This is a genomic window from Comamonadaceae bacterium OTU4NAUVB1, from assembly GCA_024372625.1.
Lineage (GTDB): Bacteria > Pseudomonadota > Gammaproteobacteria > Burkholderiales > Burkholderiaceae_C > Variovorax.
Map to the genome: position 1 here is coordinate 401,795 of CP099603.1, position 56,755 is coordinate 458,549.

The 56,755-nt window shown below is 71.3% G+C and carries 50 protein-coding genes (2 of these 50 cut by a window edge); 15 read left to right on the forward strand and 35 right to left on the reverse strand.

All coding sequences use genetic code 11. The features are described from left to right. The 7 genes from gudD to NF681_01780 all read right to left on the reverse strand — a co-directional run. Positions 1 to 736: the 5' portion of a glucarate dehydratase gene (gudD, locus tag NF681_01750; protein ID UST52328.1), read on the reverse strand. 599 nt of this gene lie to the left of the window's left edge; 736 of the gene's 1,335 nt are visible here — the first part of the coding sequence; the start codon lies at positions 734 to 736; the stop codon falls past the left edge of the window. A 20-nt stretch (positions 737 to 756) separates the two neighbouring features. Next, the gene (gene glxR / locus NF681_01755) at positions 757 to 1,641 is read right to left on the reverse strand and encodes a 2-hydroxy-3-oxopropionate reductase (GenBank protein UST52329.1); all 885 of its coding nucleotides are present in this window, start codon (positions 1,639 to 1,641) and stop codon (positions 757 to 759) included. 49 nt (positions 1,642 to 1,690) lie between these two features. Next, positions 1,691 to 3,127 carry an aldehyde dehydrogenase family protein gene (locus NF681_01760; GenBank protein ID UST52330.1) on the reverse strand — a complete coding sequence of 479 codons (1,437 nt, stop codon included), beginning with the start codon at positions 3,125 to 3,127 and terminating at the stop codon, positions 1,691 to 1,693. A gap of 29 nt (positions 3,128 to 3,156) precedes the next feature. Beyond that, positions 3,157 to 4,077, reverse strand: coding sequence for a 5-dehydro-4-deoxyglucarate dehydratase (gene kdgD, locus NF681_01765; GenBank protein ID UST52331.1), 921 nt, complete (start codon positions 4,075 to 4,077; stop codon positions 3,157 to 3,159). Between the two features lie 74 nt (positions 4,078 to 4,151). After that, positions 4,152 to 5,744: a galactarate dehydratase gene (garD, locus tag NF681_01770; GenBank protein UST52332.1), complete on the reverse strand. Its 1,593-nt coding sequence runs from the start codon at positions 5,742 to 5,744 to the stop codon at positions 4,152 to 4,154. 41 nt (positions 5,745 to 5,785) lie between these two features. Then, positions 5,786 to 6,940, reverse strand: a complete 1,155-nt coding sequence (locus tag NF681_01775; protein ID UST52333.1) for a mandelate racemase/muconate lactonizing enzyme family protein — start codon at positions 6,938 to 6,940, stop codon at positions 5,786 to 5,788. A 35-nt stretch (positions 6,941 to 6,975) separates the two neighbouring features. Continuing rightward, on the reverse strand, positions 6,976 to 7,935 hold the full coding sequence (locus NF681_01780) for a tripartite tricarboxylate transporter substrate binding protein (GenBank protein ID UST52334.1): 960 nt from the start codon (positions 7,933 to 7,935) through the stop codon (positions 6,976 to 6,978). A 399-nt stretch (positions 7,936 to 8,334) separates the two neighbouring features. On the opposite strand from NF681_01780, the gene NF681_01785 reads away from it, so the two are divergent. Further along, positions 8,335 to 9,336, forward strand: coding sequence for a LacI family DNA-binding transcriptional regulator (locus tag NF681_01785; GenBank protein UST52335.1), 1,002 nt, complete (start codon positions 8,335 to 8,337; stop codon positions 9,334 to 9,336). Between the two features lie 205 nt (positions 9,337 to 9,541). Then, positions 9,542 to 9,799 carry a hypothetical protein gene (locus NF681_01790; protein UST52336.1) on the forward strand — a complete coding sequence of 86 codons (258 nt, stop codon included), beginning with the start codon at positions 9,542 to 9,544 and terminating at the stop codon, positions 9,797 to 9,799. Between the two features lie 107 nt (positions 9,800 to 9,906). On the opposite strand, the gene NF681_01795 is transcribed toward NF681_01790, so the two are convergent. Continuing rightward, the gene (locus tag NF681_01795; protein UST52337.1) at positions 9,907 to 10,080 is read right to left on the reverse strand and encodes a hypothetical protein; all 174 of its coding nucleotides are present in this window, start codon (positions 10,078 to 10,080) and stop codon (positions 9,907 to 9,909) included. Positions 10,081 to 10,275: 195 nt separating this feature from the next. Between NF681_01795 and NF681_01800 the strand changes: the two genes are divergently transcribed. Continuing rightward, positions 10,276 to 12,030: an EAL domain-containing protein gene (locus NF681_01800; protein UST52338.1), complete on the forward strand. Its 1,755-nt coding sequence runs from the start codon at positions 10,276 to 10,278 to the stop codon at positions 12,028 to 12,030. A gap of 86 nt (positions 12,031 to 12,116) precedes the next feature. Next, a complete protein-coding gene (locus NF681_01805) occupies positions 12,117 to 12,527 on the forward strand; it encodes a DUF1161 domain-containing protein (protein ID UST52339.1) in 411 nt (136 codons plus the stop codon). A 45-nt stretch (positions 12,528 to 12,572) separates the two neighbouring features. On the opposite strand, the gene NF681_01810 is transcribed toward NF681_01805, so the two are convergent. Beyond that, entirely contained in the window at positions 12,573 to 12,749 is a 177-nt protein-coding gene (locus NF681_01810) for a hypothetical protein (protein UST52340.1), read from the reverse strand. 237 nt (positions 12,750 to 12,986) lie between these two features. On the opposite strand from NF681_01810, the gene NF681_01815 reads away from it, so the two are divergent. The 5 genes from NF681_01815 to NF681_01835 all read left to right on the forward strand — a co-directional run bounded on the left by NF681_01815 (position 12,987) and on the right by NF681_01835 (position 18,336). Further along, positions 12,987 to 13,520, forward strand: a complete 534-nt coding sequence (locus tag NF681_01815) for a GAF domain-containing protein (GenBank protein ID UST52341.1) — start codon at positions 12,987 to 12,989, stop codon at positions 13,518 to 13,520. A 79-nt stretch (positions 13,521 to 13,599) separates the two neighbouring features. Continuing rightward, on the forward strand, positions 13,600 to 14,250 hold the full coding sequence (locus tag NF681_01820) for a hypothetical protein (protein UST52342.1): 651 nt from the start codon (positions 13,600 to 13,602) through the stop codon (positions 14,248 to 14,250). Beyond that, positions 14,247 to 15,806, forward strand: a complete 1,560-nt coding sequence (locus NF681_01825; GenBank protein UST52343.1) for a sensor domain-containing diguanylate cyclase — start codon at positions 14,247 to 14,249, stop codon at positions 15,804 to 15,806. The genes NF681_01820 and NF681_01825 overlap by 4 nt, the downstream gene beginning before the upstream one ends. A 111-nt stretch (positions 15,807 to 15,917) precedes the next feature. After that, the gene (locus NF681_01830) at positions 15,918 to 16,478 is read left to right on the forward strand and encodes a heme NO-binding domain-containing protein (GenBank protein UST52344.1); all 561 of its coding nucleotides are present in this window, start codon (positions 15,918 to 15,920) and stop codon (positions 16,476 to 16,478) included. Then, positions 16,462 to 18,336 (forward strand): EAL domain-containing protein, encoded by a 1,875-nt coding sequence (locus tag NF681_01835; GenBank protein ID UST52345.1) that lies wholly within the window; start codon positions 16,462 to 16,464, stop codon positions 18,334 to 18,336. Before NF681_01830 ends, NF681_01835 begins: the two co-directional genes overlap by 17 nt. Positions 18,337 to 18,376: 40 nt before the next feature. Here the strand turns inward: NF681_01835 and NF681_01840 are convergent, their stop codons facing one another. From NF681_01840 to NF681_01885, 10 genes are all read right to left on the reverse strand, one after another. Continuing rightward, a complete protein-coding gene (locus NF681_01840; protein UST52346.1) occupies positions 18,377 to 19,519 on the reverse strand; it encodes a major royal jelly family protein in 1,143 nt (380 codons plus the stop codon). Between the two features lie 35 nt (positions 19,520 to 19,554). Further along, the gene (locus NF681_01845) at positions 19,555 to 20,121 is read right to left on the reverse strand and encodes a DUF4142 domain-containing protein (GenBank protein UST52347.1); all 567 of its coding nucleotides are present in this window, start codon (positions 20,119 to 20,121) and stop codon (positions 19,555 to 19,557) included. A gap of 174 nt (positions 20,122 to 20,295) precedes the next feature. Continuing rightward, on the reverse strand, positions 20,296 to 21,414 hold the full coding sequence (locus NF681_01850; protein UST52348.1) for an HPP family protein: 1,119 nt from the start codon (positions 21,412 to 21,414) through the stop codon (positions 20,296 to 20,298). Positions 21,415 to 21,479: 65 nt separating this feature from the next. After that, complete coding sequence (locus tag NF681_01855) at positions 21,480 to 22,487, reverse strand: tripartite tricarboxylate transporter substrate binding protein (GenBank protein ID UST52349.1); 1,008 nt, start codon at positions 22,485 to 22,487, stop codon at positions 21,480 to 21,482. A 184-nt stretch (positions 22,488 to 22,671) separates the two neighbouring features. After that, the gene (locus tag NF681_01860; protein ID UST52350.1) at positions 22,672 to 25,710 is read right to left on the reverse strand and encodes an EAL domain-containing protein; all 3,039 of its coding nucleotides are present in this window, start codon (positions 25,708 to 25,710) and stop codon (positions 22,672 to 22,674) included. Positions 25,711 to 25,793: 83 nt separating this feature from the next. After that, entirely contained in the window at positions 25,794 to 26,720 is a 927-nt protein-coding gene (gene dctP, locus NF681_01865; GenBank protein UST52351.1) for a TRAP transporter substrate-binding protein DctP, read from the reverse strand. 280 nt (positions 26,721 to 27,000) lie between these two features. Then, on the reverse strand, positions 27,001 to 27,255 hold the full coding sequence (locus NF681_01870) for a hypothetical protein (protein ID UST52352.1): 255 nt from the start codon (positions 27,253 to 27,255) through the stop codon (positions 27,001 to 27,003). Between the two features lie 145 nt (positions 27,256 to 27,400). Next, positions 27,401 to 27,835: a DUF2721 domain-containing protein gene (locus NF681_01875; GenBank protein UST52353.1), complete on the reverse strand. Its 435-nt coding sequence runs from the start codon at positions 27,833 to 27,835 to the stop codon at positions 27,401 to 27,403. 19 nt (positions 27,836 to 27,854) lie between these two features. Continuing rightward, complete coding sequence (locus NF681_01880) at positions 27,855 to 29,363, reverse strand: lyase family protein (protein ID UST52354.1); 1,509 nt, start codon at positions 29,361 to 29,363, stop codon at positions 27,855 to 27,857. A gap of 94 nt (positions 29,364 to 29,457) precedes the next feature. Continuing rightward, positions 29,458 to 31,065 carry a DUF4394 domain-containing protein gene (locus tag NF681_01885; GenBank protein ID UST52355.1) on the reverse strand — a complete coding sequence of 536 codons (1,608 nt, stop codon included), beginning with the start codon at positions 31,063 to 31,065 and terminating at the stop codon, positions 29,458 to 29,460. A 289-nt stretch (positions 31,066 to 31,354) separates the two neighbouring features. Here NF681_01885 and NF681_01890 point away from each other — a divergent pair, with 289 nt between their 5' ends. Then, positions 31,355 to 32,290 carry a CysB family HTH-type transcriptional regulator gene (locus NF681_01890; protein UST52356.1) on the forward strand — a complete coding sequence of 312 codons (936 nt, stop codon included), beginning with the start codon at positions 31,355 to 31,357 and terminating at the stop codon, positions 32,288 to 32,290. A gap of 37 nt (positions 32,291 to 32,327) precedes the next feature. On the opposite strand, the gene NF681_01895 is transcribed toward NF681_01890, so the two are convergent. The 5 genes from NF681_01895 to NF681_01915 form a co-directional block, all read right to left on the reverse strand. Next, positions 32,328 to 32,924 carry a hypothetical protein gene (locus NF681_01895; protein UST52357.1) on the reverse strand — a complete coding sequence of 199 codons (597 nt, stop codon included), beginning with the start codon at positions 32,922 to 32,924 and terminating at the stop codon, positions 32,328 to 32,330. A 286-nt stretch (positions 32,925 to 33,210) separates the two neighbouring features. Continuing rightward, positions 33,211 to 34,170, reverse strand: a complete 960-nt coding sequence (locus NF681_01900) for an ABC transporter substrate-binding protein (GenBank protein UST52358.1) — start codon at positions 34,168 to 34,170, stop codon at positions 33,211 to 33,213. 153 nt (positions 34,171 to 34,323) lie between these two features. Continuing rightward, a complete protein-coding gene (locus NF681_01905) occupies positions 34,324 to 35,145 on the reverse strand; it encodes a class II aldolase/adducin family protein (protein UST52359.1) in 822 nt (273 codons plus the stop codon). Positions 35,146 to 35,310: 165 nt separating this feature from the next. Continuing rightward, positions 35,311 to 36,429, reverse strand: coding sequence for an LLM class flavin-dependent oxidoreductase (locus NF681_01910; protein UST52360.1), 1,119 nt, complete (start codon positions 36,427 to 36,429; stop codon positions 35,311 to 35,313). Positions 36,430 to 36,493: 64 nt separating this feature from the next. Continuing rightward, complete coding sequence (locus NF681_01915; protein UST52361.1) at positions 36,494 to 37,513, reverse strand: ABC transporter substrate-binding protein; 1,020 nt, start codon at positions 37,511 to 37,513, stop codon at positions 36,494 to 36,496. Positions 37,514 to 37,688: 175 nt separating this feature from the next. Between NF681_01915 and NF681_01920 the strand changes: the two genes are divergently transcribed. Genes NF681_01920 through NF681_01930 form a run of 3 tightly spaced genes read left to right on the forward strand, consistent with a single transcriptional unit; the run spans position 37,689 to position 41,292 of the window. Beyond that, positions 37,689 to 38,966 (forward strand): acyl-CoA/acyl-ACP dehydrogenase, encoded by a 1,278-nt coding sequence (locus NF681_01920; GenBank protein UST52362.1) that lies wholly within the window; start codon positions 37,689 to 37,691, stop codon positions 38,964 to 38,966. Continuing rightward, positions 38,963 to 39,637, forward strand: a complete 675-nt coding sequence (locus NF681_01925; GenBank protein UST52363.1) for a cysteine dioxygenase — start codon at positions 38,963 to 38,965, stop codon at positions 39,635 to 39,637. Before NF681_01920 ends, NF681_01925 begins: the two co-directional genes overlap by 4 nt. Then, entirely contained in the window at positions 39,634 to 41,292 is a 1,659-nt protein-coding gene (locus NF681_01930; protein UST52364.1) for a rhodanese-related sulfurtransferase, read from the forward strand. The genes NF681_01925 and NF681_01930 overlap by 4 nt, the downstream gene beginning before the upstream one ends. Positions 41,293 to 41,382: 90 nt before the next feature. Here NF681_01930 and NF681_01935 read toward each other — a convergent pair whose 3' ends face one another. The 7 genes from NF681_01935 to ssuE form a co-directional block, all read right to left on the reverse strand. Continuing rightward, complete coding sequence (locus NF681_01935; protein UST52365.1) at positions 41,383 to 41,598, reverse strand: molybdopterin-binding protein; 216 nt, start codon at positions 41,596 to 41,598, stop codon at positions 41,383 to 41,385. A 131-nt stretch (positions 41,599 to 41,729) separates the two neighbouring features. Then, positions 41,730 to 42,581 (reverse strand): ATP-binding cassette domain-containing protein, encoded by an 852-nt coding sequence (locus NF681_01940; protein UST52366.1) that lies wholly within the window; start codon positions 42,579 to 42,581, stop codon positions 41,730 to 41,732. Further along, positions 42,578 to 43,585 carry an aliphatic sulfonate ABC transporter substrate-binding protein gene (locus NF681_01945; protein UST52367.1) on the reverse strand — a complete coding sequence of 336 codons (1,008 nt, stop codon included), beginning with the start codon at positions 43,583 to 43,585 and terminating at the stop codon, positions 42,578 to 42,580. Before NF681_01945 ends, NF681_01940 begins: the two co-directional genes overlap by 4 nt. A gap of 16 nt (positions 43,586 to 43,601) precedes the next feature. After that, positions 43,602 to 44,492 carry an aliphatic sulfonate ABC transporter permease SsuC gene (gene ssuC, locus NF681_01950; GenBank protein ID UST52368.1) on the reverse strand — a complete coding sequence of 297 codons (891 nt, stop codon included), beginning with the start codon at positions 44,490 to 44,492 and terminating at the stop codon, positions 43,602 to 43,604. A gap of 4 nt (positions 44,493 to 44,496) precedes the next feature. After that, positions 44,497 to 45,675 (reverse strand): FMNH2-dependent alkanesulfonate monooxygenase, encoded by a 1,179-nt coding sequence (gene ssuD / locus NF681_01955; protein UST52369.1) that lies wholly within the window; start codon positions 45,673 to 45,675, stop codon positions 44,497 to 44,499. 57 nt (positions 45,676 to 45,732) lie between these two features. Continuing rightward, the gene (locus tag NF681_01960) at positions 45,733 to 46,713 is read right to left on the reverse strand and encodes a sulfonate ABC transporter substrate-binding protein (GenBank protein ID UST52370.1); all 981 of its coding nucleotides are present in this window, start codon (positions 46,711 to 46,713) and stop codon (positions 45,733 to 45,735) included. Between the two features lie 123 nt (positions 46,714 to 46,836). Then, complete coding sequence (gene ssuE, locus NF681_01965) at positions 46,837 to 47,421, reverse strand: NADPH-dependent FMN reductase (protein ID UST52371.1); 585 nt, start codon at positions 47,419 to 47,421, stop codon at positions 46,837 to 46,839. A 254-nt stretch (positions 47,422 to 47,675) separates the two neighbouring features. Between ssuE and NF681_01970 the strand changes: the two genes are divergently transcribed. Next, a complete protein-coding gene (locus NF681_01970) occupies positions 47,676 to 48,071 on the forward strand; it encodes an HU family DNA-binding protein (protein UST52372.1) in 396 nt (131 codons plus the stop codon). Positions 48,072 to 48,273: 202 nt separating this feature from the next. Here the strand turns inward: NF681_01970 and NF681_01975 are convergent, their stop codons facing one another. Both NF681_01975 and NF681_01980 read right to left on the reverse strand, forming a co-directional pair. Continuing rightward, a complete protein-coding gene (locus NF681_01975; GenBank protein ID UST52373.1) occupies positions 48,274 to 49,647 on the reverse strand; it encodes an esterase-like activity of phytase family protein in 1,374 nt (457 codons plus the stop codon). A 79-nt stretch (positions 49,648 to 49,726) separates the two neighbouring features. Continuing rightward, on the reverse strand, positions 49,727 to 50,644 hold the full coding sequence (locus NF681_01980) for a DUF3883 domain-containing protein (protein ID UST52374.1): 918 nt from the start codon (positions 50,642 to 50,644) through the stop codon (positions 49,727 to 49,729). A gap of 185 nt (positions 50,645 to 50,829) precedes the next feature. On the opposite strand from NF681_01980, the gene NF681_01985 reads away from it, so the two are divergent. Beyond that, the gene (locus NF681_01985; GenBank protein ID UST52375.1) at positions 50,830 to 53,553 is read left to right on the forward strand and encodes an ATP-binding protein; all 2,724 of its coding nucleotides are present in this window, start codon (positions 50,830 to 50,832) and stop codon (positions 53,551 to 53,553) included. Between the two features lie 21 nt (positions 53,554 to 53,574). Here NF681_01985 and NF681_01990 read toward each other — a convergent pair whose 3' ends face one another. Continuing rightward, positions 53,575 to 54,915, reverse strand: coding sequence for a replication initiation protein (locus NF681_01990; GenBank protein ID UST52376.1), 1,341 nt, complete (start codon positions 54,913 to 54,915; stop codon positions 53,575 to 53,577). A 1,310-nt stretch (positions 54,916 to 56,225) separates the two neighbouring features. Then, a protein-coding gene (locus tag NF681_01995; protein UST52377.1) for a ParB/RepB/Spo0J family partition protein crosses the window boundary here: on the reverse strand, positions 56,226 to 56,755 show its 3' portion. 460 nt of this gene lie beyond the right edge of the window; 530 of the gene's 990 nt are visible here — the last part of the coding sequence; its start codon lies off the right edge, out of view; its stop codon occupies positions 56,226 to 56,228.

A 56,755-nucleotide genomic window follows, 5' to 3' on the forward strand; every position in this document is an offset into this window, starting at 1 on the left:
GGATCGCGTCCTTGAGCAGCCAGCCGCCGTTGGGGTCGAGCGTGACGCGTGCCTCGGGAAAGCGCTCGTGCAGGGCGACGATGGCGTCGACCTCCTCGTCGCCGCGCAGCACGCCGCCCTTGAGCTTGAAGTCGTTGAAGCCGTACTTCTCGCGCGCCGCCTCGGCCAGCCGGACGATCGCCTCGGGCGTCATGGCCTTCTCGTGGCGCAGGCGGAACCAGTCGTTCTCCGCTTCCGCGTCGGTGACGTAGGGCAGGTCGGTCAACGCCTTGTCGCCGACGTAGAAGAGGTAGCCGAGCATCTCCACCGACGCGCGCTGCTGGCCTTCACCCAGCAGCGCGGCCACCGGCACGCCGAGGTGCTGGCCCAGCAGGTCGAGCAGCGCCGACTCGATGGCCGTGACGGCATGGATGGTGGTGCGCAGGTCGAAGGTCTGCAGGCCGCGACCGCCGCTGTCGCGGTCGGCGAACTTCGACTGCACTTCCTGCACCAGGCGCTGCTGGGAGCCCAGGGGCTGGCCGACCACGAGCGGCGCCGCGTCCTCCAGCGTCTGGCGGATCTTCTCGCCGCCGGGCACCTCGCCCACGCCGGTGCGCCCGGCGCTGTCGGTGAGGATGAGGATGTTGCGGGTGAAGAACGGGCCGTGCGCGCCGCTCAGGTTGAGCAGCATGCTGTCGCGCCCGGCGACGGGAATCACGCGCAGCGCGGTGATGACGGGGGTGTCGTTGATCGGCATGGAGACGCGCTTCCTTGGGTTCAGCCGGCGGCGATGTCGTGGTTGGCCATCAGCTCCAGCGCCTTGACGAGCGCCGAATGGTCGAGCTGGTCCCAGCCGTTGGCCGCGCAGGCGCCCATGAGCTGGGCCGCGCCGGCGGTCTGCGGCAGCGCGACGCCGATCGCCTTGGCGCCGGCCAGGGCCAGGTTCAGGTCCTTCTGGTGCAGCCCGATGCGGAAGCCGGGATTGAAGGTGCGCTTGATCATGCGTTCGCCGTGCACTTCCAGGATGCGGCTGGAAGCGAAGCCGCCCATCAGCGCCTGGCGCACCTTGGCGGGATCGGCGCCGGCCTTGCTGGCGAACAGCAGCGCCTCGCCGACGGCGGCGATGTTCAGCGCCACGATGATCTGGTTGGCGACCTTGGTGGTCTGGCCGTCGCCGACGCCGCCGACGTGCGTGATGTTCTTGCCCATCAGCTCGAACAGCGGCTTCGCCTTGGCGAAGGCTTCCTCGGTGCCGCCGACCATGATGGTCAGGCTGGCGGCCTTGGCGCCCACTTCGCCGCCGGAGACCGGCGCGTCGAGGTAGTCGCAGCCCAGGTCGGCGATCTTCTTCGCGAAGGCCTTGGTCTCGATGGGCGAGATGCTGCTCATGTCGATGACCGTCTTGCCCGCCGAGAGGCCTTCGGCCACGCCGTCGGCGCCGAAGAGCACGGCTTCCACGTCGGGGGTGTCGGGCACCATCAGGATGACGAGGTCGGCCGCGCGGGCGACCTCGCGGGCGTTGTCCAGCGCCTTGGCGCTGCTGGCGGCGATGTCGGGGTTGACCTTGCCGCGCCGGACGTAGAACAGCTCGTGGCCGGCATTGACGAGGTGCAGCGCCATGGGCGCGCCCATGATGCCCAGGCCGATGAAACCGATCTTCATTGATGTCTCTCCTTGCAGATGGATGGATGGGGTCGAGGCGCAGTCCGCCTCAGGCGAGCGTATACGCGGTCTTCACGGTCGTGAAGAACTCCTGGGCGTACCTGCCCTGCTCGCGCGGGCCGTAGCTCGAGCCCTTGCGCCCGCCGAAGGGCACGTGGTAGTCCACCCCGGCGGTGGGCAGGTTCACCATCACCATGCCCGCCTGGCTGTGGCGCTTGAAGTGCGTCGCGTGCTTCAGGCTGGTCGTGGCGATGCCCGCGGACAGGCCGAACTCCGTGTCGTTGGCCGTGGCCAGCGCCTCCTCGTAGTCCTTCACCCTGATCACGCTGGCCACCGGGCCGAAGATCTCCTCGCGGTTGATGCGCATGTCCTTGGCGCTCTCGCTGAACAGCGCCGGCGCCATGTAGAAGCCGTCGGTGGCGAGCTTCAGGCGCTCGCCGCCGGCCGCCAGGGTCGCGCCCTCGCCCTTGCCGATGGCGACGTAGTCCAGGTCCTGCTCGAGCTGGCTCTGGCTGGAGACCGGGCCGACGTCGGTGCCCGCGGCCAGCGCGTCGCCCACCTTGATCTTCGCCATGCGCTCGGTCATCGCGGCGATGAACTTCGCATAGATCCCCTCGGTCACGATCAGCCGGCTCGACGCCGTGCAGCGCTGGCCGGTGGCGTAGAACGCGCTCTGCGCGCTCAGCTCCACCGCCTGGGCGAGGTCGGCGTCGTCCAGGACCACCTGCGGGTTCTTGCCCCCCATCTCCAGCTGCACCTTCTTGCCCGAGGTGACGCACTGGATGCCGATCTGGCGCCCGACGCCCACCGAGCCGGTGAAGCTGATGGCGTGGATGCCGGGGTGGGCCACCAGCGCGTTGCCGATCACGCTGCCGCGGCCCATCACCAGGTTGAACACGCCCGCGGGGATGCCCGAGCGGCTGATGATCTCGGCCAGCGCCCAGGCGCTGCCCGGCACCAGGTCGGCGGGCTTGAGCACCACGCAGTTGCCGAACGCGAGCGCCGGCGCGATCTTCCAGGCCGGAATCGCGATGGGGAAGTTCCACGGCGTGATCAGGCCCACGACGCCCACGGGCTCGCGCGTGATCTCCACGCCGATGTTCGGGCGCACCGAGGGCAGCAGCTCGCCCGACAGGCGCAGGCACTCCCCGGCGAAGAACTTGAAGATCTGCCCGGCGCGCATCACCTCGCCGATGCCCTCGGGCCGGGTCTTGCCCTCTTCCCGGGCCAGCAGGGTGCCCAGTTCCTCCTTGCGCGCCAAGATCTCCGTGCCGATCCTGTCGAGCGCGTCGGAGCGCGCCTGGATGCTGCCGGTGGCCCAGGCGGGGAACGCGGCGGTGGCCGCGGCCACGGCGGCCTCCACGTGCGTCGCGTCGCCCTGGGTGTACTCCGCGATGGTGTCCGCGAGGTTCGACGGGTTCAGGTTCGCGCTGTAGCTCGCGCCGGGGGTCCACTCGCCGCCGATCAGGTTGTCGTGTCTTTGCATGGGATTCCTAGGGAAATGGGGGACCGGGCTCACAGACCCTGGGGACCGAGCTTCTCGATCAGCGCGGCGAGCATCTCGACCTCGTCGGACTTGAGGTCGGTCAGCGGCGGGCGCACCGGGCCGGCGCTGTGGCCGACGATGGTGGCGCCGGCCTTCACGATGCTCACGGCATAGCCCTGCATGCGGTTCCTGATCTCCAGGTAGGGCATGAAGAAGTCCTTGAGCAGGCGGTGCTGGGTCTTCAGGTCGTCGGCGGCGACGGCGTGATAGAAGTCCATCGCCGTCTTCGGGATGAAGTTGAAGACCGCCGAGGAGTACACCGGCGTGCCCATCGCCTTGTAGGCGGCGGCGTAGACCTCGGCCGTGGGCAGCCCACCCAGGTAGGCGAAGCGGTCGCCCATGCGCTGGTAGACCGCCACCATCGCCTCGATGTCGCCCACGCCGTCCTTGAAGCCCACCAGGTTGGGGTTGCGCTCGGCCAGCATCGCCAGCGTGTCGGGCTTGAAGCGCGTGGCGCCACCCCGGTTGTAGACCACGACGCCGAAGTCGACGCTCTTGCACACCGCATCGACGTGCGCGGCCAGGCCTTCCTGGCCGGCTTCGGTGAGGTAGTGCGGCATCAGCAGGATGCCGTGCGCGCCGGCCTTCTCGGCCGCCTGGGCGCACTGGATGGCGAAGCGCGTCGGGCCGCCGGCGCCCGCGATGATCGGCACCACGCCACGGCAGGTGTCCACCGCCGTCTGGATGATGCCGGGGTACTCGTCGCCCGTCAGCGAGAAGAACTCGCCCGTGCCGCCGGCGGCGAACAGGGCCGTCGCGCCGTAGGGCGCGAGCCATTCGAGGCGCTTCTCGTAGCCACGCTTGTCGAAGTCGCCGCTGGCGTCGAAGTCGGTCAGCGGAAACGACAGCAGGCCGGAGCCCATGATGGTCTTGAGTTCTTGCGGATTCATTGTCAAAGCTCCTGGATGACGGGTCGGGAAAGGGAATAGAGGGATCGGGTCCGGGCGGGCCGGACCGGCGCGCGTCAGGTCACCGGCGCGGGGTTGAACAGCACCAGCGCGTTGTGCAGCTTCCAGTGCTCGGCCCAGGTCTTCCGGCGGCCGCTGGCCACGTCGAGCATCAGCTGGAACATTTCCCAGCCGACGTCGGCGATGGTCTTCTCGCCGGTGGCGATGGTGCCGGCGTTGATGTCCATGAGGTCGTGCCAGCGGCGCGCCAGGTCGGCCCGGGTGGCGACCTTGATGACCGGCACCTCGGCCAGGCCGTAGGGCGTGCCCCGGCCGGTGGTGAAGACGTGCAGGTTCATGCCGGCGGCCAGCTGCAGCGTGCCGCAGATGAAGTCGCTCGCGGGCGTGGCGGCGTAGATGAGGCCCTTCTGCGTCAGCTTCTCGCCCGGCGAGATGACGCCGGAGATCGGCGAGGAGCCGCTCTTGACGATCGAGCCCATCGCCTTCTCGACGATGTTGGACAACCCGCCCTTCTTGTTGCCGGGCGTGGTGTTGGCGCTGCGGTCGACGCGGCCCTTGTCGAGGTAGGCGTCGTACCAGGCCATCTCGCGGATCATGGCCTCGGCCACTTCCGGCGTGGTGGCGCGCGAGGTCAGCTGGTCGATCCCGTCGCGCACCTCGGTGACCTCGGAGAACATGACGGTGGCACCCGCGCGCACCAGCAAGTCGGTGCAGAAGCCCACCGCCGGGTTGGCCGTGACGCCGGAGAAGGCGTCGCTGCCGCCGCACTGCACGCCCACCACCAGTTCGCTGGCCGGCACGGTCTCGCGCTGTCGGGCGTTGAGGCGTTCGAGGTGTTCCTCGGCCTGCCGCATGATCGACTCGACCATCGACATGAAGCCCACGTGGGCGTCGTCCTGCAGGCACACCACGTCGAGCTTGGGGCTGGCGGAGTCGCCGATGTCGGCCACGTTGCGCTCGTCGATCAGCGGGATGCTGCCCGGCGGCAGCAGGCGTTCGGGCTGGAGCTTCTCGCAGCCCAGGCTCACCACCATCACCTCGCCGCCGAAGTTGGGGTTCAGGCTGATGTTGCGCAGGGTGCGGATCGGGATGACCGCGTCGGGCGCGTCGATCGCCACGCCGCAGCCGTAGGTGTGTTCCAGCGCGACGACGTCGTCGACGTTGGGAAAGCGCGGCAGCAGCTCGGCCTTCACGCGCTGCACGGCGAAGTCGGTGACGCCGGCCACGCACTGCACGGTCTGCGTGATGGCCAGGATGTTGCGCGTGCCCACCGAGCCGTCCGGGTTGCGGAAGCCCTCGAAGGTGTAGCCCTCCAGCGGCGGCTGCGGCTCAGGCCGCACGGTGGCCATGGGCAGGCCGACCAGCTCGCGCGCGGCGGGCATCCTCAGCAGGCGCTCGTGCACCCAGGTGCCCGCGGGCAGCGCCTTGAGGGCGTAGCCGATGACGACGTTGTAGCGGCGCACCTCGCCGCCTTCGGGGATGTCGACCAGGGCGACCTTGTGCGCCTGGGGCACCTTGTCCACCAGCGTCAGCCCCGAGGGGAAGACGGTGCCGGCGGGCAGGCCCCCGTCGTTGGCGACGATGGCGACGTTGTCGCGCTCGTCCATGCGGATGCACAGCGGCGCTTGGTTGGGCAGCGTTTCGGACATGGTTCGTGGGCGTTTTCGTTGTGGGGTGAGGACCGGGGAGCTCAGGCGCGGCGGCCGACCTCGACCGACTCGCGCGTCCAGCGCGCGGCCTGCTCGCTCAGGCTCAGGCCCAGGCCGGGGCGCGTCGGCACCTGCATGCGGCCGTCCCGGATCTCCAGGCGTTCGTTGAACAGCGGCTCCAGCCAGTCGAAGTGCTCGACCCACGGCTCGGTCGCGTAGACCGCGCCCAGATGGACGTGCAGCTCCATCGCGAAGTGCGGTCCCAGGCTGAGGCCGGCGTGCTCGGCCTGCGCGGCGATCTTCAGGAACGGCGTGATGCCACCCACGCGCGGGGCGTCGGGCATCAGGTAGTCGCAGGAACGGTGGCGGATCAGCTCGCCGTGCTCGGCCGCGCTGGTCAGCATCTCGCCGGTGGCGATGGGGGTGTCGAAGGCGGCGGCCAGCGCGGCGTGGCCCTCGAAGTCGTAGGCGTCCAGGGGTTCCTCGATCCACACCAGGTCGAACGCCTCGAACACGCGGCACATGCGCTGCGCGGTCGGGCGGTCCCACTGCTGGTTGGCGTCCACCATCAGCGGCACGCCCTCGCCCAGGTGCGCGCGCACGGCCTCCACGCGCCGGATGTCGAGCGCCCGGTCGGGCTGGCCGACCTTGAGCTTGATGCCGCCGATGCCGCGTTCGATCGACGCGGCGGCGTTCACCACCAGCTGCTCGATCGGCGTGTGCAGGAAACCGCCGGAGGTGTTGTAGCAGCGCACCGAGTCGCGCTGCGAACCCAGCAGCTTCGACAGCGACAGCCCGGCCCGGCGCGCCTTCAAGTCGTAGAGCGCGACGTCGAAGGCGCCGATCGCCTGCACCGCCATGCCGCTGCGCCCGACCGACGCGCCCGCCCAGCACAGCTTGGTCCAGAGCTTGGAGATGTCGCTCGGGTCCTCGCCGATCAGGGCCGGCGCGACCTCCTTGGCATGGGCGAACTGGCCCGGCCCGCCAGCGCGCTTGGCATAGCTGAAGCCCAGGCCGCGATGCCCGTCCTTCGTCTCGATCTCGGCGAACAGCATCGCGATCTCGGTCATTGGCTTCTGGCGCCCGGTCAGCACCTTGGCGTCGCTGATCGGGTTGGCCAGCGGCAGGTAGCAGGACGAGATGCGCACCCAGGCGATGGCGTCGCCGGTCGGTGCGGAGGAGGCGGAGGTGGTCATGGGCGGACGGCGGTCGGGGAGGTGTGGAGCGGGGTTCAGTCGATGGTGATCTTTCCGGCCTCGATCACCTTCTTCCAGCGCGCGTACTCCTTGGCCTGGAACTCGGCGAACTGCGCCGGCGTGTTGGTCACCATCTCGAAGCCGATGGAGGTGAACTGCTCCTTGACCTTGGGGTCGTTGAGCGCCTCGACGAAGGCCTCGTTGGCCTTGTCGCGCACGGCCACGGGCAGGCCCTTGGGCGCGACGATGGCCTGCCACGAGGTCACCTCCACGCCCTTGACGCCGGCCTCCGCCAGGGTCGGCACGTCCGGGAAGATCGGCGAGCGCTTGGGGCTGGTGATGGCCAGGGGACGCATCTTGCCGCCCTTGATGTACTGGGCCACCGAGTTCACGTTCTGGAACGAGGCGTCGACCTGGCCGCCCATCAGGTCGATGTGGGCCGGCGCGCCGCCCTTGTAGGGCACGTGGATGCCGGTGGTACCGGTCTGCTGCCAGAACAGTTCGGTCGTCAGGTGGTCGCTCGAGCCGTTGCCGGCCGAGGCGAAGGTCATCTTGCCGGGATTGGCCTTCTCGTAGGCGATGACGTCGGCCACCGTCTTGTGCGGCGAATTGGCCGGCACCACCAGGATGTTGGGCGAGGCCACGGCCACCGTGATCAGGTCGAAGTCCTTCATCGGGTCGTACTGCAGGCCCTTGATCAGGTGCGGCACGATCACCAGCGGGCCGAGCGAGGTCACCAGGAAGGTGTAGCCGTCGGCGGGGGCGCGCTTGACGAAAGTGGCGCCGATGGTGCCGGTGGCGCCGGCCTTGTTGTCCACCAGGAACGACTGCTTGAACTTGTCGGTCAGCCGCGGCGCCATCGCGCGGGCCACCTGGTCGGTCGAGCCGCCGGGCGGGAACGGCACGACGAAGGTCACGGCCTTCTCGGGCCAGTTCTGGGCGCTGGCGGCCAACGTGGTCAGGCCGAAGGCGAGCAGGGTCAGAATCTTTTTCACGGGGTTTGTCTCCAGGGAATGAACGGGATTGCGGACGGTCCACGGGTCTCCCACACAAATGCTAACGTTGTCATTTGTGGCCGAACCAACCGGTTCTTGCCGTGGAATCACCGCCTCCGATGACGACCGAGCAGGCTCGACCAACGAAGCGAAGACAATGATAGCGTTATCATTTTGTCGAGGTCAAGCGGTTCCAGGGCAGGGTTTCCCCTTGGGTCAAAGGTCGCCTCCATCGAGCGTGGACAGCGGCCTGACGCGCCCGCGACCCGTCGCGGGCCGCCCCGCCCATGCGACTGCTAACGTTGTCATCTACGATGCCGGTGGTGCCCACGCCGCCGGTCACCGCGCGACGCCGGTCCGGCACGCCACGCACCGCTCCCCTGCCCAGGTCACCCCGCCATGAACGCTCCGCCCACCTTCAAATCCGCCACGCTGCACGACGTCGCCCGGGCGGCGGGCGTGTCGCTCATCACGGCGTCGCGGGCGCTGGGCAATCCCGGCGTGGTATCGGAGAAGACCATCGCCCGGGTGCACGCGGCGGTCGAGGCGACCGGCTACATCCCCAACCTGCTCGCCGGCGGTCTTAAGTCCAAGCGCAGCCTGATGGTGGCCGGCGTGGTGCCGGCGCTGTCGGTGTGGCAGTTCCTACCGACCGTGCAGTCGCTGACCGACGAGCTCGCCGCCGCCGGCTACCAGCTCATCCTGGGCCAGACCGCCTACGACCCGGAGCGCGAGGAGACCGTCCTCAACACCATGATCGGCCGCCAGCCCGACGGCATCGTCATGACCGGGCTGGTGCAGTCGCAGAAGGTGCGCGAGCGGCTGCGGCGCTCGGGCATCCCGGTGGTGGAGATCTGGGACCTGAGTGACCGGCCGATCGACATGTGCGTGGGTTTCTCGCACCTGAAGGTCGGCTGCGCGGTGGGCGGCTTCTTCCTCTCCAAGGGCTGGCGCCACGTCGGCATCGCCACCGGCAACGACGAGCGCGCACTGACCCGGCGCGATGGCTTCGTCACCACGCTCGGGCGCGAGGTGCCCACCGCGTTCGTGGAGGCCCCCAGCAGCCTGGAGCGCGGCCGCCGCGCCCTGGCCGAACTGCTGGCGCAGTCGCCGCGCCTGCAGGCCGTCTGCTGCAGTTCCGACCAGCTGGCCCACGGCGTCTTCATCGAGGCGATCGCGCGCGGGCTGCGGGTGCCCGAGGACCTGGCGATCTGCGGCTTCGGCAACGCCGACTTCAGCGCGCACATGGTGCCCTCGATCACCACCGTCCATGTCGACGGCCCCGAGATCGGCCGGATCGCCGCGCGCCTCATCGTCCAGCGCTGCCGCGGCGAGGCGGTCGCCGAACCGGTGATCGACGTCGGCTTCCGGATGATCGAGCGGCAGACGACGGGGGGGTGAAGCCGGGGCACCGTCGTCAGTGCACGTCGCACCTGCTGCGAGCAACGCCAGGCGCCGTGCTCGTCAAGCTGTCCAGACATCGATCACGCCGCCGTTCTGCTGGGGCGGGTGACGCCGGCAATGTTGCGCTGCACGTCGCAGAGGCTGGTGACACCTTGCCGGTCGGTCAGTCACGTCGCTCGTCACGGGATCCACGGTCGCCGGCATGTCCATCATCGACGCCCTCCGGAACGTGCCAACTCCTGCGATGCTCTGGATGAAACCGTTGTTCCGCTCGGAGCGTACGGTGCCGATGTTTCGGCCGGGGGCATCGGTGGAGTCCTCCGCCACGGTCTCGAAATGGGCCGGCGACATGGCCTACGCCGACAGGAACGGCGTGCACGACGCCGGAGGGTGTTTCACTTTCTTGCGCAATGGCATGGTAAGGGACCTCCGGAACCGCAGAATCGCCGGGTTCCAATGACCATTCCAAAGACGCGCTTGGGAATCATTATCGACAAGCCACCCTCGACTCCGGCCGCGCGACGCCGCTCGGCCGGCGCCCTGCGCCGACCCAGACGAATTCCGCCGTCAGTCGACCAGCGCCAGCATGCCGATGCTGGTGAACGCGAACAGCGTCGCGAGCAGCTTGAGGCTGGGCAGCGGGCGTTCGGATTCGCCGCTCCAGCGGTCGCGCTGGCTGAAGCCCTTGGTCGACGAGTCCTGTGCGACATCCTCGTCAGGTGTCTGTCGGAACGGTTTCATGGGTGATCCTGCCTTCGATTCAAATGCAATCGGCGCAGTGTCCCGCGTCTTTGACACGCCCGCGTAAGCGAAAGTTCGTGGAGTCCGCCACACAATTTCCCGCCAGGGCGTCCACGGGACGTTCAAGCCGGCCGCGAAACCGCCGATAAAGGCAAGGTCGGGGCACTCCGCCTCTCGCACTTCAAAGGCAGCGACGTGGCTCAATCCCTCTGGCTCTATCGCAATCTCTCCTCCCGCTGGCGTCTGGGCTACCGCGCCATGATCCTGGTGGTGGTCGTCGCGGGACTGCACATTCCGCTGCTCGCGCTCGTGGGGTTGTTCACCTACCGCAACACGCTCGCGCTCAACGCGACGATCGCGACGCTGCTGGTGGTGCTGGTGGCGACCCTGGCGGGCGCGGCCGGCGTGGTCTGGATGCTCAACCAGCTCCTGCGCCCGGTGCTGATGACCTCCGAAAGCCTGCGCGAGTACACGCTCAACCGGACGCTGCCGGCGCTGCCGCTCGAACTCGAGGACGAGGTCGGCACCTTGATGGCCGACACCTCCCATGCCCTGACCCACCTCAACGGCGCGCTCGACGAACTGGCCCACTACGACCGCTTGACCGGCCTGCCCAACCGCGCCACCTTCCTGCGCCGGCTCGCCGAGGGTGATGCCTCCGCGTCCTACGCACTGTGCGTGCTGCGGGTGGCCAACCTGCCCAAGCTCACGCTGGCCTTCGGCAACGCCCCGGCCAACACGGCGACCGTGGCCTTCTTCGCGAAGCTGGAGGCCGGGCTGGCCGATGCGGGCTGCGAGCGCCCGCTGCTCTCGCGCGTGGACGGCGAGCTCTTCGGTTTCCGCATCGAGGCCGGCGCCGGGGCCAAGGACGCCGCGCTCGGCGACCGGGCGGCGCGCATGGTGCGCGGCCTGCGCCAGGAGATCACCGTGGGCGAACTGCGCTTCAACCCCGAATTCGAACTCGGCCTGGCGCTGCACCCGGTCGACAGCACCGAACCCGACGAGCTGCTCGATCGCGCCATCGCCGCGCTGGCGCCGGTCGTCGCCGAGGGACTCGTCATCCCGAACCCGGCCTCGCGCGAGGCCAGCGAGCGTTCCCGCACGCGGATGCGCATCGAGCAGGACCTGCGCCGGGCGCTGGACCGCGACGAATTCATCCTGCACTACCAACCCCTGGTGGACGTGGGCAAGCAGCGCGTCTTCGGCGCCGAGGCGCTGATCCGCTGGAACCACCCCGAACTCGGCCTGCTGGCACCGGGCCAGTTCATCGGCGTGGCCGAAGAGAGCGGCCTGATGGACCCGATCGGGCAATGGGTGCTGGAGGCGGCCGCGCGCCAGCTCAACGCCTGGACCGGCACCCAGCTGGAGGCCCTGCGGCTGTCGATCAACCTCTCGGCGCGCCAGTTCCGCAACGAGCGCATCGTGCGCCACATCTCCAACGCGCTGCGCTCCAACGGGGTGTCGCCCTCGCGCCTGGAGATCGAACTGACCGAGACGGCGGCGATGCGCGACAGCCGCATGACGCACGCCATCCTGTCTTCGCTGCGCAACCTGGGCGTGACCTCGGCGATCGACGACTTCGGCACCGGCTACTCCAGCATGAGCTACCTGCGCACCCTGCCCTTCGACAAGCTCAAGATCGACCGCGAGTTCGTCATGAACGTCGAGCAGCGGCCCAAGAGCCTGGCGATCTGCCGCGCGCTGGTCGAGCTCTCCGACGGCCTGGGCATCACCGTCCTGGCCGAAGGCACCGAGACGGCGGCCGAGGTGGCGCAGATGATGCAGCTCGGTTGCAACCAGTTCCAAGGCTACTACTTCTCCAAGCCGGTGCCCGCCGCCACGCTCGGCGACGTCGCGGCGACCCTGCGGCTGCAGCGCGTGATCGAGGGCTCCGCCAACGCGAGCATGGAGGCGCGCTCGGGCAGCGGCAAACGCATCGTCATGGCCTGAGACGCGAGACGACCCGCACGCTGGCGCCGTCGCGCCGTTACCGGTCCACACAGCGCCGGGGACCGGTCGTTCCTACACTGCGCGCGATGAAGACGACACCGTGGCGACCATCCATCCCAGGGCCGGCCCTGTGCCTGTGCCTGTGCCTAGGCCTGACCCTGCTGTCCGCCCTGACCTGTGCCCGAGCGGCGGGCCCGGCCGCGCCGGCGACGACGAGCGCGGCGGCCAGTGCCGCCGCCACCGCGGCCGGGGAGAACTGCGACGTGCTGCGCGGCCAGATCGAGGCGCGCATCGCCGCGGCCGGCGTCGAGCGCTTCAGCGTCCGCACGGTCGAGGCGGATGCGCAGGTCGACGACGGCCGCGTCGTGGGCACCTGCGCCCGGGGGAGTCGCAAGATCGTCTACCGGACGCAGGCCGCGGCCGCGCCCGCTTCCAGGCCGATGCTCACCGAATGCCGGGACGGCAGTACGCCGGCGGGCGGCGTGTGCAAGCCTTGAGGCTGGCACGTGGGCATCGGCGTCCGCGCCGGTGCCACGCCCGTGTCAAGGCCTCTTCGGCTTTAGGAAGCCCGGCGCGTTCTCGTCCTGCCCGGGCACCCCGGCGTCGGACGTCGACGCGCCATCCGGATCGAGCAAATCCTGGTGGATCTCCGGCTCCATCACGTGGCGGTCCTCGTTCTTCGGGCTCGGCACGGGGGTCGGGGTCGTCGAATCCGTCATGGTAGGCATCTCCGCGCAAAGGATCGAACCTAAGGTAAGGCGACCCGCGGCCGGGCGCTGTAGGAGGGTGCCGGAGGCCCGGCGTGGCGGCGGGAGGTCGCGCCGCGACGCGCCATGGATACAAATGCAAACTAACAGTTTGCAATCCGGCAGGATTGTGCGAAAAACGCGCGATGTGTATGAAATTGTTCGTGCTTTCGATTTCAGGACGGACCGGGGACGACGGTGAGGCCGCGCATGTCGGGACGTGATCTGCCCATCGACTTGGCGGCGTTCGACGTCGGTCTCTCCCGGCTGGCGGTGGCCACCGCCGAGCGCAGCGACGCCGAGATCCACCGCTGCGTCGGCGAGGTGTTGCGCCTGGTGCGCGACCACCTGCAGATGGATGTGGTGTTCGTCTCCCGGTTCGAGAACGGCCGGCGTGTCTTCCGCCACGTTGAGCAGGACGCGAACCCTCCCCTGCTGGCGGTCGGCAACTCCGACCCCCTGGAGATGAGCTTCTGCCAGCGGGTGGTAGACGGCCGGCTGCCGGAACTGGTGAACGACGTGGCCGCCCTGCCCAACCTCGACGAACTGCCGCCGTTGCCGTTTCGCATCGGTGCCCATCTCAGCACGCCCCTCGTGTTGGGCAACGGCGAGGTGTACGGCACGTTCTGCTGCTTCAGCTTCACGCCCGACGGACGCCTGGGGGAGCGCCATCTCAAGCGCCTGCGCATGGCCTCGGAGATGACGGCTCGCCTGATCGAGCGTTCGAGTGCAGACTTCGCCTGACGGTCGACCGGTCGACCGCTTCGTGGGGCGGACCATGCGAATCCATCCATTTCCCGTGCTTCTGACGTGGACGTGTCTCTTGTTCGGGGCGCCATCGCGCGCGTCCACGCCCGTGCCGCCGCCGGCGCCGGGCCTCGCGCCGGGAACGCTGTACGTGAAGCACCACCGCGAGAGCGTCGAGGGACGGTTGTCGGCGTGCGGGCTGGAGTTCGCGGCCATCGCCATCGACCACAGCACGCGCCGGGGCGCGCCGGTCAAGCTCGCCGGACGCTACGAGCTGCGCGTCTGGCCGCAGGGCGTGCCGGGCTATTCGCTCAAGCTGGGGCTCTACGACGGCCTGGCCTGGGACCACCCCGCGGCACCGCACAACGCCGTCGTGCGCGCGCCCCGGGGCGCCGCGCCGCGCCGGCCCATGCGACTGGACGCGGAGAATCCCGGCCACGCCCTGTTCTTCGATGCGCTGGACGACACGTTCGCCACCACCTTCGCCTCGATCGTCGAAGACCGGACGTTCGTCGTCGCCTTCAACCGCGCCGCCGGCGAGCAGGACGTGACGGCGGTGATCGACGTCCAGGTTCTCGCCACGCGCACGCACGACGGCCGCGCCGTGCCGGAGCTGACGACCGAGACCGGCGACGATTTCCGGGCCTGCGCGAACGAACTGTTCAAGGCCTCGGGCCGTCCGCCGCCCCCGGCGCGGCCCCAGCGTCACCCCAGTCCCGCGACGTGACGGAACTGTCCGGCGCGCCGAGGAACCGGACGTTGCGCGCGACCGTCGCCTTCGTGGTGTCGGTGTGCGTCGCGCTGGTGGCCGTCAACGCCTGGCTGATCTGGAAGTCCCGCAGCGCCGACTTCCGGCAGGCCGCGGTCGCCACGACCAACCTCACGCGCGCCGTCTCGCAGCAGATGAACGCCATGTTCTCCGAGGTCGGCCACGTCATCGACAACCTCGGCTACGAACTCGAACGCGCCGACATCACCCCCGCCACGCTGGAGCGCCTGCAGCCGGTGCTGGTCAACCAGGTCGCCACCATCGAGCAGATCCACGGCCTGTTCGTCTACGACGCGGCCGGGCGCTGGATCGCGCACTCCGAGCCGTTGGCGAACCCGAACGCCAACAATGCCGATCGCGCCTATTTCATCCACCACCGCGACAACGCGAGCAAGCGCTGGCGCATCGGCACGCCCATCGTGAGCCGTTCGACCGGGGTCTGGATCATCACGGTGTCGCGCCGCATCGACGACGCCGAGGGACGCTTCGCCGGCGTCGTGCTCGCCACCGTGCGGCTGGACCACGTGCTGCGGCTGATGGGCGAGTTCGACATCGGCGAGCGCGGGGCCATCGCGCTGATCGAGGCCGACGGCACGATCATGGCGCGCCTGCCGTTCGCCCAGGAGGACCTGGGCAAGAGCATCGTCGGCTCGTCGCTCTACGCTACGCTGAGCACGAAGCGCGTCGGCACGGTGGAGACGCGCTCCCCGGTGGACGGCGTGCAGCGCCTGGTCAGCTTCCAGCACCTGTCCGACCACCCGCTGCTGATGGCGGTGGCCATGGCCGAGGACGACCTCCTTCACGACTGGAAGACCGCCAGCATCATCCAGAGCGCCTGGATCCTGTCGCTGTGCGTGCTCATCGCCGTGGCAGGAAGCCGCATCGTCGCCCTGGTCCGCCTGCGCGGGCGCACCGAACGCAGCCTGCAGCAGGCCCACGGCGAGCTCGAGCGGGCCAACGCGCAGCTCGCCGAGCTGGCGCGCAACGACGGCCTGACGGGGCTGTTCAACCGGCGCCACTTCGACCAGCAGTTCGACCTCGCCCTGCGCCAGGCGGCGCGCCACGACCACCCGCTCGGGCTGGTCATGATCGACGTCGATTTCTTCAAGCGCTACAACGATCTGTACGGCCACCCGGAAGGGGACCGCTGCCTGCAGCAGGTGGCCGCCGCGATCCGTTCGGCCGTGCGCAGGCCGGGCGACATCGTCGCGCGCTATGGCGGCGAGGAGATGGTGGTGCTGCTGCCCGACACCGACGATGCCGGCGCGGTGACCGTGGCCGAGGGCATCCGCGCGGCGGTGCTGGCGCTCGCCATCCCGCACGAGGGCAATCCGCTGGGCCGCGTGTCGATCAGCGCCGGCGTCGCCGCCCGCGCCGTCGGCGACCACGCGGTGGGCGGCATGGGCCTGCTCAAGCGCGCCGACATGGCGCTCTACGCGGCCAAGGCCGCCGGCCGCAACACGGTGGCCATCCTGCATCCGCAAGTCGGCGGCGCGGCCGCCGCGCCGGACTGATCCGGGCGCGTGCGCGGCCAGGCGCGCGCTCGACACTGAATTCTTTTCAAGTATTTCCACCCCCTGCCGATAGTGGATGCAACGGCCCTGATGGCCTGGCAAGGCGGCAACATGAAGGGTGTGGTTTTCCGGGAATTCATCGAGATGGTCGAGGACGGCTTCTCGCCGGCCATGGCCGACGCGATCATCGAGGCGTCCGACCTGTCGACGGGGGGCGCGTACACCTCGGTGGGCACCTACGACCATCGCGAAATGGTGCAGCTCGCGACGCACCTGAGCGCGCGCACCGGCATCGCGCTGCCGACGCTGCTCCATGCCTTCGGCAAGCACCTGCTGGGACGCTTCGCGGTCATGTTCCCGGCCTACTTCGAGGGCCGCCAGGGCACCTTCGACTTCCTGGCGATCCTGGACAACAAGATCCATGTCGAGGTCAAGAAGCTCTACCCGGACGCCGAACTGCCCGTCTTCGACCACAGCTTCGAGGACCCCGGCGTCATGGCGTTCGTCTACCGTTCGAAGCGGCCTTTCGCGGACCTGGCCCACGGGCTGATCGACGGCTGCATCGCGCATTTCCAGGAGCCCATCACCGTCGAGCGCGAGGACCGCCCCTGCGAGAGCGGCTCGCACGCGCGCTTCGTGCTGCGAAGGACGGTCGATGCATCCCCATCCTGAGCAGGCCCTGCTCGAGCGCCGCCTCGCCCGCGCCGACAGCGCGCGCCGGCAGGCCGAACGGCTGCTGGAGGAAAAGAGCCTGGCGCTCTACGAGGAAGGCCAGCGGCGCGAGTCCGCGGTCGTCGCGCTGCGCGACAGCGAGGAACGCTACCGCCTGCTGGTGCAGCTGTCGCCCGACGCGATCCTGGTCGAGTCGGAAGGCCGGATCGTCTATGCCAATCCGGCCGCGTGCCGGCTGTTCGCCGCCGACGGTGCCGAGGCGCCGTGGCCGACCGGCCGCGACCTGGTCTCGCTGGCCACCCCGGCCTGCCGTGACGGGGTGCGCGCCACCCTCGAGGCCCTGCAAGCCGGCACGGAGGTGGTCGGCAGCGAGGAAGCCGTGCACGCGCTGGACGGGCGCGCCGTCGACGTGGCGGTCACCCGCATCGCCTTCAGCCACCGGGGCCGGCCCGCGGTGCAGATGATCGCGCGCGACATCTCCCAGCGCCGCCGGCTGGAGAAGCAGCTGCTGGAGCAGGCCACCCACGACGCCCTGACCGGCCTGCCCAACCGACTGCTGCTGCGCGAGCGGCTGAGCGCGGAGGTCTTGGCGGCGCGCCGCGACGCCTACCCGGTGTGGGTCGTTTTCATCGACCTCGACCGCTTCAAGTTCATCAACGACAGCCTCGGCCACGGCGCCGGCGACCTGGTCCTCAAGCGGGTGGCCGACACCCTGCGCGCGGCCACGACGCCGCAGGACACGGTGGCCCGGCTCGGTGGCGACGAGTTCGTGCTGGTGATCCCCGACCGCCGGGGCGACCTCGACATGGCGCGCTTCCTGGACGGGCTCATGGCCCTGCTGGTGCGCCCGACCGAGGTCGCGGGACGCCGCCTGTCGCTGACCTGCAGCATCGGCGTGGCCGGTTTCCCCGACGACAGCCAGTTGCTGGAGGACCTGGTGGAGAAGGCCGACATCGCGATGTACTGCGCCAAGCAGCAGGGCCGCAACAACTGGCAGTTCTTCGCCCCCGCCATGCAGGAGGCACTGCACGACCGGGTGCACATCGAGGCGGCGCTGCACACGGCGCTCGACCACAACGAGCTGTTCCTGCACTTCCAGCCGCAGCTCTCGGGCGGCGGGGAACAGATCCTGGGCGTGGAAGCGCTGCTGCGCTGGCGGCATCCGACGCTGGGCATCGTGATGCCCGACCGCTTCATCCCGCTGGCCGAGGAGAACGGCCTGATCGTCCCCATCGGCGCGTGGGTGCTCCGGATGGCCTGCCTGCAGTGCCGGGCATGGCAGGAGACCGGTTTCCCGCAGCTTCGCCTGGCCGTCAACCTGTCGCCGCGCCAGTTCGCCCAGCCCGATTTCGTCGACTACGTCGCCCAGGTGTTGCGCGAGAGCGGCCTGCCGGCGCACTTCCTGACCCTGGAGCTGACCGAGAACCTGCTGATGGCCGATGTCGAGGCCTCGATCCGCAAACTCGGCGAACTCAAGGCGCTGGGCCTGAAGTTGTCGATCGACGACTTCGGGACGGGCTATTCGGGCCTGTCCTACCTGAGGCGCTTTCCGGTGGACGAGCTGAAGATCGACCGGTCCTTCGTGCGCGACATGGTGGGCGACGACGAGAGCGCCTCCATCGTGCGGGCGATCATCTCGCTGGCCCACAACCTCGACCTGCGCGTCATCGCCGAAGGCGTCGAGACGGTCGAGCAGATCGACTACCTCCAGCGCAACGGTTGCGACGAACTGCAGGGCTACTACTTCAGCCGCCCGCTGGCCGCGATGGACTGCCGCAGCTACCTCGACGCAGGCGGCGAAGCCGGCCTCCACGCGGCGGACCTGGCCCGCCAGGCCGTGCTGGCGACGCCGGCGTGACGGCCTGGCCCGCGCGATCTGCCGGCGCGGACCGGGGCGGTCAGCGCCCTTCGATGCGGAACAGCGTCGTCGGCAGCGCGGTGCCGCTGGCGGGCTTGAACCAGTTCATGTCCTGGATGCGCGAACTCGTCACGTAGACCGCGCCGTCCGGCCCCTCCGCGAGCGTGTCGGGCCAGCGCAGCGCCGCGTCCTTGACCCACATTCGCAGCGGCGCCGAGACGCTGTCACGGACCTTCACGGCATCGTCTTCCGGCGCCGTCACGTACATCCGCCCGTCGCGGCCGATGAGCAGGCCGTCGGCCGGACCGTTCTCGCCCACGCGCGCGACCCGCGCCGCCAGCTGCGTCGGCGGCAGGGCGGCATCGGTCAAGGCCGCCGTCGGCACGGCGTACAGCGTGCGGCCCTTGATGGCCTGCCAGTACAGCGTGGCGCCGTCGGGCGACAGCGCGATGCCGTCGGCCGCGAACTCGACCGCGCGCCCGTCCGTGCGGCGCAGCACCCGGCCGTCCGCCTTGACCAACACGTCCTTCTCCGGCTGGGTGCGCGGATCACCGTCGAGCACGCGACGCGCGCGCCCCGTCGAGAGGTCCACCACCACCAGCGCGCCCTTGGCACCGGAATCGGTGAGGTAGGCGTGGCGACCGTCGGGGCTGAAGCGCACGTCGTTCAGGTAGCTGCCCTGCGGCGCGATGCTCTCGTCGAACGGCACCGTCAGCACGGCCCGGTTGGTCGCCAGGTCGATCTTGACCAGCTTGGGGCCCATGGGCACCAGCGCGCCCTGCGCGGGCGCGGCGGCGTCGAGCACCCAGACGTTGCCCTGGCGGTCGGCGACCACGCTCTGGACGCACACCCAGTGCTCGCGTGGATTCAGCTCGTCCTTGCGAGCATTGCGCCAGGCATTCCAGCGCTCGTCGGGAAAAGCACGGGTCGAGCCGTCCTTGAGGACCTCGGCCACCGACACCGGCGCGTCCTCGGTCCAGCGCGGGAAGTTCACGAAGATCCGGCCGTCGCGCGAGACAGTGACGCCGGTCACCTGGTGGTCGAAGCGGGCCACGGTCTGCAGCCGGGTCCCGGTCGATGCCGTGGGCGGACCCGGCAGCGCCCCAGGGGTCGCGGGCGTCTGGGCACAGGCGGAGAGCAGGAGGGCCGCGGACAGCGCGGCGAGCGGGAGGGCGAAGCGCATGGCGTGACGACCGGAAGCGGTGGCGGACGAACGACTCATTTCGCGCTGGCGGCCTGCGCGCCGGGCTGGCCGATCTTCTGGGCCGCCGCGTGGTGCGCCTTCAGCTTGGGCAGCATCTTGACGGCGAAGGCCTTGACCTTGGGCTGTTCGCCCTTTTCGGCACGCTCCTCGTACATCTTGATGTCGGTGTCGTGGTGGTCGAACGCGACCACCTTCATGTAGTTCTCGTCGAACTCGGCGGCGTTCATCTTCGACATCTTGTTGAGTTCGGCCTTCTCGCCGTCGGGCATGTTGCGCGGCAGGCGCAGGGGCAGGGCCTGGGCGATGGCCTTGAGTTCCTCGCTGGCCGCCGTGTGGTCCTTCACCAGCATCGCCGCGTAGCGCTTGATCTCGGCGTTCTGCGACTTCTTGGCCGCCATCTTGGAGGCCTCGATCTCGAACAGCCCGCCGCCGGCGGCCTTGAGCATGAATTCGCGATCGTCCTCCGACAGGGACTTCGCCTCCAGGGTCTGGGCGTGGACGGCGGTGGTGGTGGCGGCGAAACCGCCGGCGAGGGCGGCGGCGACCAGGAGTGCCGCCAGCCGGGGATGCGATGAGGTCATGGATGTCTTTCTTGGGGGCGTCTGGATGAAGGCATTCCGGAAATCCGGAGTGGATGCCGGGAGGCTCGCGCGGCCGCCCGGCCCCACCCGTGAGCCGATCCGCATTCCACCTGTAGGCGTCCGGCCGGCGCCATGACGGCCACGAGCCCACGCGGGGCGGCGCGCCGCCCGGTCTCAGTCGCCGGCGCGGGTGAACCGGTGCAGCGCGCGCACCAGGTCCGACTGCGTCAGGATGCCCACCAGGCGCTGCTCGGCATCGATGACCGGGAGGTGGTGATGGCCGCCCTCGGAAAACAGCGGCACCAGCTCGGCCACCGGCCGCGACGCGCTGGCCACGCGCACCTGCCGCGTCATGAGCTGCCCCACCGCTTCGGGCTTGCTCGAATGCACGGCGCCGTCGCGCCGGATGAGCGCGCGCAGCCGCTCGCCCAGCCCGTCGCGCGCGTCCAGGTCGGCGTGGCGCATGAAATCCCCCACCGTCACGATGCCGACCACCCGCCGGGTCCGGTCGATCACCGGCAGCGCCTTGACGCGGTGGCGCCGCATCAGCCCCCACGCCTCGTCCAGGCCGGTGCCGAACTGCACGGCGATCGGCTCGCTCGACATGACGTCGGCACAGGTCAGCCGCCCGAAGCTGCGCTCGTACGCGGCGGCCTCGGCGTCGTTGAGCAGGCGCTCGAGGTCGCCGCGCCCGACGTCCAGCACCTGGTTGTAGCGCGCCAGCGCGGCATCGAGGTCGGCGCCCGAGAAGCGGCTGCCCGAGGCCGCCGCCGACGAGGGCGAGGCGGCGCCCGCGGGTGCGTGTGGGTAGCGCCGCCCGGTCAGTTCGTTGTAGAGCATGCCCGCGAGCACCAGCAGCAGCGAATCCACCAGCATCGGGAACACCGCGAAGCCGAAGCCGACCGGCCCGGTCGCGGCCAGCAGCGCGGTCGCGCCCCCGGGCGGGTGCAGGCAGCGCAGCGTGAACATGACGGCGATCGCCAGCAGCACCGCCACCGCGCCGGCGACGACCGGGTCGCCGATGAGCCGCGCGCATGCGGCGCCCACGAGCGCGGAGCCGACGTTGCCGCCCACCACCGCCCATGGCTGGGCCAGGGGACTGCCCGGCACCGCGAACACCAGCACCGCGCTGGCGCCCAGGGGCGCCGCGAGCCACGGCGAACCGGCCTGGACGCTGCCGATGAACCAGCGCGCGACCAGCGCCGTCACGAGGATGCCGATGCCCGCGCCGACGAAGGCGCGCCAGCGTTCCCGTGCGTCGACCGGCGAGCGCACCGGCGCGAGGCGCGCCATCCACGCGCGCCCGGAGCCGGCCCACGATCGCCCGGCTGCGTCCGGGCGCCGCGTGGGACGCGACCTCACTCGGCGCGGATGTCGTTGGCCCGGACCACCTCGCCCCACAGCTTGAAGTAGTCCTGCGTCAGCTTGGCGAGCTGCTCGGGCGTGCCGCCGCCGGGCTCGTCGCCACGATCGACGATGCCCTTGGTGATGGTCGGGTCCTTGAGGGCCGTGTTCATGGCCGTGTTGGCCTTCTTGACGATGTCCGCCGGCAGGCCCGGGGGGCCGTACAGGCCGACGAAGGAGATCAGCTCGAAGTTCTTGAGCCCGACCTCCGCCGCCGTGGGCACGTCGGGGAACGCCGGCACGCGCTGGGCGCCGGTGACCAGCAGCGGGCGCAGCTTGCCCGAGGTGATGAACGGCGCCATGACCGAGGCGGCGTCGAACATCGCGCTCACGCGCCCGGCGATCAGGTCGATCGTGGCCGGGCTGCTGCCCTTGTAGGGCACGTGGTTCATCTTGGGCTTGCCGATGCGCTCGCGGAACAGCTCCATGCTGGCGTGCGTCAGGCTGCCCGGACCGGCCGAGGCGTAGTCGATGCCGTCCTTGTTGCTCTTGACCCACTCGACGAACTCCTTGAAGTTCTTCGCCGGCACGGTGGTGGGAACCGCCAGCACCAGCGAGGACTGCAGCAGCAGGCCGATCGGCGTGAGCTTGAGCGGGTCGGCCATGGCCGTGTTGCGGTAGGTGTGCGGATTGAGCGTGATGTTGCCGTTGCCCACCAGCAGGCGGTAGCCGTCGGGCGGAGCCTTCATCACGTTGTCGGTGCCGATGTTGCCGCCGGCGCCGGCGCGGTTGTCGATCACCACGCCCTGACCCAGCACGCCCTGCATGCCGGCGGTGACCATGCGGCCGGCGAAGTCGGTCTGGCCGCCGGGCGGATAGCCCACCACCAGCGTGACCGCGCGGGTCGGCCAGGTGCCCTGCGCCAGGGCCCCCGTGGGCGCGACGGCCCCGGTGGCGGCGGCGAGGCCCAGGCCCACCAGCTGGCGCCGGGAGATCGGGAAGGATTCGTTGTGTGCGGGCATGAGGATGTGTCTCCGAAGGAAAGGACGACCGTGTGCGGTCGGGGTCCGGCGGCGCGCGCGCGGCCCGGGCGACGCCCGGGGCGTTCGCGCCGACCCTGGAAAATAACTGAAGCCCGCCGGGCGCACAACGCGCGTGCTGGTAATCCCCCGCGCCACCACCACCGCCGCCGCCGTCCGGCCCCGCTCAGGCCGGTGCGACGTCGCCGACCTCGCGCGCCGCCGCCAGCATGGCCTCGAAGTCGGCCGGCGGCAGGGGTCTGGAGAACAGGTAGCCCTGGCACAGCAGGCAACCGTTGCGCGCCAGGAAGCGCTGCTGCTCGACGGTCTCCACACCTTCGGCGATCAGCTCGACGTCGAGGTTGCGCGCCATCCCGATGATGGTCTGCACGATCAGCTCGACCTTCGGGTCGCGCCCGATGCCGCCGACGAAGAACTTGTCGATCTTCACCTGGTCCAGCGGCAGCTGCGTCATGTAGGACAGCGACGAGTAGCCGGTGCCGAAGTCGTCCATGGAGAAGCGGATGCCCAGCGCGCGCAGGCTGCGCATCTTGGCGATGGTCGCCTCGACCTGGCTCTGCAGCAGGCTCTCCGTGAGTTCGAGCTTGAGCCGGGTCGGGTCGGCGCCGGTGTCCTGGAGCACCTGGCGCACCTGCGCCACGAAGTCGTCGCGCCGGAACTGCCGCTCGCTGACGTTGACCGCCAGATCCAGGTGGCGATGGCGCGGCGTGCGGTCCCAGGCCCGCAGCTGGCGGCAGGCGGTCGCCAGCACCCAGGTGCCCAGCGGCACGATCAGGCCGGTCTCCTCGGCCACCTCGATGAACTCGCCCGGCGCCACCAGCCCGCGCCGGGGGTGCCGCCAGCGCACCAGCGCCTCCGCGCCGACCACCGCGCCCGTGTGCGTGACCTGGCTCTGGTAGTGCAGTTCGAACTGCTCCCGCTCCAGCGCCTCGCGCAACTCGGCCTCCAGCGCGGAGCGGTTGGCGATGGCCGCCTCCATGGCCGGCTCGAAGCAGCGCAGCGCGTTGCCCCCCGACGTCTTGGCGTAGTACATCGCGATGTCCGCGCGCTTGAGCAGGTCCTCGAGCGAGCGCTCGCGGCGGTCGAACAGCACCACGCCGAGGCTGCAGGTGCCCCGGTGCGACACCCGGCCCATCAGCAGGTACGGGCCGTCGAGGGAGGCCAGGATGGCGTCGCCGACGGCCTGAGCCCGGCCCTGCGCCGCGTCGGGGTCGGTGCCCAGGCCCTGCAGCATCACCACGAACTCGTCGCCGCCCAGGCGGGCCACGGTGTCGCGTTCGCCGACGCACGCGCGCACGCGGTCGGCCACCTGCTTGAGCAGGTCGTCGCCCATGGCGTGTCCCATGGCGTCGTTCAGCAGCTTGAAGTGGTCCAGGTCCAGGAACAGCAGCGCGCCGTGGCCGTCCTGTTCGACCTCGACCGCGCGCGCCATGCGATCGAGCAGCAGGCGCCGGTTGGGCAGGCCGGTCAGCGCGTCGTAGAAGGCCAGCTGCTCGATGCGGTGGCGCGCCTGCTCGGCCTGGGTGATGTCGCGCAGGATCACGATGCAGCCGGGACGGCCGTCGCCCTCGGAGGACTTGCGCGACACCGAGATCTCGAAGAACGCCGTCTCGCCATCGATCTCGCGCCAGAAGCGCCGGCCGCGCGAGGCACCCTGGGCGCCGGCCTCGGCCAGCGCGGACGCGACCTGCGCCGCCGCCTCGGGCGCGAACAGCTCGTCGATCGATCGCCCCACCGGCCGCGCGTGGGCCACGGCGGGGCGCGTCGCCCCCGGCGCGTGGAAGCGCCGGCAGCGACCGTCGGGGTCGATCTCCAGCAGCGTGTCGGGCAGCGCGTCGAGCGTGGCCTGCAGCTGCGCCTTGCGCTCGATGATCTCGGCCGTGTGGCGCCGCCGCTCGGTGATGTCCTGGTAGATGCAGACCAGGCCGCCGTCGGGCGTGCGGTTCTGGGTCGAGCGGATCACGCGGTCGTCGGGCAGCCGCAGTTCTTGCTCCAGCGACGCGGCGTCGGCGGGCGGGCCGCGCACGTCGCTGCGATAGACCGAGGTCATCTCCACGAACGGGCGGAACGGCCGTCGCGGGCCGGTGAGCTCGCGCGCCCAAGGGAACATCGCCAGGAAACGGCGGTTCCACACCAGCAGCCGGTCGTCGGCGTCGAGCAGGACGAAGCCCACCTCCATCGCGCCCAGGGCCTGGTCGAGCGTCGCCGTCGAGCGCCGCAGCGCCAGGTTGGCCTGCCACTGGCGGCGCAGGCGCAGGTGGGTGAACACCGCCACGGCCAGGGTCAGGCCGATGAAGGCGATCGCCAGCGCCGCGATGGCGTCGCGCTCGCGGCGCCAGTCGGCCAGGGCGAACCCCAGCGGGATGCTGGCCGTCACGACGACGTCGCGGTGCAGGGTGTGGCGTGCCGCCACCAGGGCCGGCAGGCCGCTCAGGCGCGCGGGCGCCGGCGCGGGCGTGCCGGCGCGGGCGACCAGCGCCTCCAGGCGGCGCGCCACGGACCGCGTCGCCGGGGACGCCACGGCGTCCCGCGGCTCCCGGCTCAGGTGCGAGGGCAGGTTCGCCACCAGGACGCCGCCCTCGCGCTCGAGCGTCACCTCCAGCCCGGGGATGTCCGCGCCCTGCACCAGGATGGCGGCCAGCGGCGCGACCTCCAGTTCGGCGACCGCCGCGATCCGCCCCCCGTGGACGCCCGGCAGGAAGCGCCCGAAATAGAGCACCTGCTGCGAACTCGACCGGCTGATCGCCGGCTCGCTGATGACCAGGGTGGAGATCGGCTCGGCCAGGATGCGCTCGACGAAGCCGCGCGGCAGGCCGCCGGAGCCGGGTCCGGCGCGCGGGTCGGACGAGGCGAGCACCTCGCCCGTCGCGGAGAACAGCGCGAGGTGACGCACCAGCAGGTTCTGGCGGACCGCCGCGCCCATCGCGCGGGTGGCGCGCCCGGCCTCGTCGGGCCGCAGCGTCGCGCCGGCGGCCGGGACCATCTCTCCCAGGCTGGCCAGCAGCACGTCCACGCCCAGCACGTTGCGGTTGAGCGCCGCCTGCGCGCCGCTCGCGAAACGCTCCGCCTGGCGCTGCGCCCCGGCGAGCGCGCGGCCGTGCAGGTTCCAGGTGAAGAACGCCGCGCTGACGCCGATCGCCAGCGCGATGCAGCCCGCGATGCCGTAGATGATGGCCGCGTACCGGCGCGACGCCCCGCCGCTCACTGGCCCACCGGTGCCTTGACGCCCAGCGTCTGCGCGATCGTGCGGTTCCACAGCCGGGCGCAGGAAGCGCCGCAGCGCTGCACCTAGCGCGGCAGGATCTCGCGCTCGAACACCGCGCGGCGGCGCTCCTGGTCGGCCTGCGACGGCCACACCACGAGCGGCGCGCGCGACGCGCCGGGGCGGCAGTCGGGGCCGGGTCCGCAGGCCGGCTCGCGCCCCGTCTCGCGCTCGGATTCGTCCCAGATGGCGCCTTCGAGCCGTGGCAGTTCGTCGCGCAGCAGCCCGCGCAGGTCCTCCGGCAGGGCCTGCCAGGCGTCGCGGTTGGCGGCGAAGAGCGCGATCCCCCAGCTGACCGGCATGGCGTAGACGGTCCGGGCGAGTTCGTGCAGGCCGATCACGCGGCCCGACATCGCCCCGGTGACGGCGCAGCTGGTCTGGCCCGAGCGCATCGACGCCACGATCTCCCCGAACGAGGTGGACACCGGCGTGGCGTCCAGGGCGGCGACGAAGTCGGCCTGCGTCGGAGAAGACACGCGGATCCGGCGCCCGCTGAGCTCCTTGAGCGAGGTGACCCGGTCGGCGCAGAAGAACACCTGCGCCGGGTAGATGTAGACGGCGAGCAGTTCGAGCCCGTGGCGCTCGCGCAGCGCCTGGGCGAGCTGCGGACGGAACGCGGTCACGACGCGGCGCAGCGTGGCCACGTCGGGGCTCAGCCCGGCGAGGTCGGGCGCGCCCAGCTCGGGGTGCTGCGCGACCACCTGCCCCAGCAGCGCCGTGCCGAACGGCACCACGCCCAGTTGCATCAGGGTCAGCATGTCCTGTCCCGGCACGCCGGCGCGGTCGAAGGGCACGATGTCCGCGCCATAGCGCCCGCCGCTGCGCCGGGAGAGTTCGCGGGTCCAGAAGGGCTCCTCGTGCAGCACGAACTGGTTCACGCCCGCCAGGCCGCCCACGATGCGCAGCTTGAGCGGCTCCTGCGCGTGGACGGCGCCGCAGGCAGCCATCGCCATCCACCCCGCCAGGACCAGCCGGCGGACGCGGCCCGTCGCACCGGGCCCGCGGCCTGGACGATCTGCCCGATGAATGTTCATGCCTGCCCTTCTCGACCGCCTCGCGTGCGCGCCCGACGGAATTCCCATCGGCGCGAGCGACGGCCGGCTGCGAATCGCCGTCTCCGATCCGGGCCGATTTTTTATGAGATCAGGCGAACAAGCATCCGTTGAAACGTGAAATCGCGGATTTAATTATTTGGTGAATCCTTTCGGATTAGACCTTTGCGGTTCGCCGGAATCACGGTGTCGGGCACCCGGCGCGGCCCCTCGCGGCCGGCGGAAACTGCCGCAGCATCAGGTGGCCCAGGCGGGTCACGCCATGGACGGTGGCCGTGCGCGATCGGATGCCGCCCGGGTGCACGGTGGCGGCCGCGACCGTGGCGCTCAGGTGGCCGGCGAGCATCAGGACCTCGACGGCGTCGACCTCCTCGACGGCGGTGATGGCGATGGGCAGGGTCCGGGTGGCCAGGCGATGGAGCAATTCGAGTGTCATGCGAGGAAGACGCGGGCCGGACGCGATCGGATTCGCGCGCGACGCCCGATCCGTGACGCAATGCCGCAAGCGGCGCCCCATTGACGCCTGGCGGTTCCACGGGGTCGATGTCCGGCGGCGCGATCCGCCGATCGCCCCGGCGGCCTCAGGTCGGGTTGATGCTGCGCTGCGCGATGAAGATCTCGACGAGCAGCAGCAGGTAGGTGGCCACCAGGCCGAGCATCGCCAGGATGAACAGCACCGCGACCGGGCGGTCGAAGCGGAATTCGAGTTCGTTGCCCAGGAACAGCGAAGCGATCAGCACGCACACCAGGATCGCGCAGCCGGCGCCGGCGGAGACGGCGGCGTTGATCACCTTGGCGCGCCGGTTGAGGGTGGCGAGTTCCTCGTCGATCGCGGCGCGCTGGATGGCGTCGGACCCGAGGCGTTCGAGGTCGTCGCGGCGCTTGAGGGTGCGGTCGTTGACGCGCGCGAGCCGGTTGGTGAGCACGGTGAGCGTGCCGCCGAGGGCGGCGAGCATGAACGCCGGCCCGACGGCCAGCTGGATGACGTGGGAGGTGTCGGCGAGGATCGAGAGCATCGGCGCGGCGTTCCCGGGTTCAGCGCGCGGCGGGAGCGAGCCGCGCGAAGTCGGCGTCCAGGCGCGCGAGCGACGCCGCGATCCGCGTGCGGTGCTCGCCGATCCAGTCGTCCTGCAGGGCCACGCGCCGATTCGACGCCGCCAGCATGCGTTCCATCTCCGCGGGCTGCGGGCCCCCGGCGGTCCGGCGGTTGCGCACGATGGCCACCGGGTCGAGCGTGGCGCGAAAGGCGGCCTCGGACATCGGCAGCACGGGCGTGAAGTCCGAGCCCTTGACGGTCTCGGCGTAGATGCGCTGCGCCTCGGCATAGGGAAAGGCCAGCGGCCGGATGTCCTTGGCCTTGGCGTACTCGACCACCTCGGAGGCGAAGTGATGGCCGACGCGAAACGGCAGCCGGTGCTCGCGCATGAGGACGTCGGCCAGCTCCTGCGAGGCGGTCCAGTCGCTGTTGAGTTCCTCCAGCGCGCGCGCGGGATCGATGACCAGGGCGTCCAGGATGCGGCGCCAGTTGTCCAGCACGCCGATGGCGCTGCGCACCATCGCGGTGTTGGCGCGCACCTCCTTCGGATCGCTCATGCCCGGCGGGATGTTGTGGGCCTGGATCGCTGCGCCCATGGCCAGCGTCAGCGCGGTCGACGCGTCGCGCCGGGTGCTGTTGAGCAGGCCGGGATTGCGCTTCTGCGGCATGGCGCTGGAGACGTAGGTGTTGCCGCCGCCCTCCGCCAGGAGGATCCAGGGCCGGGCCTGGGCGTACTGCGTCATCACGTCCTCCATGAAGGCGCCGGCGTGCAGGGCCACCGCCGTGACGAGGGCGCCGGCCTCCACCGGCGCGTCCACGGCCGAGATCTGCGCCGCGTCGTAGGCGTTGTCGACGGTGGCGGCGAAGCCCAGGTAGCCGGCCATGCGGGTGCGGTCGAGCGGCCAGCTGGTGCCGTTGAGCACGGTGGTGCCCATGGGCGAGCGGTCGACGCGGGCGTACGCCTCGCGCACGCGCTGGGCGTCGCGCTCGAGTCCGGCGGCGAAGCCCAGGAGGTAGTGGCCGTAGCTGTTGGGCTGGGCGGCGACACCGTTGGTGTAGTTGGGCACGACGGTCGCGCGGTGGCGCTCGGCCAGGCGCACCAGGGTCGCCGTGGTCCGGTTGAGCGCCTCGCCCAGATCGAGCAGCTCGTCGCGCAGGATGGCCGCGCGCACCGTCGAGAGCATGTCCTGGCTGGAACGCCCGGCGTGCAGGAGCGTGATCTGGGGCCCGGCGGCCTCGATGAGGAGGGGCTCGAAGGTGATGACCAGGGTCGGGCGCTTGCCGCCCGGCCGGTCGCCGTCGGCCAGCACCTTGGCGATGCCGTCGTGCACGAGCGGCGCGAGCGCGCGGTCGAGCAGGCCGTCGTCGGTGTTGATCACCGCGCTGGCCTTGTTGATCTGGCCGAGCCAGAAGAAGTCGTCGTGCCTGGTCCGCGCCTGGGCGGCGGCCTGGGCGGCGACGAGGGAGATCGACAGGGCGGCGGCGAGCGCCAGGGTGGAAAGCTTCATGGAAGGCGCCAGTCTGGAAGGGTCTCGAAGGGGCTGGCCCGACACGACCGCCGGGCCGCCCGCACGATACCAGCGCCCTCCGCCGCGCGGACGCTCAGTAGCGGATGGCGATGTCGCGCACCACCGGGCCGCCCGCGCCGCCGATCTGCGACAGCGCCGCGTTGCCCGAGGTGTTGCCGGACAAGGTGGCCGCGCCGGTGGTCAGCGAGACCGTATAGAGGCTGAAGGGGCCCGTGGCGGCGCCGCGCAGCGCCGCGAGGACCAGGCCGTTGGCGCCACCGGCGATGTCGATCGCCGCCCGCCCGCCCAGCGCGACGCCCAGGGCGCCGACGTTGACCAGCGTGCCGTCGTTGGGCGGGGCCTGGCGCGCGAGCACGCCGGCGTTGCCGTCGATGTCGAACAGGTCCGTGGCGGTGCCGCCGGCGAAGCTGTTGGTGTAGGCACCGGCGACGACCGAGGCCGGCGCGCCGGCGCGGTTGATCGCGCCGTCGGTGGTGGTGGCGCCGGTGTCGACGTTGATGCGCAGGTTCTGGCCGGTCTCGCTGATCACCCGCAGGCGGTCGGCCACCGGGTTGAAGTCGACCGTGAAGCGCGTGCCGGCGAGCCCGGCGTAGGGCAGCGTGGTGTCCGCCGCGTCGGCCGCCAGGGTGCTCGCGAGCGTGGCGGCGCCGGTGTCGGGGTTGACCGTGAGCAGGCGCGCGGCGGTGGTCAGCGCGTAGAGGCGGCCGTTGGCCGGTCGGAAATCCACGCCCAGCACCGCCTCGTTGGGCAGCAGACCGCTGATGGCGACCGGCGTGGACAGCGTGTTGGGCGTCGCCGGCGCGAAGCTCGCGAGGCGCGAGGCGTCGTCCAGCACGTAGGCGCGCGCGGCCGCCGGGGGCACCAGTGCCATGCCCAGCAGCGCCTCGCCGTTGCCGATCGGCCCGACGAGGCGGGCGCCGGCCGTGCCGGTCAGCGGCACGGTGTAGAGCCGCGTCGTGCCGCCCACGCCCAGCGCGGCATAGCCGACGTTGGTGCGTGGGTCGATGTCGAAACCGTTGTTGGTGGCGAAGGTGACGTTCAGGGGCACCGGGTTGGCCAGCGTGCCGTTGTTCGGCGGATCCTGCAGGTAGAGGGTGCCCGACGCGGCCAGGTCGTAGAGCTGCGTGCTGGTCGCGCCGGCGAACGAATTGGTGTAGGCCGAGGCGGTGATGCTGGTCGCCACGCCGTTGATGGCACCGTCGACCACGGCCACGCCGGTGGCGACGTCGATGCGCAGGTTCTGACCGGTGTCGCTGACCAGGCGCAGCCGGTCGGCCACGGGGTTGAAGTCGACGCCGAACTGCGAGCCCGACAGCGCCGTCGAGATCGTCGCGCGGGGCACCAGCACGCCGGTGGTGGCGTCGAGCGTGAAGAGGCGCCCGGTCGAGCCGACGGCGTAGATCAGCCCGTCGGCCGGCCGCACGTCGATGCCCACGATCGATTCGCCCACCGACAGGCCGCTCAGCGGCACGTTGCTGGTGAGGGTGGCCGGCGTCGCGCGGTTGAACGAGATCACCCGGCCCGCGGCCGTGACCGCGACGGCATCGCCCACCACCACCGCGCCGCCCGGCGCGGTCCCGGCACCGCCGTTGTTGTTGTCGTTGTCGTCGCCGCCACCGCACGCCGCGAGGGCGGCCGCCGCGACGAGGGCCAGCGGACGGAGGTTCTTGAATCGGGTCATGTGCGAATCCTGGAAAGAGTGAAAGGAGGCGTCGCGCGTCTTTGTTGGAGTCTTTCTTTCACAGGCGACATCGGTGGGTACTCCCGTTTCAGCCTAACGGATGCATCACCAGCGCCGATTTACGTTTGGTTGCGTCCGGGCGTAGGACAACCATCGCATCGGACGCGCCCTGCTTCTTAGACAGATGCCTTATTTGGAAACAGCGAATCGGTCGTTCGCGCAATGACGCACCGACTGGAAAATTTCGCGTCGCGTCGTTCCGCACGCGCTTTCCACGCCGTCATCACCCATGAATTTCCAACAGCTGCGCTCGGTGCGCGAGGCCGTGCGCAACGGCTTCAACCTGACCGAGGCCGCGCAGGCCCTGCACACCTCCCAGCCCGGCGTGAGCCGGCAGATCCGCGAACTCGAGGACGAGCTCGGCATCGAGCTCTTCGTGCGCGCCGGCAAGCGCCTCACCGGCCTGACCGAGCCCGGCGACCACGTGCTGCCGATCATCGAGCGCGTGCTGATGGAGAGCCAGAACCTGCGCCAGGCCGGCCAGGAGTTCGTCGCCCGGCAGGACGGCGTGCTGTCCGTGGCCGCCACCCATTCGCAGGCCCGCTACGCCCTGCCGGTGGCGGTGCAGGAGTTCCGCGCGCGCTTTCCCAACGTGCGGCTGCACCTGCACCAGGGCTCGCCCGCGCAGGTCGCGCGGATGCTGCTCGAGGGCGAGGTCGACGTGGGCATCGCCACCGAGGCGCTGGCCGACTACCCGCAGCTGCTGGCCCTGCCCTGCTACCGCTGGACGCACTCGGTGATCGTGCCGCCGGACCATGCGCTGCTCGACGCGCCGCTCACGCTGGAGTCGCTCGCGCGCCATCCGCTGATCACCTACGACAACGGCTTCACGGGCCGCACCCGCATCGACGAGGCCTTCGCCAGCCGGCGCCTGGTCCCGCACATCGCCCTGGCGGCCATGGACGCCGACGTGATCAAGACCTACGCCCAGCTGGGCATGGGCGTGGGCATCGTCGCGGGCATCGCCTTCGAAGCCGAGCGCGACACCCAACTGCGCGCCATCGACGCCGGCCACCTCTTCGGCATCAACGTGACCAAGCTGGCCGTCCGACGGGGGAGCTACCTGCGCGGCTATGTCCACGCGTTCATCGAATCCTTCGCGCCGAGCCTGACGCGCGCCGTCGTGGAGGCGGCCGGCCGGGCCGATGGCGCACCGGAGGTCTGAGGCCTGAGACAAGGGACGCTCGCGCCCCGTCCAGGCGTCAGTTCGGCGCCGTGCGGTAGTGCAGCAGGCGTTCCTTGGCGAGCGCCGCGGTCGCGGACCGCTTCGGCATGCCGAGCGAGAATCCATTCGCGCGAGCCGGCACGTCGCCGCCCGCTTTCGACGCGATCGCACGGAAGCCGAGCCATCCGAGCAACACGCCGGCGAGGGCCATGCCCAGCGCGAACACCGGGAGCAGATGGCCCGGCGCTTCGACGGCGGCACCGGGTACGGCGACGTGGGCGACGGCCGGGGCGGCGATCGCCATCGGTGCGGTCCGAGTGTCCGACGGGTCGGACGTCCGGCGGTCGGACGCGGCGTCCTCGACGCTCGATCGCTTCGCCGTCGCCGTCGCCGTCGCCGTCGCCGTCGTGGTGGGCAGCTTGCACAGGGCCAGGGCGTCCATGGCGTCGTTGCACCCGGCCGGCTTCGCGACCGGCCGGATCGGGGCCGCGACGCTGCGGGGCGCCGCGGCGCGCGATTTCTGCGCCACCGCCACCGCCACCGCTTCGCGCTTCGCGCCGTCGGTCCGGCCCGTCGCCTGACCCGTCACCGGGAACATCGACATCGCGCCCAGCACGATCGCACCGAGCGTCATGCTCCCGACCCCATTTCCGCACCGTCCGGACAGCCATTTCATTTGTCGCACTCCAATCGTCCTTGAAACCCGTTGAACACCGTGTGACCGGTCTGGATCCCCGGCACGTGGTGCCTTGCGATCTCGCCACGGGCGAATCGATCCGGTGCCTGAATGTTAGGGGTCGCCTCCGGTCGCGACCGTCCGAAGTGAGGCGTCAACACCGCCCAGTTCGGCCGATCGACGGCCGGGGGCAGCGGCGCCCGGCGCGGTCGCCCACCGGGGCGCGGCGGGCGCGCCGGACGCCTCAGCCGGCGATGCCGAACCCGGTGTCGAAGGTGCCCGCGACCTGCAGCGGCTGCCGGATGAGGCCCACCTGGCGGTAGAAGTCGGCCGTCGCCTGCTGGTCGCGCACCACCTGCGCGTCGATCGCCACCCACTTCTGCTGGCGCCGCTCGAACTGCAGGCGGGCCGCCTCGGGCGGGATGCCGATGATCCGGGCGAGCGTGGCGGAGAAGGCCTCGACATTGCGGTACGACCAGGCCTGCGCGCGCACCACCCGCTGCAGGAAGTCCTGCAGCGCCGGCCGCCGCTCGGCGATGGCCCGGTCGGTCGCGGCGAGGTAGCTCAGGCCGGGCAGCAGGCCCCGGCCGCTGGCCAGCACGCGGGCGTGGCCGCCGGTCTCGGCCAGCGCGGTGTAGGGCTCCCAGGTCGCCCAGGCGTCGACCGAGCCCTGCGTCAGGGCCAGCTTGGCGTCCGCCGGCGCGAGGAAGCGCAGGGTGACGTCCGAGGGCTGCAGGCCGGCCGCGACGGCCGCCTTGAGCGTCACGTAGTGGCCGATGGAGCCCCGGTTGGTCGCCACGCTGCGGCCCTTGAGGTCGGCGGCCGACCTCAGCGGCGAGTCCGGGCGCACCAGGACCGCCGTGCCGTAGGCGTCCGATCGGTTGGCGCCGATGGCCTTGACGCGGGCGCCGGCCGCCAGCGCGAAGATCAGCGGCGCGTCGCCGATCGGCCCCAGGTCGACCGCGTTCGCGTTGAGCGCCTCGGCCAGCGGCGCCGCCGCCGGAAATTCCGACCACTGGAGGTCGTAGGGCAGGCCGTCGAGCCCGCCGGAGGCCTCCAGCAGCGCGCGCAGGCCGCCCTTCTGGTCGCCGGCCCGGAGCACGACGCGGCCCTGGGCCTGTGCCGACCATGCCGGCGACCCGACCACCGCCGCGACGCCAGCCGCGCGCAGGATGGCGCGCCGGGAAAAAACCGATGAATTCATCCAGGAACTCCATGAGGGATGGAAGGCGCGCCGATCGCGGCACACCGGGGCACCCGTGCCAGGGGCTCGGGAGTGGCTCCGCGAGGGCTCGCGAAGCGGCAGGAAATGCGCACGGACGGGGAGCAAGCCGGGTCCTTGCGCGCGGACCGGGGCTCAGTCCAGCAGTTCGGGCTCGGCTTCGACCAGGCCCTCGTACAGGCTCTCGAACGCGTGCAACGCGCCCTCGGGGCCACCGATCTGGCCGTGCGTGTGGCGCGCCACGGCCTCGTCGATGGGCTGCGGCGTGCCGGCGGCCTCGGCCAGCAGCTGCGTGTGGCAGGCGTTGTCCAGGGCCATGTACCACCAGGCGGCGGCCTCCACGCTCGGCCCGGCGGTCAGGATGCCGTGGTTCTTCAGGACCGCGCCCTTGCCTTCGCCCAGGGCCCGGGCGATGCGCCGACCCTCGTCGTCGTCCACCACCATGCCGGTGAAGTCGTCGAACAGCGCCACGTCGCCGTGGAAGGCGCAGGCGTCCTGCGTCAGCGTGTCGAGCTTGCGTCCGAGCGTCGACCACGCCTTGCCGTAGGTCGAGTGCGTGTGCGCGGCGGCGACGATCCGCGGGTCGTGCTCGTGGATCGCCGCGTGGATGGCGAAGGCGGCCTTGTTGAGCGGGCGATCGCCCACCACGGTCTCGCCCCGGGCGTTGACCAGCAGCAGGTCCGACACCTTGATGCGCGCGAAATTCAGCCCCAGCGGGTTGACCCAGAAATGATCGGTCAGCTCGGGGTCGCGCGCGGTGATGTGGCCGGCCAGACCCTGGCCGAAGCCCAGCCGCGCGAACAACCGGAAGGCACCGGCCAGGCGCTCCTGGCGGTGGCGGCGCTCGGCCTCCACGGTGGGACGGCGCGCGGGCGGGTCGAACCAGAACTTCTGCACCGGTTTCGGATTGAGTCGCAGGCGGGGCGTGGGGAGGTCGATGGAAAGCACAGCGTTCATCTCATGTCTCCAAGGCGTTGCACGTCACCCGCGACCGATGGCAACCGGCCTGCCTCGCCACCGGGAACACCGTGGCGCCGGCTTCGCCGGGCCGCCGGTGTCGCGCCCTGGAAGGGGATTGGCGAAGCGACACGAAGTGCGCGAGGACGGGGGGTGAGCTTCATCTCAGGCGGCCTCGCGCCGGGCGGCGATGCGTTCGGCGACCAGCGCGCGGGTGCGGGGGATGAGCTCGCGGCCGTAGTCCGTGGCGTCCTCCAGCGGATCGAAGCCCCGGATGAGGAAGGTGCTCACGCCCAGGTCGTGGTAGTCGAGCAGCGCGTCGGCCACCTGCTCGGCGGTGCCCACCAGCGCCGTGCTGTTGGAGCGCCCGCCGATCTCCTGCGCGATGGCGGTCCACAGCCGCTTGTCCAGGCGCGTCCCCTGACCGGCCGCGGCCAGCAGGCGCCGTGCGCCCTCGCTCTGCTGCGGTCCGCCGCGCCCGAAGCCCTGCACCACGCGCAGGCGCTTCGTCTCGGCCAGGATGTGTTCGGCACGCTCCCACGCGGCGGCCTCGGTGTCGGCCAGGATCGGGCGGAACGAGACCGAGAAGCCGACCTGGCGCCCGTGCTTCGCCGCCTCGGCGCGCACGCGGCCGGTGAGCTCGCGCGCCTGGTCGAGCGACTCGCCCCAGAGCGCGTAGACGTCGGCGTGCTTGCCCGCCACCGGGATCGCCGCTTCCGAGGCGCCGCCGAAGTACACCGGCACGTGCGGACGGCCCTGGCGCGTCTGCACCGGCTTGACCTCGGAGAAGGCGCCCTCGAAGCGGTAGTGCGCGCCCGCGTGGTCGAACGGCCGCTCGCTGGTCCAGACCTTGCGCAGCACGTCGAGGTATTCGTCGGTACGGGCATAGCGCTGGTCGTGGTCGAGCCAGTCGCCGTCGCGGCGCTGTTCCTCGTCGGAACCGCCGGAGATGTAGTGCACGCCCAGGCGGCCACCGCTGAACTGGTCGAGCGAGGCGAACTGCCGCGCCGCCAGCGTCGGGGCGACGAAGCCGGGGCGGTGCGCCAGCATGAAGTGGATGCGCTCGGTGACCGAGGCGGCATAGGCGACGGTCAGCGTGGCGTCGGGACTGGTCGAGTGGTGCGGCACCAGCACGCGGTCGAAGCCGGCCTGCTCGTGGGCCTGGGCGAAGGCGCGCACGTAGTCGCGGTCGATCGCGGGGCCCTCGGCGGCGTGGGTCTCCGAGACCTTGCGCGACTGGATCATGCCGATGAATTCGACGTCCTGGGGATGGTTCTGGCTCATGACGGGCTCCTGACGGATGAAGGAAAAAAGGCGGTTCGGGGAAAGGAACGGACGCGCGCGGCGCTCAGGCCGCCGAGGGGCCGCGCAGCAGCGCGGCGAAGCGGCGGTCCCAGAGCGGGCGCACGTCGGCCGCGCCGTCCAGCACGCCGAGCTGGCGGAAGGTGTCGGCCACCTGCTGGTGGCTGCGCACCACGGCGTCGTCCACGCCCGCGAGGCTGTAGTCGCCGCTGCGGCGGTTGAACAGCTCCACCAGGTCGCCCACCGGCACGCGCGTCTCGGCCGACTGGGCCCGCGCGTAGGCCAGGAAGTTGCCGTTGATCCAGGCGAAGGACCGCTGCAGGCGCTGCAGCAGGTCGCCGATGGCGGCGCCGCGTCGCGCGTCGTCGAGCGTGCGCGGGTTGGCGTAGATGGGGAAGTTGCCCGACAGGTAGCCCACGCCGGTCCTGATCACGCGCGCGCCGTGCCGGGTGCGGGCGATCTGGCCGTTGTAGCCATAGATCGCCCAGGCATCGAGGTCGCCGCGCGCGAAGGCCGACAGGCCGTCGGCCGGTGTCAGGGCGGTGGCCTGGATGTCGGCGAAGGACAGGCCGGCCTCGGCCAGCTGGCGCGCCAGGTAGTAGTGCGAGGTGGTGGCGCGCACGTAGCCCACGCGCCGGCCCTTCAGGTCGGCGAGGGTGCGGATGTCGGTGTCGCCACGCGCCAGCGTGGCCTGGTTGTTCAGGTCCTCGTGGGTGACGGCGACGAAGCGCACGCTCGCCTTCTGGCGCGCCGCGAACACCGCCGGGATCTCGCTGCCCGAGCCGAGGTCGAGCGCGTCGCCGTGGATCGCCTCGATGTGCAGCACGCCGTTGTTGAGTTCGCGCCAGTCGATCCGGTAGGGCGTGTCGGCCTGGCCGGAGGCCTGCAGCAGGGGGCGCCACAGCCCCTTGTAGGTGCCCACGCGCAGCGTGACGCCGCCCAGGTCGGGACCGCTCGCGGCGGACACGGCCCCGGCGGCGGCGGACGCACCGCCCAGGGCGGCGGTGGCGCCCCAGGCGGCGAGGGCCTGGAGCCAGGCGCGGCGGTCGGAAGTCGATGGGTTCATGTCGGTGCGATGGGCGGCGGGAAGATCGGAAGGGAGGACGGGAACGCCGCGGCGGCCCGGTCCGATGGGGTCGAACCGTAACCAGCGCGGACCCGAAAGCGAACGCAGGAAATCGCGTTTCCATATGCACGAAAGATCGTTGATGGCCCACCGGTGCAGGGCTAAGGTGCGCGGCATGAGTGCCCTCCCCCTGCGCCGGGACCCCGTCCCGTTCGAGCCGTTCTCCGCCCCCGTGCGGTCCCTGCCGGATGCGACGGCCGTCGATCCGCCCTTGCCGGCTCCGCCGGCCACCGACGACGCCACCCTGGCGCGTCTGACCGCCCTGTTCGCCAGCACCGCCGCCGACCACGACCGCGACGGCCGCTTTCCGCGCGCCAACTTCGTCGCGCTGCAGGCGCGCGGCCTGATCGGCCTGGTGGTGCCGCGCGCGCTCGGCGGCGGCGGCGCCGACCTGGCGACGGCCCGACGGGTCGTCGCCGCCGTGGCGCGCGGGGAGCCGGCGACCGCGCTGATCCTGACCATGACGTGGCTGCAGCTGCAGGGCCTCGGCCGGCGCGACGGCCACTGGCCGGCCGCGCTGCGCGAGCGCGTGCAACGCGACGCCGTCACGCGTGGCGCGCTGATCAATTCGCTGCGCGTGGAGCCCGACCTCGGCTCGCCCGCGCGCGGCGGCCTGCCCGCCACCGTCGGGCGCCGCGCGGCCGACGGCTGGCGCCTGTCGGGCCACAAGCTCTACACCACAGGCATCGAGGGCCTGAGCTGGCTCGCCGTGTGGGGCCGCACCGACGAGGCCACGCCACGCGTGGGCACCTTCCTGGTCCCGCGCGACGCCCCGGGCGTACGCGTGATCGCCAGCTGGGACCACCTGGGACTGCGCGCCTCGGGCAGCCACGAAGTGGTGTTCGAGGACGTGGCGATCCCGCTCGACCACGCGGTCGACCTGCGCGCGCCCGCCGAGTGGGCGGCCGGCGCCCCCGCCGATGTCGCCGCGCACGCGCAGCAGCAGGCCTGGATGACGGTGCTGCTGGGCGCGCTCTACGACGGCGTGGCGCACGCGGCGCGCGACTGGCTGGTGGATTTCCTGAACCGGCGCGCGCCCGGCAGCCTGGGCGCGCCGCTGGCGAGCCTGGCGCGCGTGCAGGAGGCCCTGGGCGGCATCGAGGCGCTGCTGCACGTCAACCGCGTGCTGCTCGACCGCGCCGCGCAGGACACCGACGCCGGCCGCCCGCCCGCCGCGGTCGACAGCGGCCTGCTCAAGCACACCGTGACGACGCAGGCGATCGGCGCCGTCGAGGCCGCCCTGAAGCTCACCGGCAACCACGGCCTGTCGCGCGGCAACCCGCTGGAGCGCCACCACCGCGACGTGCTGTGCGGTCGCGTGCACACGCCCCAGGACGACGCGGTGCTGATCGCCGCCGGGCGGCGCGCGCTGCAGGCGCGGGAGGCGACATGACGGCGGCGCAAGGCGGCGCCCCGGCCGACCGCCTCGCGCCGCTGGACGCGTTCGTCGCCGCCTTCGGCCGCCTGCTGGACGCCGCGCCCGGCGAGCCGGCGATCCTGCGCGACGGCGCGGCTCTGCTGCGCGCGCTGGTCGCGCGCGACGACTGGCTGCCCGAGGCCTTCGCCGAGCCCGACCCGGCGCGCTATCAGCAGTACCTGCTGCACGTCGATCCGCGGGAGCGCTTCTCGGTCGTCAGCTTCGTCTGGGGACCGGGCCAGGCCACGCCGGTGCACGACCACACCGTGTGGGGCCTGATCGGCATGCTGCGCGGCGCGGAGATCGCCCAGGCCCACGCCCGGCGCGACGACGGCCGCTGGCGCCCCGAGGGCGACCCGGTGCGGCTTTCCCCGGGCGACGTCGAGGCCGTCTCGCCCGCCATCGGCGACGTGCACCGCGTGCGCAACGCCTTCGACGACCGCACCTCGATCAGCATCCACGTCTACGGCGCCGACATCGGCCGGGTGCGCCGCCACACCTACCCGGACGACGGCCCGCCCAAGGTCTTCGTCTCGGGCTATACCCGGGCCCTGGCGGCGCGCCGGCCGCCTCCGGACGGCCCGGGCGACCCGGCCGCGCCCCCCCGACCGATTCCTCACCCCGCCACGCGGGACACGCCACCATGACCCTGACCGATTCCCCCACCGCCCCGTCCGCGACCGCCGCGCGGCCGGCCCCCGCGCTCGGCGTCGCCGCCGTGCGCGCGCGCCTGCTCGCGCGCGAGGAGACCGCGCTGCTCGACGTGCGCGAGGAAGACCCCTACGCCCAGGCCCATCCGCTGTGGGCGGCCAACCTGCCGCTGTCGCGCATCGAGATCGAGGCGCAGCGCCGCATTCCGCGCCGCGACACGGTGACCGTGGTCTACGGCACGCACGACGGCGAGGACCTGGCGCCGCGCGCGGCCCGGGTGCTCGCCGCGCTCGGCTACACGCGCGTGCACGTGCTCGACGGCGGCCTCGACGCCTGGCGCGCGGCCGGGGGCGAGCTGTTCCGCGACGTCAACGTGCCGAGCAAGGCCTTCGGGGAACTGGTCGAGCACGTGCGCGGCACGCCCTCGCTGCCGGCGGCCGAGGTGAAGGCGCTGCTCGACGCCGGCGCCGATGCCGTGGTGCTCGACGCCCGGCGCTTCGACGAATACCAGACCATGAGCATCCCGGGCGCCACCAGCGTGCCGGGCGCCGAACTGGTGCTGCGCGTGCGCGACCTGGCGCCCGATGCGGCCACGCGCGTGATCGTCAACTGCGCCGGTCGCACGCGCAGCATCATCGGCACGCAGTCGCTGGTGAACGCGGGCATCCCCAACCCGGTGGCGGCGCTGCGCAACGGCACCATCGGCTGGAAGCTCGCCGGCCAGGCGCTCGACCATGGCGCCACGCGCCGCGCCCCGGCCGGGGCGAGCCCCAAGGCACGCCGCCGCGCCGCCGAGGACGCCCGCCGCGTGGCCGACCGCGCGGGCGTGCGACGCGTCGCGCTCGACGCCCTCCCCGCCCTGACGGCCGACGCCGCCCGGCGCACCACCTACCGCTTCGACGTGCGCACACCCGAGGAACACGCCGCCGGCCACCTCGAGGGCTTCGCGAGCGCGCCCGGCGGCCAGCTGGTGCAGGAGACCGACCACCACGCCCCGGTGCGCGGCGCGCGCATCGTGCTGGCCGACGACGACGGCGTGCGCGCGTCCATGACCGGCTCCTGGCTGGCCCAGATGGGTTGGGAGGTGCACGTGATCGACCCCGTGCCCGACGCCTCCGCCTTCACCCGCGGCCACACGCCGGCGTCGGACGCGATGCCCGCGCCCGAGGCCGAGGTGATCGGCCCGGCGGCGCTGGCGCTGCTGCTCAAGCGCCACGAAGCCGTGGTCGTCGATGTCACCACCAGCGCCAGCTATGTGCAGCGCCACATCCCCGGCGCCTGGTTCGCGGTCCGCGCGCAGTTGGCGCAGGCGCTCGATCGCATCGGGCCGGCTCCGGTGTGGGTGCTGACCTGCGGCACCAGCCGGCTGGCGCGCTTCGCCGCCGCCGACCTGCAGCGCGCGCTGGCCGCGCGCGGCGAACCGGACGCACAGGTCCGGGTGCTCGACGGTGGCACCTCGGCCTGGCTCGCCGCCGGCCTGCCGGTGGAGACCGGCGAGACCCGCCTGGCCACCCCGCGCACCGACCGCTACCGCCGCCCCTACGAGGGCACCGACGCGCCGGCCGAGGCGATGCAGGCCTACCTCGACTGGGAGTCCGGCCTGGTCGCGCAACTCGAACGCGACGGGACACACCACTTCGCGGTGATCTGAGTCCGTCGCCGGGGGCGGCGCCGGCCTCCACGATGGGCGCGGGACCGGCGCGAGCCGGCGTGAACCGGCTCGCGGGCAAGGCCCGAAACCTCAGAGCTTGGCGATCGACACCTCCGTCGACTTCACCAGCGCGACCACGTCCGAGCCGGGCTTGAGCTGCAGCTCGTCGACCGAGCGCGTGGTGATGACCGAGGTGACGATGCCCCAGCTGGTTTCGACGTCGACCTCGGAGACGACGTCGCCACGGATGATTTCCTTGACCTTGCCGCGGAACTGGTTGCGCACGTTGATGGCCTGGATGGACATGGTGTTTTCCTTGAAGTGAACGGAGTGAAAGAGAAAGAGAAAGAGAGAGAGAGAGAGACAGAGCGGGAAAGAGGCGGAGAAGGAACAGGGGACGGCGACGGAAGGTTCCAGGGGCACCGGGGGACGACCGCTCAGATCGCCCAGCGCAGCCCCGGCGCGTTCTGCCAGCGGGGTTCTCCCGCCGGCGGCGGCCCGTCGGCACCGGGCTTCTGCAGCACGCGGTCGAGGATGCGTTTCTCGATGGCGGCGAAGGCCGCGTCGCCCTGCGAACGCGGACGGGCCAGCGCGATGGGCTCGTCCAGCGCGATGCGGCCGTCCTCGATCAAGATCACGCGATCGGCCAGCGCCACCGCCTCCTGCACGTCGTGCGTCACCAGCAGCGCGGTGAAGCGGTGGCGTTGCCACAGGTCCTCGATGAGGCGGTGCATCTCGATGCGGGTCAGGGCGTCGAGCGCGCCCAGCGGCTCGTCGAGCAGCAGCAGGCGCGGGTGGTGCACCAGGGCGCGCGCCAGGGCCACGCGCTGGCGCTGGCCGCCGGACAGCCGCGCCGGCCACTCGTGCTCGCGCTCGGCCAGCCCGACCTGCGCGAGCACCTCGCGGCCGCGTTCGCGCGCCGTCGCCGGCAGGCCCAGCACCACGTTGTCCAGCACGCGCCGCCAGGGCAGCAGGCGCGCTTCCTGGAACATGATCCGGGTGTCGTCGTGCAGGCCGTCGATGGTGCGGCCGTCAGCCTGGAGCGTGCCGCCCGAGACCGGCTCCAGCCCCGCGACCAGCCGCAGCAGCGTGCTCTTGCCGCAGCCGCTGCGCCCGACGATGGCGACGAACTGGCCCGGCTCGATCGCGATGCGCGCGTCGCGCAGCACGGTGCGTTCGCCATAGCGCTTGTCGACGCCACGCACGTCGAGCCGGACGCCGCCGGCGATGGCAGGACCGCCGGTCGTGGGACCGGGGACGCGGGGACGTTCGAGGATCGAGGTGTTCATGCGGATTCCTTGGGGTGCGTGGTCGGGACCGGCGTGGCCGGCTGGAACAGGTCGACGTCCCGCGCATCGACGCGGCGCGGCAGGAGCTTCTCGGCGAGGAACGCGTCGGCGATGCGCTGCTGTTCGCCGAGTTCGGTGGCCAGCACCGGACGCACGTCGTAACTGCGGCGGCCGTTGGCCCGCTCGACGATGGCCGCCTCCACGCCCCAGACCGGCGCGAGCAGCGCCGCGGCATCGGCCGGCCGGCGCTTGACCCACCGGCCCGTCTCGACGAGTCCGACGTAGAGGGCGTCGAGCACGTCGGGGCGCGATCGCGCGAACGGCGTGCGCGCCAGGTAGTAGCGCTGGTAGGACGCGATCCCCGTGCCGTCGCTCAGCACCCGGGCGCCGGACTGCCGCTCGGCGGCGGCCAGGAACGGGTCCCAGACCACCCAGGCGTCGATGGCGCCGCGCTCGAAGGCGGCGCGCCCGTCAGCCGGCGTGAGGTAGGCGGGCTCGACGTCGCGCAGCGACAGCCCCGCCTGCGCCAGCGCCGCGATCAGCAGGTAGTGCGCGCCGGCCGCCTTGGCGAACCCGACCTTGCGGCCCTTCAGGTCGGCCACGCGCCGGAGCGGCGAATCGGCGCGCACCAGGATCGCCTGCGCCCCCGGCGACGGCGCCTCCCGGGCCACGAAGGTCAGCCGGGCGCCGGCGGCCTGGGCGAACACCGGCACCGTGTCGGCCACGTCCGCCGTGACGTCCAGGTTGTCGAGGTTGAGCGCCTCCAGCAACGGCAGCCCGCTCGTGAACTCGTGCCAGGCCGGCTTCACGCCCAGCAGCGCGAGCCGCCGTTCAAGCGTTCCCTGCGCCTTGAGCACCGCGATCAGCGTGGACGACTTCTGGTAGCCGATGCGCAGCGTCGCCGGTGCCGGGGCACCCTGCGCCGACACCGCCCTGCTCCCCGCCAACCCCGCCATCGCGACCAGCGCGGCGCGCCGGCTGAGGATCGAACCGTTTCGCTTCATGACAGCCTCCCCGCGATCAACGCTGATACCCGGGGTGCCAGCGCAGCCACCAGTGTTCGAGGGACCGCGCGAACAGGTCGGCGAGCTTGCCCAGCAACGCGTAGAGCAGGATGCCCACCAGCACGATGTCGGTCTGCAGGAACTCCCGCGCGTTCATCGTGAGGTAGCCGATGCCGGCCTGCGCCGAGATCGTCTCGGCCACGATCAGGATCACCCACATCAGGCCGAGCGAGAACCGCAGGCCGACCAGGATCGACGACAGCGCGCCCGGCAGGATCACCTGCGTGTAGAGGTGCCAGCGCGACAGCCCGTAGGTGCGGCCCATCTCGATGAGCTGCGGGTCGACGTTGCGGATGCCGTGGAAGGTGTTGAGATAGATGGGGAAGAACACCGACACGCTGATGAGGAACAGCTTGGCCGTCTCGTCGATGCCGAACCACAGGATCACCAGCGGGATGAGCGCCAGGGCCGGGATGTTGCGCACCATCTGGATGGTCGAGTCGAGCAGCGTCTCGAAGAACTTCACCGATCCGGTCAGCAGGCCCAGCGCGAGACCGAGCCCGCCGCCGATGGCCAGCCCGGCGAGCGCGCGTCCGGCGCTGACCTTGACGTGCGTCCACAGCTCGCCCGAGGCGGCGAGCGTCCAGGCCGCCTTCACCACGTCCAGCGGCGCCGGCAGCACGCGCGTCGACAGCCAGCCCAGCGAGGAGGCGACCTGCCAGGCCACGATCAGCGTGACCGGCACCACCCACGGAATGAGCCGTCGCCCGACCGACGCGAGGAAGGCCGCCGGTGCGAAGTGGCCCGCGCGCGGCGCGGCCGGTGTCGCGCCCTGCGGCGCGGGTGGCGCGGTGGCGCGCGGGGCGCGGCGTCCGGGCGTGGCGGCGTCGATCGTGTTGGTGTTCATGGGTTCAGCTCTGGGAGACGAGGCGCGAAGGCGCATCGAGGTTGGCGACGACCTCGCCGAAGGGGCCGCTCGGCGTGCCGCCCGTCGGCACGGCGACGGCCGGACGCTGGCGGGCCGGCAGCAGCGGGAAGACCAGCTCGGCGAAGCGATAGGCCTCCTCCAGGTGCGGATAGCCCGAAAAGATGAAATGGTCGATGCCGAGCGCGGCGTATTCACCGATGCGCGCGGCCACCGTGCGCGGATCGCCCACCAGCGCCGTGCCCGCGCCGCCGCGCACCAGACCGACGCCGGCCCACAGGTTGGGACTGATCTCCAGATCGGCGCGCGTGCGGCGCGCACCGCCCGCGTGCAGTGCGGCCATGCGGCGCTGGCCGACCGAGTCCATGCGCGCGAACGCGGCCTGCGCACGCGCCACGGTCTCGTCGTCGACGCGGCCGATGAGCGATTCGGCGGCCCGCCAGGCCTCGTCCTCGGTCTCGCGCACGATGACGTGCAGGCGGATGCCGAACGTCACCGTGCGGCCCCGGCGCGCGGCGCGCGCCCGGACGTCGGCGATCTTCCGGGCCACCTCGGCCGGGGGCTCGCCCCAGGTAAGGTAGCTGTCGACCTGCTCGGCCGCGAGTTCGTGCGCCGCGTCCGAGGAGCCGCCGAACCACACCGGGGGATGCGGCCGCTGCACGCTTGGGAACAGCAGTTTCGCGCCCTTGACGCTCAGGTGCCGGCCGTCGAAATCGAAGCTCCCGCCGGTGTGGCTGCGTTCGATCACCTCGCGCCAGATGCGGATGAACTCGGCCGACTGGGCGTAGCGCTCGGCGTGGTCGAGGAACACGCCGTCGCCCTCGAGTTCGGCGCGGTCGCCGCCCGTGACGAGGTTGACCAGCAGCCGTCCGCCGGAGAGCCGGTCGAAGGTCGCGGCCATGCGCGCGGCCAGGGCCGGCTGGTGGAGGCCGGGTCGCACGGCGACCAGGAACTTCAGGCGCCGCGTGGCGCCGAGGAGGCTGGAGGCGACGACCCAGGGGTCCTCGCAGGAGCGACCGGTGGGGATCAGCACGCCCTCGTAGCCCAGGTGGTCGGCGGCGCCGGCGATCTGCTGCAGGTAGTCGAGGTCGACCGGGCGCGCGCCCTCGGCGGTGCCGAGGTAGCGGCTGTCGCCGTGGGTGGGGAGGAACCAGAAGACGTTCATGGTCGCGGTGCGTTGCTTTGTGAGGGGTGAGGGGATCGGGGACGGCGCCGGGTCGCCTCAGGCGAGGCCGGGGGCCGCCGCGTCCAGGATGTCGATGCGCCTGGGAATCAGCCTGAGCGCGAGGAAGGTGTCGGCGATGCCCTGCTGCTCGGCCAGGATGGCCCGTGTCACCGGCACCGTGCCGAACCGCCAGCGCGCGACGACCCGGTCGGTCGCCGGTCGTGGCGCGCCCCAGAGCGTCGCGAGTTCGGTGGCGAAGGCGTCGCGGTGCGACGCCGCCCAGCGGTCGACGGCCCCGATCTCCTCCACCACCAGGCGCAGCACGTCGGCATGGCGCTGGACGTAGTCCCTGGACGAGAAGTAGTAGCCGCGGTTGTTGGCCACGCCCTCGGCGTCGGCCAGGATGCGCGCGCCCAGCGCGTGCTGCGCCGAGCCCAGGAACGGGTCCCAGATCACCCAGGCATCGACCGCGCCGCGCTCGAACGCGGCACGGGCGTCGGCCGGCGGCAGGAAGACCACCTCGACGTCGGCGTAGCCCAGGCCGTGCTTCTCCAGCAGCTTGACGAGGAAGTAGTGGACGTTGCTGCCCTTGTTGAGGGCGATCCTGCGGCCCCGGAGGTCGGCCACGGTGCGCAGCGCCGAGCCCGAGGGCACCAGCACCGCCTCCGTCGCCGGGCGCGGCACGGTCGCGGCGACATAGGCCAGTGGCGCGCCGGCGGCCTGCGCGAAGATCGGGGGCGCCTCGCCGACGTCGCCGAAATCGATCGAGCCGACGTTGAGCGCCTCCAACTGCACCGGACCGGCCGTGAACTCGATCCACCGGACCGCGACGCCCAGGGGCGCGAGCCGCGTCTCCAGCGTGCCCCGGCCCTTGAGCAGGCTCAGGTAGCCCTTCTGGTGGCCGATGCGCAGCGTGCGCGACGGCGACGGCGCCTGCGCCAGGACGCCCAGCGGCGCCAGCGCCAGCGCGGCGGCGGTGCCCTGCAGCAGGCGGCGGCGCGCGGGGCGCGCCGGGTCGGTGGAACGTTCGGAATTCATGGTCGGGGGACTTTCGGGCGAAGGGGGTCCCGCGCGTCGCGCGAGCGGGCGCGACACGTGGCGGGGAACGGGTTCCGGCGAACGGAGGGACGGCGGTCGGGGTCGAGCGCGGCGGCGGCCGCGTCAGACGCTACATCGCACCTGGGAGAACGCGATCGACTCGAAACCGTGGGTCGCGCGCAGGCCGAGGGCCTCGGCCGCCAGCACCTCGGCGGCTTCGTCCAGGCGCCGGCCCACGTCGGCGTGCACGTGGTGGGCGCCCTCGGGCGTCAGGGTGATCTGCGAATCGGTCGCGTAGATGCCCGGCAGGATGTGACGCGCCGACAGGGTCTGCAGCACCGGGCGCAGGGCGTAGTCGAGCGCCAGCATGTGGTGCGGGCTGCCGCCGGTGGCCAGGGGCAGCACCGTCTTGCCCTTGAGCGCGTGCTGCGAGAGCAGATCGAGGAACACCTTGAGCACGCCGCTGTAGGCCGCCTTGTAGACCGGCGTGGCGACCACGACGACGCGGGCGCGCGCCACCTGGTCGAGCGCCCGCTCGATCGCCGGATGGGTCCATTCGGCTCCCAGCAGCGCGTGGGGCGGCAGTTCGCGGATCGCAAGGCGCTCGATGCGGCCGCCGTGCCGCGACAGGCGCTCCCCCACGGCTTCGAGCAGGGCGGTGGAGCGCGACGGGATCGTCGGACTGCTGGCGATGAGAAGGACGGTCATGGCGGCGGCGGGTGCGTCCGGCGGGCGACGCGGACATGGAATGAAGCTGAAGCCGCGGATTCTGGGGCGCGCCGCACCGGTCCCCAACGACCGACTTCTTCCGATCTCATGCCGAAAACAGATAAGCGCGGTGCCCGTGGCGTGGCGCCAAGCACCTTCGCGACGCTAAACTTCGCGCCGCCTGCCGTGCTTCGCGCCGGCGCATCGCCACGGCGCTCCACGCCGGGCGTTTTTTCCTCTTTCAAGGACCTCCATTGAACCGCATCGAACTCGTCCAAACCATCGCCGCCGCCCATGACCTGAGCAAGGCCGAAGCCGCCCGCGTCCTGGACACCGTCACCAGTGCCATCGTCGGCGCCGTCAAGAAGGGCGACCCCGTCCAGATCCTGGGCTTCGGCACCTTCAAGCAGGTCGCCCGCGCCGCGCGCACCGGCGTCAATCCCAGCACCGGCGACAAGCTCAAGATCGCCGCGGCGAAGTTGCCCAAGTTCGTGCCGGGCGCCGCCTTCAAGGCTGCCGTCGATCCCAAGGGCGCGAAGCGCAAGGCCGACAAGGCCGCCGCCGCCAAGCCGGCCGCCACCGCCGTGACCGCCAAGAAGGCCGCACCCGCCAAGAAGGCCGCCGCACCGGCCAAGAAGACCAAGAAGTAAGCTGCCGTGGCGAGCCCGCCTCGCCACGCGCCGCCCCATCGACAGCCCCTCCCGGGGCTGTTTTCGTTTCCGCCCGGCGCGCTCGCCCGCTTCCTTCGCGCGGCCATGACTTCCGTGCAAGCCCTCGAGGACGCCGCGTTCGCGGCCTGGCCACACCGCGTGCTGCCGGCCTGAGCGAGGTCGCCGGCCGGGCGCCGACCCATCAGCGTGCGCGCAGCAGCCCGCCCACCTCCAGCAGGACCAGTTCGTTGTCGTCGGCCCGCGCGGGGTCACGGCTGCTGCTGAAGGGCAGGTTGTTGTCGTTGCCCACGACGATGTGCGTGGCGTCCACGACATCGACGTTCTCGATGGTGAAGAACGGGAACGCCAGCGCGCCGTTCGTCAGCGGCTTCCTGGCCAGGCGTTGTGGGTCCTGGATGTCCAGCAGGTCGATGTGGCCGACCTTGCGCAGCGGCCCGCCCACGTTGGCCTCGGTCAGTTCCACCTTGTAGACGCGCTTGAACTTCGCGATGTCGTGGAAGCAGTCGACGCGTTTCTCCCCGGCCGGGCAGGCCCGGTCGGCGGTGCCCTCGCCGTTGTCGCGTTCGATCACGAGGCCGCTGGTGGCGTCGATCATGTTGAAGTCGCCGATGGCGTGGTGGTTGGCTTCCAGCACGTACTTCCAGTGGCGGCCGCTCCAGCGACCGGCCTGGACTTCGAACTCCAGCACGCGCAGGACCTGCCGGCCATCCTCGAGCGCCTCGTAGGCCTTGGCCGCCTCGTCCCACAGCGGCCCCTCGAGCAGCGCGTACAGCCGGCTGCCGTCCGGACTGGCGGCCATGCCCTCGAAGCCCTTGGAACGCTTGACCTCGAAGGCCGGCGCCTTGGCGTCCGGCGCGGCGGCCGTGACGACGGCGGGGTGGTCGGGCGAGCGCACGACGCGGCCGTCGACCTGGGTGTCGAAGACGGCTAGCACGCGGCCGTCGAGGTCGGCCTTGATCAGGTAGGGACCAAACTCGTCGCCGATCCACAGCGCGCCGCCGGCGAACTGGAAGCTCTCGGGGTCGAAGTCCGCGCCGGTCAGGTAGCGCTCCTTGGTGCCCTCCTCGGCGATGCGGAACGGCACTCGGCGGTCCGGGTCGTGCAGGAACACGCTCCTGCGGCGCGTGAACCCGCCGCGCTCGAAATCCACCGCGTAGTGGTTCAGGTAGAGCATGAAGTCCGGGGAGTTGGCTTTCGTGCCCGCGCCGTTGTCCGTCAGGAGCCAGAACGAGCCGTCGGCCATGCGCTTGATGCCCGAATGGCCCTGGACGGGCTGGCCCCGGAACGGCAGCGACACGCCGGTCGGGCGCCCGCCCGAGGTGCCCTCGACGCTGCCGACCGCGTCGACGCGCCGCGCGGTGGTGAACTTGCCGCTGGTCTGCAGATCGCCCGGCGCGTTGCGCGGCGCGGGAATGACGGTGGATGCCGGCAGCACGGCATGGCCGGCGAGGACGGCCGGATAGGCCTGTTGAGCCTGCTGTGCCTGTTGGGCGGACACGGGAACGAGGGCGGCGGCGCACAGCCAGGCGGCGGCGCAACGGATCGGGAAGGACATGCGTCGGGGAAGTGGGAGCGGAAGAAGGCCGCGACGATGCGGCCGCCGCGTGACACCGCCGTGACGCCGCCGCCCGCCGTCAGTCCAGCAACGGCTCGAGCCCTGGCGCGTTGTCGATCTCCGTGGGCTTGTAGAGCTTGTGCGTCGCCGCCGGACTGGTCGCCTCGGTGACGACCACCAGACGCCACGGGTCGCCCTTGGCGGCGGCGGCGCGCTCCTCGGCGCTCAGGCGGAAGCCGCCGCGGCCGGGCACGGTGCCCTTCACGGCCAGCTTCAGGAGCGTGTTGCCCTTCTTGTCCGACACCTGGATGTCGTGGCCCAGACCCTGGGCCGAAACGTCCTCGGTGCGGTAGCCGTAGCCCGAGAAGTGCTTGGTCAGGTAGGCCGTCGCCGCGGCCTGCACGTCCGCCTGCGACGCCTGGGCGGCGCTGGCCACGCGCGCCTGCGCCGGCACGCTGCCGCGCGCGCGGGCGGCCCGCACCGCGTCGGCGTCGGGCTGCCAGCCGCGTTCGCCACGCACCAGCACGGCCATCTTCTCCTCGGCGTCCCAGGCGGCGACGTGCCACTCCTGGTCGTCGGCCACGCGCACGGACACCTTCGCGGCCTTGTCGGTCTCCAGGTCGGCGATCGCCACGCGGTTGGTCTGCAGCACGACCCGCAAGCCCTGGTCGCGGTCGAACGCGCGCTTGAGCAGGCCGAGCCGGTCCTTGGCGCGGCGGACCTGCACCTCGGTGCGCTCGCCACCGCCGCCCAGGCGCTGCAGGGTGTCCAGGGACTCCAGGCAGAACCAGCGTCCGCCCGGGTCGGTGGCCACGAACTCGGCCCAGACGGTGGCGATGATGTTGTCGCCCGTGGCCAGCCAGGCCGACTCCGCCGCCTGCTGGCGGGCGTCGAACACCCCCATCCTGGCGATGATCTCGACCGGGGTGCGCTTGTCGCCCAGCAGGCGTTTCTCGTTGATGACCGCGAGGACCGCGGGGTCGACTTCTTTATCCATTCGCAAGATTTCAGGTGGGTTGCAGACCGTTTCGAGTATGCCGCGAAGCACCGCCCCGCCCCGGCGCGGGCACCCCCGTCCTTTCCTTCGTATGATTGCTTTCTAGTAACACAACGATACGCATAACGGACATTGATACTTTTTAGTTAAGTCGAATTCCGTGATGTGCCCGGCAAGGACCGACGATGAAGACCACCGTGCGACTGTTCCACCTCCCCAGCCTGCAGGCCCGGCTGGGTGCCACGCTGGCCGCGCTGGTGCTGGGGGTGTCGGTCGTGCTGGCGGTCCTGATGGCCACGGCGGCCGAACGCCAGGTGCTGCGGCAGAGCGCGTCCAACCTCGACGCCCTCTCGCGCCAGCTCGCGCGCGAACTCGCCACCGGCATGGACGGCTTCGCGCAGGCGGCGGTGACCCAGAGCCTGCAGGACCGCTTCCGCAACCCGGCGTCGAGCGCCGCGTCGATGCGCGCGGCGCTCGACGATTTCGTGCGGGCCAATCCCGCGTTCGCCTACGCGGCCGTCGTCGAGGTCGGCTCGGCCCGGGTCCTGGCGGCCAATGCCGGTCTTTTCGAGGGCGGCAGCCTCGCGGGCCGGCCGAGCTACGAGGAAGGCCGACGCGGCCTGTTCGTGGGCGACGTGCACGACGCAGTGCGCCTGGCCGAACTGCTGCCGCCGCCGGACAACGGCGAGCGGCTGCGCTTCCTCGACGCCAGCGCGCCGATCCGTGACGAGACCGGGCGGATCGTCCGGGTCTTCGCGACGCACATCGGGTGGCAGTGGACCGAGCGCCTGCGCAACGACATCTTCGGCCCCCTGAAGGCGACCTCCGGGGTCGAGGCGCTGCTGGTCGACTCCGCCGGCAAGGTGGTGCTGGCCGCGACGCCGGACGTGCCGGTGGGCACCGTGCTCGGCCCGGTCGCCGGCGCGCCGGGCGAACCCTCGCGGCTCGTCGACTGGCCCGACGGCAAGTCCTACCTGACCGTGAGCGCCAGCACGGTGCCGCACGGCGCGTTCCCCGGCTTCGGCTGGCGGGTGGTGGCGCGGCAGCCGGCCGCGCTGGCCGCCGAGGCCGCGAGCCACCTGCGCCTGGCCTTCATGCTGGCGGCCATCGTGCTGGGCTGCGGCGGCGCCCTGCTCGCCTGGTGGGCCACGGGCCGACTGCTGCTGCCGGTGCGCCAGCTCGGGCTACGCGCCACCGACACGCAATGGGCCACCGTGGGCGCGACCTCCCCCGACGGCGCCGGCGCGCCGAGCGAAGTGGCCGGCGTCCAGCGTGCGATGGCGCGGATGGCACGCACCACGCTCGACCAGACCGAGGCGCGTCGCGTCAGCGAGCGCCAGTTCGCGGCCCTGGCCGACTCGCTGCCCCAGCGCGTGTTCCAGACCGACCCGACCGGCCGCGTCGACTACGTCAACCACGCCTGGGCGATGGCCGGCGTGGAGGCCGCCGTCCTGATCCACCAACCCTTCGAATCGCTCTTCCACCCGGCGTCGATCGCGCCGCTGGCCGCGGCCTGGCACCGCGCCCTGGGCGACGGGCGGGCGATGTCGCTGCGCTGCCTGCTGCAGCCCGCGGGCGAGCCCGTGGGGCGCTGGTACGACGTCAACGCGCGGCCGCTGGCCGATGCCGCCGGGGGCCTGCGCGCCTGGATCGGCACGCTGGTCGACGTGCACCAGATCGTCACCGACGCGCACGACGTGGAGCGCGCCCTGGACCTGGAGCGCACCGCGCGCGCCGAGGCGGAGAAGCTGGGCCAGTTGCGCGACGACTTCCTGGCGACCGTCTCGCACGAACTGCGCTCGCCGCTCAACGTGATCGCCGGCTGGTCGGAGATCTTGCGGCGCAAGGGGCAGGACAACCCGACCGCGCTCAAGGCGGCCGAGGTCATCCGCGCCCATGCCCGCCAGCAGGCCGCCCTGATCGACGACCTGATCGACATCACGGCGGTGACCGCCGGCAAGATGGTCCTGGACCTGGAGGCGGTGGACCTCGCGGCCGTGGCGGCGGAGGTCGTCGCGGCCCAGCTCCCCTCGGCGCAGCTCAAGGGGATCGCCCTGCGATGCATCGCGCCGCAGGCGTGCACGGTGCGTGGCGATCGCCGGCGCGTCCACCAGATCATCTCGAACCTGCTGGGCAACGCGCTGAAGTTCACCGACGCGGCGGGCTCGATCACCGTCGCGGTGCACCGCGACGCGCGGCAGGGCACGCTGTCGGTGAGCGACACGGGGCGCGGCATCGATCCCCTCTTCCTGCCCCATGTCTTCGAGCGCATGCGCCAGGAGGACTCGTCCAAGACGCGGCGAACCGGCGGCCTGGGCCTGGGCCTGTCGATCGTGCAGGGGCTGGTGGCGCTGCACGAGGGCACGGTCTCCGCCGCCAGCGACGGACCAGGCCGGGGCGCGACCTTCTCGGTGACCCTGCCCCTGCACGCGGCAACGGCGACGTCGCGCGTGCCGCAGCCAGCGCCGTCCCGCGACCGGGACGACGCCGAGCCCGACGTCGTCGAACTGCGGGGCTGCACGGTGCTGCTGGTGGACGACGAGCCCGACGCGCGCGAGATGGCGCAGGCGGCCCTCAACAGCCTGGGCGCGGACGTGCGCGTGGCGGGCTCGGGCGCCGAGGCGCTGCGCATGCTGCGCGCCGAGCCCTGCGACGTGCTGGTCTCGGACATCGGCATGCCGGAGATGGACGGGCTCACGCTGATCCGCACGGTCCGCCTGACCTGGTCGGCCGAGGAACTGCCGGCCGTGGCCCTGACCGCGTTCGCCATGGAGAGCGATCGCCAGGCCGGCCTGGCGGCGGGATTCCAGCGCTACGTCACCAAGCCGATCTCGCTGCTGCGGCTGTCCGAGGCGGTGGCCGGCATGCGCTGCGCCCGGCCGGTGGCGCAGGCGCGCGACGGCGCTTGAGACGCGCCAGGCGGGCCGTGCTCAGGCGCCGGCGCGTTCGATGAAGCTCGCCAGCGCCTCCGCGGTGGGCGGGCCCCACAGCTCCCTGGCGTACCACTGCGAGAACAGGACCCGCACCATGGTGCTGTCGAGCCCACGATCGAGCTTGAGCGTCTCGCTCTCGTTCTGCGCCCGGAACGCGTCGAAGACCGTGCGGCGCTCGCGCTCGTCCAGCTGCTTGTGGACCGCCAGGGCTTCCTGCGCGCGCCCGGCGAGGAACCGCTCCATCACGCTCGGGGCCGCGGCGCGGCGCTCCGGCGGCGCCGTCGGCGGCGCGGGCGGATTCGCCGGCGGGTTCTTCGCCAGGTCCTGCAGCACCCATCGGAAATAACCGGCCGGCGCGCTCAGCGGGCTCATGCCGGCGGCCTGCGAACGCGCCTCGACCCGCTCGATCGCCGTGCGCAGCACCTCGTCGCTGTAGGAAGCCACGAGGTCGCCGGCGTCCGCCCGGCTGAAGCCCAGGCCCATGATGCGCTGGAGCAGCTGTTCGTCGATGATCGGCGGCACGGGAAACATCAGCGGCGCCTGCCGGACCAGCTCGACCTTGAACTGCAGTTTCTCCACCCGGCGGCCGTTCTTGTGCTCGATCAGCTCGATGGTGATGTCGGTCAGCTGGTTCACCTCGGCCATCGCCGGCTTGAGGGTGTCGCGCTTGAAGTACTTGTAGACCGGCGCGGAATCCGCGGACAGCGGATTGCCGGTGATCAGTCCGTGCCAGTGCTCCACCGTCTGCACGAAGGTCAGCTTGGACGGGTTGGTGGCGTAGCGCCGGCAGATCTCGTAGAGCGCCAGCGCCGAGCCCGACTTCAGCGAGCTCTGGTAGACGATCGACAGGCGCGTGAAGGTGCTGGGTGCCATGACCTGCTCGTGCACCTCCGGCGGGAACGCGTAGCCCAGCCAGACCTGGCCGGAGTTCTTGTGGAAACCGTCCGGGTTGACCAGCGTCACCGACGACACCAGGCGCTCGCTGGTCCACTGCCGGCCGTTCTCCAGCTTGAGCTTGATGTTCTGCATCTCCTCCAGGACTTCCTTGAGGTTCTGCGTGTCCTTGCTGTCGTAGGCGGCATCGCGCGCCAGCTTGGCCAGGGGGATCCAGAAGTACTTCTTCGACGCGGGCGTGTCGATCGGCGCGTTGATTCCCGTCTCCTGCATGTTCTGCGCGTGGAAGATCATCACGTTGAAGACCTTTCGCGACAGCAGCGAAAGGCTGCCCTCGACCACCCGCAGACCGATCGCCTCGTTGGTCTTGCGAAACTCGCGCAGGTTGTTCGTGTCACCCGGCGTGATCGCCACGGCGTGCGGCTTGGCTTTTCTGGTCACCATCGGCGGCTTGTCCCTCGACCCGTCGAACGACGGCGAAAGGTGCAAATCTAGCAGCAATGGACTCACCTTCGCACGCATCGCGGACAGCCGGCGCCCGCGATGCGGTCGCCGTCCGCGCCGACGTGCCGCCTGTGGACAAGTCGGGCGGCTGGAGGTCCCTGCGCGACCTCACCTGACTCCCTGATCCGACACACCTTTGGTCCCCGCGCAAGCTCACCTTGAAGCGCCTGACTCCCTGCGCAAGCTCACCCAACTCCCCGTGGAGGCTCACTCAGGTCCCCGTGGAAGCTCCCCAAAACGGGCTGCAGGGCGCATGAAGCCTCGATTCGGACGTCCTCAATGTATTTAAGGGTTCTAAGAGTTATGAATTCAATACTCTCAACACCCGCATGGCAGCGCAGTACCTGTAAACATCGCGCGCCTTGCACGCACTCCCATGGCTCAAGGGCAACGGACCACACGGATGCCCAGCAAAAAAAGGGATCCGAACTCCGTTCAGCAAGAAAAAAGGCACTTCTTTCCATCGGAAACGCCGCTGAACGATCTGAGGTGAGCTTCTACAGGGACCGGAGATGAGCTTGCATGACGTACGACGTCCTTGGGCCACTCCAGATTCACTCCGGTTCGTCAAAGGTGAGCTTTTTCAGGGAGCCAAACACTCGAAATCGGTCGGTCAATGGCCGAAGTTCGACACGGTCCAGGATAACGAACGTGGATCCGCACGCCAAGGGAGTCGAAAGGTGAGCCTTTTCGGGGACTGAACGTCGGCACGGGAACCCGTTCGGCGCAATGAAAAGCACCTGGAAGGGGTGTAGCAGCACGAATTGGCCTGGATGGCAGCCCAAAGGTGAGCTTGTACAGGGAGTTCGAGCCACAGGGTCCGTTGCGAAAGAGCAGAACGCCTCGATCCACCACGAGAGCGGACGGTCCTTGCCACCGAGCGCCCGAAAATGGCCGAATCGACGTGAGTACGGGTCGGAATCACGGGCTTCGTGCCTTCAAAGACGCTTTTCTTGAAGCGCAGTCGCTGCCCGGAGATCGCACGGACCCCATTGCCGAGGTGAATCGGGAATGCCCGGCCGCTCACCTTGCAAAGGTCCCCGTGGAAGCTCACCTTTGGGTTCGTTCGACCACGGACGTGCCACCTGTCATCGGACGCCCGTCTGGATCGCTGCGTGCCACATCCATGAGCGGAACGATCGGGTGCTGCACCTTCGCGACTCCCTGTGGAAGCTCACCTGTCGACTCGCGGCGAGGCCGTCACCCTCCCCCACCCTTCACGCGCATCGGACGCATCGGGCTGCCCGAAGTCAGTCCGGTGAGGCGAACTGCTGGCGCAGGGCCGCCACCAACGCCGTGCGATCCTGGGAGTCCGGCAACACCACTTCCAGCAGCACCTTGCCGGAATCCCACTCCTTCAGCGATCCGATCAGTTGGCCGCCTTGGCGGATCTTGTACTGGCGCGATGTTTCCTTGCGCTTGCGCTGGTCGCCCGTTTCGAGCTTGGCGCGGATCGCGGCGACCTGGCGGGTGGACAGATCCTCCGTCAGGATGCGCTCCACCAAGCCCACCAGTTCCTTCTCGGACATCCGCTTGGACGCCATCGTGAGTTCGTAGCCGGTGAAGACGCCGAACTTCTCGGGGCGTTCGCGCATGCGGTCGAGGGCGGCCGGCGGCAGCTGGAGCAACGAGAGCGACTTATTGACGGTGGTCGGCGACACGCCCAGCAACTCGGCGATCTGGCCCTCGTTCTTCACCACCTGCTGGTCCAGCAGCTTGCGCCAGGCCAGGGCGTTGTCGAGCGCGCTCTGGGCACTGCGCTCTTCGTTGAGCATCCAGC

Excerpts from the sequence above, each read along its gene's own strand:
- glxR (UST52329.1), bottom strand. The coding sequence starts at position 1,641 with ATGAAGATCGGTTTCATCGGCCTGGGCATCATGGGCGCGCCCATGGCG.
- NF681_01760 (UST52330.1), bottom strand. The coding sequence starts at position 3,127 with ATGCAAAGACACGACAACCTGATCGGCGGCGAGTGGACCCCCGGCGCG.
- kdgD (UST52331.1), bottom strand. The coding sequence starts at position 4,077 with ATGAATCCGCAAGAACTCAAGACCATCATGGGCTCCGGCCTGCTGTCG.
- garD (UST52332.1), bottom strand. The coding sequence starts at position 5,744 with ATGTCCGAAACGCTGCCCAACCAAGCGCCGCTGTGCATCCGCATGGAC.
- NF681_01775 (UST52333.1), bottom strand. The coding sequence starts at position 6,940 with ATGACCACCTCCGCCTCCTCCGCACCGACCGGCGACGCCATCGCCTGG.
- NF681_01785 (UST52335.1), top strand. The coding sequence starts at position 8,335 with ATGAACGCTCCGCCCACCTTCAAATCCGCCACGCTGCACGACGTCGCC.
- NF681_01790 (UST52336.1), top strand. The coding sequence starts at position 9,542 with ATGTCCATCATCGACGCCCTCCGGAACGTGCCAACTCCTGCGATGCTC.
- NF681_01795 (UST52337.1), bottom strand. The coding sequence starts at position 10,080 with ATGAAACCGTTCCGACAGACACCTGACGAGGATGTCGCACAGGACTCG.
- NF681_01805 (UST52339.1), top strand. The coding sequence starts at position 12,117 with ATGAAGACGACACCGTGGCGACCATCCATCCCAGGGCCGGCCCTGTGC.
- NF681_01810 (UST52340.1), bottom strand. The coding sequence starts at position 12,749 with ATGACGGATTCGACGACCCCGACCCCCGTGCCGAGCCCGAAGAACGAG.
- NF681_01815 (UST52341.1), top strand. The coding sequence starts at position 12,987 with ATGTCGGGACGTGATCTGCCCATCGACTTGGCGGCGTTCGACGTCGGT.
- NF681_01830 (UST52344.1), top strand. The coding sequence starts at position 15,918 with ATGAAGGGTGTGGTTTTCCGGGAATTCATCGAGATGGTCGAGGACGGC.
- NF681_01835 (UST52345.1), top strand. The coding sequence starts at position 16,462 with ATGCATCCCCATCCTGAGCAGGCCCTGCTCGAGCGCCGCCTCGCCCGC.
- NF681_01840 (UST52346.1), bottom strand. The coding sequence starts at position 19,519 with ATGCGCTTCGCCCTCCCGCTCGCCGCGCTGTCCGCGGCCCTCCTGCTC.
- NF681_01845 (UST52347.1), bottom strand. The coding sequence starts at position 20,121 with ATGACCTCATCGCATCCCCGGCTGGCGGCACTCCTGGTCGCCGCCGCC.
- NF681_01850 (UST52348.1), bottom strand. The coding sequence starts at position 21,414 with ATGGCGCGCCTCGCGCCGGTGCGCTCGCCGGTCGACGCACGGGAACGC.
- NF681_01855 (UST52349.1), bottom strand. The coding sequence starts at position 22,487 with ATGCCCGCACACAACGAATCCTTCCCGATCTCCCGGCGCCAGCTGGTG.
- dctP (UST52351.1), bottom strand. The coding sequence starts at position 26,720 with ATGGCGATGGCTGCCTGCGGCGCCGTCCACGCGCAGGAGCCGCTCAAG.
- NF681_01870 (UST52352.1), bottom strand. The coding sequence starts at position 27,255 with ATGACACTCGAATTGCTCCATCGCCTGGCCACCCGGACCCTGCCCATC.
- NF681_01875 (UST52353.1), bottom strand. The coding sequence starts at position 27,835 with ATGCTCTCGATCCTCGCCGACACCTCCCACGTCATCCAGCTGGCCGTC.
- NF681_01880 (UST52354.1), bottom strand. The coding sequence starts at position 29,363 with ATGAAGCTTTCCACCCTGGCGCTCGCCGCCGCCCTGTCGATCTCCCTC.
- NF681_01885 (UST52355.1), bottom strand. The coding sequence starts at position 31,065 with ATGACCCGATTCAAGAACCTCCGTCCGCTGGCCCTCGTCGCGGCGGCC.
- NF681_01890 (UST52356.1), top strand. The coding sequence starts at position 31,355 with ATGAATTTCCAACAGCTGCGCTCGGTGCGCGAGGCCGTGCGCAACGGC.
- NF681_01895 (UST52357.1), bottom strand. The coding sequence starts at position 32,924 with ATGACGCTCGGTGCGATCGTGCTGGGCGCGATGTCGATGTTCCCGGTG.
- NF681_01900 (UST52358.1), bottom strand. The coding sequence starts at position 34,170 with ATGAATTCATCGGTTTTTTCCCGGCGCGCCATCCTGCGCGCGGCTGGC.
- NF681_01905 (UST52359.1), bottom strand. The coding sequence starts at position 35,145 with ATGAACGCTGTGCTTTCCATCGACCTCCCCACGCCCCGCCTGCGACTC.
- NF681_01910 (UST52360.1), bottom strand. The coding sequence starts at position 36,429 with ATGAGCCAGAACCATCCCCAGGACGTCGAATTCATCGGCATGATCCAG.
- NF681_01915 (UST52361.1), bottom strand. The coding sequence starts at position 37,513 with ATGAACCCATCGACTTCCGACCGCCGCGCCTGGCTCCAGGCCCTCGCC.
- NF681_01920 (UST52362.1), top strand. The coding sequence starts at position 37,689 with ATGAGTGCCCTCCCCCTGCGCCGGGACCCCGTCCCGTTCGAGCCGTTC.
- NF681_01925 (UST52363.1), top strand. The coding sequence starts at position 38,963 with ATGACGGCGGCGCAAGGCGGCGCCCCGGCCGACCGCCTCGCGCCGCTG.
- NF681_01930 (UST52364.1), top strand. The coding sequence starts at position 39,634 with ATGACCCTGACCGATTCCCCCACCGCCCCGTCCGCGACCGCCGCGCGG.
- NF681_01935 (UST52365.1), bottom strand. The coding sequence starts at position 41,598 with ATGTCCATCCAGGCCATCAACGTGCGCAACCAGTTCCGCGGCAAGGTC.
- NF681_01940 (UST52366.1), bottom strand. The coding sequence starts at position 42,581 with ATGAACACCTCGATCCTCGAACGTCCCCGCGTCCCCGGTCCCACGACC.
- NF681_01945 (UST52367.1), bottom strand. The coding sequence starts at position 43,585 with ATGAAGCGAAACGGTTCGATCCTCAGCCGGCGCGCCGCGCTGGTCGCG.
- ssuC (UST52368.1), bottom strand. The coding sequence starts at position 44,492 with ATGAACACCAACACGATCGACGCCGCCACGCCCGGACGCCGCGCCCCG.
- ssuD (UST52369.1), bottom strand. The coding sequence starts at position 45,675 with ATGAACGTCTTCTGGTTCCTCCCCACCCACGGCGACAGCCGCTACCTC.
- NF681_01960 (UST52370.1), bottom strand. The coding sequence starts at position 46,713 with ATGAATTCCGAACGTTCCACCGACCCGGCGCGCCCCGCGCGCCGCCGC.
- ssuE (UST52371.1), bottom strand. The coding sequence starts at position 47,421 with ATGACCGTCCTTCTCATCGCCAGCAGTCCGACGATCCCGTCGCGCTCC.
- NF681_01975 (UST52373.1), bottom strand. The coding sequence starts at position 49,647 with ATGTCCTTCCCGATCCGTTGCGCCGCCGCCTGGCTGTGCGCCGCCGCC.
- NF681_01980 (UST52374.1), bottom strand. The coding sequence starts at position 50,644 with ATGGATAAAGAAGTCGACCCCGCGGTCCTCGCGGTCATCAACGAGAAA.
- NF681_01985 (UST52375.1), top strand. The coding sequence starts at position 50,830 with ATGAAGACCACCGTGCGACTGTTCCACCTCCCCAGCCTGCAGGCCCGG.
- NF681_01990 (UST52376.1), bottom strand. The coding sequence starts at position 54,915 with ATGGTGACCAGAAAAGCCAAGCCGCACGCCGTGGCGATCACGCCGGGT.